General features: G+C 47.6%; 54 protein-coding genes (1 of these 54 only partly in view). 28 read left to right on the top strand and 26 right to left on the bottom strand.

Translation table 11 applies throughout. The features are described from left to right. Positions 1-63: 63 nt before the first annotated feature. Complete coding sequence (locus tag BEL04_RS12975; RefSeq protein WP_066004508.1) at positions 64-1,887, bottom strand: serine hydrolase; 1,824 nt, start codon at positions 1,885-1,887, stop codon at positions 64-66. Then, entirely contained in the window at positions 1,874-3,511 is a 1,638-nt protein-coding gene (locus tag BEL04_RS12970) for an amidohydrolase (protein ID WP_066004507.1), read from the bottom strand. The genes BEL04_RS12975 and BEL04_RS12970 overlap by 14 nt, the downstream gene beginning before the upstream one ends. Positions 3,512-3,640: 129 nt before the next feature. Here BEL04_RS12970 and mutL point away from each other — a divergent pair, with 129 nt between their 5' ends. The 6 genes from mutL (at position 3,641) to BEL04_RS12940 (ending at position 10,715) form a co-directional block, all read left to right on the top strand. Beyond that, positions 3,641-5,500, top strand: a complete 1,860-nt coding sequence (gene mutL, locus BEL04_RS12965; RefSeq protein ID WP_066004506.1) for a DNA mismatch repair endonuclease MutL — start codon at positions 3,641-3,643, stop codon at positions 5,498-5,500. A gap of 22 nt (positions 5,501-5,522) precedes the next feature. After that, positions 5,523-6,227: a rhomboid family intramembrane serine protease gene (locus BEL04_RS12960; protein WP_066004505.1), complete on the top strand. Its 705-nt coding sequence runs from the start codon at positions 5,523-5,525 to the stop codon at positions 6,225-6,227. 34 nt (positions 6,228-6,261) lie between these two features. Next, positions 6,262-7,125 carry a rhomboid family intramembrane serine protease gene (locus tag BEL04_RS12955; protein ID WP_066004504.1) on the top strand — a complete coding sequence of 288 codons (864 nt, stop codon included), beginning with the start codon at positions 6,262-6,264 and terminating at the stop codon, positions 7,123-7,125. After that, positions 7,112-8,233, top strand: coding sequence for an endonuclease/exonuclease/phosphatase family protein (locus tag BEL04_RS12950; RefSeq protein ID WP_066004497.1), 1,122 nt, complete (start codon positions 7,112-7,114; stop codon positions 8,231-8,233). Before BEL04_RS12955 ends, BEL04_RS12950 begins: the two co-directional genes overlap by 14 nt. A 72-nt stretch (positions 8,234-8,305) precedes the next feature. Next, the gene (gene cysS, locus BEL04_RS12945; protein ID WP_066004494.1) at positions 8,306-9,766 is read left to right on the top strand and encodes a cysteine--tRNA ligase; all 1,461 of its coding nucleotides are present in this window, start codon (positions 8,306-8,308) and stop codon (positions 9,764-9,766) included. 88 nt (positions 9,767-9,854) lie between these two features. Then, positions 9,855-10,715, top strand: coding sequence for a nuclear transport factor 2 family protein (locus tag BEL04_RS12940; protein ID WP_066004488.1), 861 nt, complete (start codon positions 9,855-9,857; stop codon positions 10,713-10,715). Between the two features lie 8 nt (positions 10,716-10,723). Here BEL04_RS12940 and BEL04_RS12935 read toward each other — a convergent pair whose 3' ends face one another. Both BEL04_RS12935 and tilS read right to left on the bottom strand, forming a co-directional pair. Further along, positions 10,724-11,206 carry a hypothetical protein gene (locus BEL04_RS12935; RefSeq protein ID WP_066004487.1) on the bottom strand — a complete coding sequence of 161 codons (483 nt, stop codon included), beginning with the start codon at positions 11,204-11,206 and terminating at the stop codon, positions 10,724-10,726. Next, entirely contained in the window at positions 11,196-12,542 is a 1,347-nt protein-coding gene (tilS, locus tag BEL04_RS12930; protein WP_066004486.1) for a tRNA lysidine(34) synthetase TilS, read from the bottom strand. The genes BEL04_RS12935 and tilS overlap by 11 nt, the downstream gene beginning before the upstream one ends. Before the next feature lie 53 nt (positions 12,543-12,595). On the opposite strand from tilS, the gene BEL04_RS12925 reads away from it, so the two are divergent. Then, entirely contained in the window at positions 12,596-14,923 is a 2,328-nt protein-coding gene (locus BEL04_RS12925) for an OstA-like protein (RefSeq protein WP_066004481.1), read from the top strand. Further along, positions 14,920-15,261, top strand: a complete 342-nt coding sequence (locus BEL04_RS12920) for a cupin domain-containing protein (RefSeq protein WP_066004479.1) — start codon at positions 14,920-14,922, stop codon at positions 15,259-15,261. Before BEL04_RS12925 ends, BEL04_RS12920 begins: the two co-directional genes overlap by 4 nt. 354 nt (positions 15,262-15,615) lie before the next feature. Here the strand turns inward: BEL04_RS12920 and BEL04_RS12915 are convergent, their stop codons facing one another. Continuing rightward, positions 15,616-16,002 carry a hypothetical protein gene (locus BEL04_RS12915; RefSeq protein ID WP_083227913.1) on the bottom strand — a complete coding sequence of 129 codons (387 nt, stop codon included), beginning with the start codon at positions 16,000-16,002 and terminating at the stop codon, positions 15,616-15,618. Positions 16,003-16,122: 120 nt separating this feature from the next. On the opposite strand from BEL04_RS12915, the gene BEL04_RS12910 reads away from it, so the two are divergent. Together BEL04_RS12910 and cydB are read left to right on the top strand one after the other, a co-directional pair. Then, positions 16,123-17,496, top strand: a complete 1,374-nt coding sequence (locus BEL04_RS12910; RefSeq protein ID WP_066004477.1) for a cytochrome ubiquinol oxidase subunit I — start codon at positions 16,123-16,125, stop codon at positions 17,494-17,496. 7 nt (positions 17,497-17,503) lie between these two features. Continuing rightward, entirely contained in the window at positions 17,504-18,538 is a 1,035-nt protein-coding gene (gene cydB, locus BEL04_RS12905) for a cytochrome d ubiquinol oxidase subunit II (protein ID WP_066004476.1), read from the top strand. Positions 18,539-18,698: 160 nt separating this feature from the next. Here cydB and rdgB read toward each other — a convergent pair whose 3' ends face one another. Both rdgB and BEL04_RS12895 read right to left on the bottom strand, forming a co-directional pair. Further along, a complete protein-coding gene (gene rdgB, locus BEL04_RS12900) occupies positions 18,699-19,280 on the bottom strand; it encodes an RdgB/HAM1 family non-canonical purine NTP pyrophosphatase (protein ID WP_066004475.1) in 582 nt (193 codons plus the stop codon). 1 nt (position 19,281) lies between these two features. After that, the gene (locus BEL04_RS12895) at positions 19,282-19,896 is read right to left on the bottom strand and encodes a hypothetical protein (RefSeq protein WP_066004473.1); all 615 of its coding nucleotides are present in this window, start codon (positions 19,894-19,896) and stop codon (positions 19,282-19,284) included. 181 nt (positions 19,897-20,077) lie between these two features. On the opposite strand from BEL04_RS12895, the gene BEL04_RS12890 reads away from it, so the two are divergent. Next, positions 20,078-21,448, top strand: coding sequence for a peptidylprolyl isomerase (locus BEL04_RS12890; RefSeq protein ID WP_066004467.1), 1,371 nt, complete (start codon positions 20,078-20,080; stop codon positions 21,446-21,448). Between the two features lie 9 nt (positions 21,449-21,457). After that, positions 21,458-22,420, top strand: a complete 963-nt coding sequence (locus tag BEL04_RS12885) for a MoxR family ATPase (protein WP_066004460.1) — start codon at positions 21,458-21,460, stop codon at positions 22,418-22,420. Here the strand turns inward: BEL04_RS12885 and BEL04_RS12880 are convergent. Both BEL04_RS12880 and BEL04_RS12875 read right to left on the bottom strand, forming a co-directional pair. Continuing rightward, entirely contained in the window at positions 22,417-22,731 is a 315-nt protein-coding gene (locus BEL04_RS12880; protein WP_066004457.1) for a phosphoribosylpyrophosphate synthetase, read from the bottom strand. The genes BEL04_RS12885 and BEL04_RS12880 overlap by 4 nt on opposite strands. A gap of 145 nt (positions 22,732-22,876) precedes the next feature. Continuing rightward, positions 22,877-23,839: an isopenicillin N synthase family oxygenase gene (locus BEL04_RS12875; protein ID WP_066004451.1), complete on the bottom strand. Its 963-nt coding sequence runs from the start codon at positions 23,837-23,839 to the stop codon at positions 22,877-22,879. A 204-nt stretch (positions 23,840-24,043) separates the two neighbouring features. On the opposite strand from BEL04_RS12875, the gene BEL04_RS24325 reads away from it, so the two are divergent. Both BEL04_RS24325 and BEL04_RS12865 read left to right on the top strand, forming a co-directional pair. Next, positions 24,044-25,858 (top strand): DUF6600 domain-containing protein, encoded by a 1,815-nt coding sequence (locus BEL04_RS24325; protein WP_066004448.1) that lies wholly within the window; start codon positions 24,044-24,046, stop codon positions 25,856-25,858. 99 nt (positions 25,859-25,957) lie between these two features. Next, the gene (locus BEL04_RS12865; RefSeq protein ID WP_066004446.1) at positions 25,958-26,416 is read left to right on the top strand and encodes a thioredoxin family protein; all 459 of its coding nucleotides are present in this window, start codon (positions 25,958-25,960) and stop codon (positions 26,414-26,416) included. A gap of 302 nt (positions 26,417-26,718) precedes the next feature. Here BEL04_RS12865 and dnaN read toward each other — a convergent pair whose 3' ends face one another. The 6 genes from dnaN to BEL04_RS12835 all read right to left on the bottom strand — a co-directional run bounded on the left by dnaN (position 26,719) and on the right by BEL04_RS12835 (position 32,424). Next, positions 26,719-27,843, bottom strand: a complete 1,125-nt coding sequence (gene dnaN / locus BEL04_RS12860; RefSeq protein WP_066004443.1) for a DNA polymerase III subunit beta — start codon at positions 27,841-27,843, stop codon at positions 26,719-26,721. A 37-nt stretch (positions 27,844-27,880) separates the two neighbouring features. Continuing rightward, the gene (gldG, locus tag BEL04_RS12855) at positions 27,881-29,575 is read right to left on the bottom strand and encodes a gliding motility-associated ABC transporter substrate-binding protein GldG (protein ID WP_066004441.1); all 1,695 of its coding nucleotides are present in this window, start codon (positions 29,573-29,575) and stop codon (positions 27,881-27,883) included. Then, positions 29,569-30,291, bottom strand: coding sequence for a gliding motility-associated ABC transporter permease subunit GldF (gldF, locus tag BEL04_RS12850; RefSeq protein ID WP_066004436.1), 723 nt, complete (start codon positions 30,289-30,291; stop codon positions 29,569-29,571). The genes gldG and gldF overlap by 7 nt, the downstream gene beginning before the upstream one ends. Before the next feature lie 529 nt (positions 30,292-30,820). Continuing rightward, positions 30,821-31,348, bottom strand: a complete 528-nt coding sequence (locus tag BEL04_RS12845) for a hypothetical protein (protein ID WP_139113032.1) — start codon at positions 31,346-31,348, stop codon at positions 30,821-30,823. A gap of 66 nt (positions 31,349-31,414) precedes the next feature. After that, entirely contained in the window at positions 31,415-32,134 is a 720-nt protein-coding gene (locus BEL04_RS12840) for an ATP-binding cassette domain-containing protein (protein WP_066004431.1), read from the bottom strand. Between the two features lie 107 nt (positions 32,135-32,241). Continuing rightward, on the bottom strand, positions 32,242-32,424 hold the full coding sequence (locus BEL04_RS12835; RefSeq protein WP_066004429.1) for a hypothetical protein: 183 nt from the start codon (positions 32,422-32,424) through the stop codon (positions 32,242-32,244). A gap of 142 nt (positions 32,425-32,566) precedes the next feature. Between BEL04_RS12835 and BEL04_RS12830 the strand changes: the two genes are divergently transcribed. Continuing rightward, the gene (locus BEL04_RS12830; RefSeq protein ID WP_066004426.1) at positions 32,567-34,045 is read left to right on the top strand and encodes a glycine--tRNA ligase; all 1,479 of its coding nucleotides are present in this window, start codon (positions 32,567-32,569) and stop codon (positions 34,043-34,045) included. Between the two features lie 148 nt (positions 34,046-34,193). Here BEL04_RS12830 and BEL04_RS12825 read toward each other — a convergent pair whose 3' ends face one another. Beyond that, a complete protein-coding gene (locus tag BEL04_RS12825; protein ID WP_066004424.1) occupies positions 34,194-35,999 on the bottom strand; it encodes a patatin-like phospholipase family protein in 1,806 nt (601 codons plus the stop codon). A gap of 185 nt (positions 36,000-36,184) precedes the next feature. Between BEL04_RS12825 and BEL04_RS12820 the strand changes: the two genes are divergently transcribed. Then, positions 36,185-37,180, top strand: a complete 996-nt coding sequence (locus tag BEL04_RS12820; RefSeq protein ID WP_066004422.1) for a mevalonate kinase — start codon at positions 36,185-36,187, stop codon at positions 37,178-37,180. A gap of 1 nt (position 37,181) precedes the next feature. Next, positions 37,182-38,057, top strand: coding sequence for a UTP--glucose-1-phosphate uridylyltransferase GalU (galU, locus tag BEL04_RS12815; protein WP_066004416.1), 876 nt, complete (start codon positions 37,182-37,184; stop codon positions 38,055-38,057). Between the two features lie 51 nt (positions 38,058-38,108). Here the strand turns inward: galU and BEL04_RS12810 are convergent, their stop codons facing one another. The 5 genes from BEL04_RS12810 to namA all read right to left on the bottom strand — a co-directional run bounded on the left by BEL04_RS12810 (position 38,109) and on the right by namA (position 42,185). After that, positions 38,109-38,750 carry a hypothetical protein gene (locus tag BEL04_RS12810; protein ID WP_066004413.1) on the bottom strand — a complete coding sequence of 214 codons (642 nt, stop codon included), beginning with the start codon at positions 38,748-38,750 and terminating at the stop codon, positions 38,109-38,111. Between the two features lie 65 nt (positions 38,751-38,815). Further along, the gene (locus tag BEL04_RS12805) at positions 38,816-39,565 is read right to left on the bottom strand and encodes a hypothetical protein (RefSeq protein WP_066004411.1); all 750 of its coding nucleotides are present in this window, start codon (positions 39,563-39,565) and stop codon (positions 38,816-38,818) included. A 78-nt stretch (positions 39,566-39,643) separates the two neighbouring features. Then, positions 39,644-40,492 carry a hypothetical protein gene (locus tag BEL04_RS12800; protein ID WP_066004409.1) on the bottom strand — a complete coding sequence of 283 codons (849 nt, stop codon included), beginning with the start codon at positions 40,490-40,492 and terminating at the stop codon, positions 39,644-39,646. Positions 40,493-40,636: 144 nt separating this feature from the next. Next, a complete protein-coding gene (locus BEL04_RS12795) occupies positions 40,637-41,059 on the bottom strand; it encodes an OsmC family protein (protein WP_066004407.1) in 423 nt (140 codons plus the stop codon). 61 nt (positions 41,060-41,120) lie between these two features. Beyond that, complete coding sequence (gene namA / locus BEL04_RS12790) at positions 41,121-42,185, bottom strand: NADPH dehydrogenase NamA (RefSeq protein WP_066005265.1); 1,065 nt, start codon at positions 42,183-42,185, stop codon at positions 41,121-41,123. A gap of 147 nt (positions 42,186-42,332) precedes the next feature. On the opposite strand from namA, the gene BEL04_RS12785 reads away from it, so the two are divergent. Continuing rightward, a complete protein-coding gene (locus BEL04_RS12785) occupies positions 42,333-43,328 on the top strand; it encodes an MBL fold metallo-hydrolase (protein WP_066005263.1) in 996 nt (331 codons plus the stop codon). Between the two features lie 206 nt (positions 43,329-43,534). On the opposite strand, the gene BEL04_RS12780 is transcribed toward BEL04_RS12785, so the two are convergent. From BEL04_RS12780 to BEL04_RS12765, 4 genes are all read right to left on the bottom strand, one after another. Beyond that, a complete protein-coding gene (locus BEL04_RS12780; RefSeq protein ID WP_066004405.1) occupies positions 43,535-43,969 on the bottom strand; it encodes a cytochrome c in 435 nt (144 codons plus the stop codon). A 14-nt stretch (positions 43,970-43,983) separates the two neighbouring features. Further along, the gene (locus BEL04_RS12775) at positions 43,984-45,255 is read right to left on the bottom strand and encodes a sorbosone dehydrogenase family protein (RefSeq protein ID WP_066004404.1); all 1,272 of its coding nucleotides are present in this window, start codon (positions 45,253-45,255) and stop codon (positions 43,984-43,986) included. Positions 45,256-45,344: 89 nt separating this feature from the next. Next, positions 45,345-48,674, bottom strand: coding sequence for a DUF5107 domain-containing protein (locus tag BEL04_RS12770; protein ID WP_066004403.1), 3,330 nt, complete (start codon positions 48,672-48,674; stop codon positions 45,345-45,347). A gap of 5 nt (positions 48,675-48,679) precedes the next feature. Then, entirely contained in the window at positions 48,680-50,026 is a 1,347-nt protein-coding gene (locus BEL04_RS12765) for a sugar porter family MFS transporter (RefSeq protein WP_066004402.1), read from the bottom strand. Positions 50,027-50,192: 166 nt separating this feature from the next. On the opposite strand from BEL04_RS12765, the gene BEL04_RS12760 reads away from it, so the two are divergent. Beyond that, on the top strand, positions 50,193-51,086 hold the full coding sequence (locus BEL04_RS12760) for an AraC family transcriptional regulator (RefSeq protein WP_254659573.1): 894 nt from the start codon (positions 50,193-50,195) through the stop codon (positions 51,084-51,086). Here the strand turns inward: BEL04_RS12760 and BEL04_RS12755 are convergent. After that, the gene (locus BEL04_RS12755) at positions 51,083-52,063 is read right to left on the bottom strand and encodes a GlxA family transcriptional regulator (protein WP_066004399.1); all 981 of its coding nucleotides are present in this window, start codon (positions 52,061-52,063) and stop codon (positions 51,083-51,085) included. The genes BEL04_RS12760 and BEL04_RS12755 overlap by 4 nt on opposite strands. Before the next feature lie 113 nt (positions 52,064-52,176). On the opposite strand from BEL04_RS12755, the gene BEL04_RS12750 reads away from it, so the two are divergent. The 9 genes from BEL04_RS12750 to BEL04_RS12710 form a co-directional block, all read left to right on the top strand. After that, on the top strand, positions 52,177-52,581 hold the full coding sequence (locus BEL04_RS12750) for a hypothetical protein (protein WP_066004397.1): 405 nt from the start codon (positions 52,177-52,179) through the stop codon (positions 52,579-52,581). Between the two features lie 57 nt (positions 52,582-52,638). Continuing rightward, entirely contained in the window at positions 52,639-53,016 is a 378-nt protein-coding gene (locus BEL04_RS12745; RefSeq protein WP_066004395.1) for a DoxX family protein, read from the top strand. 51 nt (positions 53,017-53,067) lie between these two features. Then, positions 53,068-53,592, top strand: a complete 525-nt coding sequence (locus BEL04_RS12740) for an SRPBCC family protein (protein ID WP_066004392.1) — start codon at positions 53,068-53,070, stop codon at positions 53,590-53,592. Between the two features lie 45 nt (positions 53,593-53,637). Next, positions 53,638-54,258: a dihydrofolate reductase family protein gene (locus tag BEL04_RS12735; protein WP_066004390.1), complete on the top strand. Its 621-nt coding sequence runs from the start codon at positions 53,638-53,640 to the stop codon at positions 54,256-54,258. A gap of 74 nt (positions 54,259-54,332) precedes the next feature. Beyond that, on the top strand, positions 54,333-54,770 hold the full coding sequence (locus BEL04_RS12730) for a VOC family protein (RefSeq protein WP_066004384.1): 438 nt from the start codon (positions 54,333-54,335) through the stop codon (positions 54,768-54,770). Positions 54,771-54,790: 20 nt separating this feature from the next. Continuing rightward, a complete protein-coding gene (locus BEL04_RS12725) occupies positions 54,791-55,000 on the top strand; it encodes a hypothetical protein (protein ID WP_066004381.1) in 210 nt (69 codons plus the stop codon). A gap of 168 nt (positions 55,001-55,168) precedes the next feature. Further along, positions 55,169-56,701: a sensor histidine kinase gene (locus BEL04_RS12720; RefSeq protein WP_066004379.1), complete on the top strand. Its 1,533-nt coding sequence runs from the start codon at positions 55,169-55,171 to the stop codon at positions 56,699-56,701. A gap of 4 nt (positions 56,702-56,705) precedes the next feature. Then, positions 56,706-57,386, top strand: coding sequence for a LytTR family DNA-binding domain-containing protein (locus tag BEL04_RS12715; protein ID WP_066004377.1), 681 nt, complete (start codon positions 56,706-56,708; stop codon positions 57,384-57,386). A 196-nt stretch (positions 57,387-57,582) separates the two neighbouring features. Continuing rightward, a protein-coding gene (locus tag BEL04_RS12710) for an outer membrane beta-barrel family protein (RefSeq protein WP_066005258.1) crosses the window boundary here: on the top strand, positions 57,583-57,671 show its start. Its footprint extends 2,320 nt past the window's final position; the window shows 89 of its 2,409 coding nt (coding positions 1-89); the start codon lies at positions 57,583-57,585; its stop codon lies off the right edge, out of view.

Raw genomic sequence — 57,671 nt, 5'->3', positions numbered from 1 at the left:
AGTTAAATCCAATATTTTCAATTATTGTGAGCTGTATGTAAAATAATAGGTGTCACGGTTAATTTACATACCTGCGCTAATTGCCTTATAAATAGCATCTTGGATGCGCCCGCGAATCTTCAGCTGCGATAACTTATCGCTCACTTTAGGGTTTACGCGGTTGGATAAAAATATATAAACCAGTTGGTTCGACGGGTCGACCCAGATACAGGTGCCTGTATAGCCGGTGTGCCCATAGGTATCGGGAGGCGCCAGTTCCGACGGGTAATGTAACGTGGTATTCGGGTCCCACATATCAAAGCCTAAAGCCCGGCGGCTGATGTCGGATTGTCTTCTGGTGAAATCGGCAACTACTTCGGGCTTGAGGTATTGCACGCCGCCGTAAGTACCGCCGTTAAGCACCATCTGGTATAAAATGGCCACATCGTTGGCGCTGGCAAACAAACCCGCATGGCCCGCAACGCCACCCATGAGCGATGAGGTAGGGTCGTGCACATAACCGATCAATAGCGCATGGCGGTATTCTTCGTCGTTCTCTGTCGGGATGATCTGGTCCTTTTTAAAGCGGTATAAAGGCAAAAAACCTGCGGTTTGCATACCCAAAGGTTTATAAAACTGGTTCTGTACGTAAACATTTAATGGCGTAGCCGTAATGCTTTCTTCTACTTCGGCCATCAATATCATACTCAGGTCGCTGTATACATACTTGCCACGGGTTTTAAGCGGCGAGTTCATCATATCCGGGATCATGACATTTTTGTAATAATCCTTACGCAAAAACAGGTTATCAGTCAGCCTTGTGGGGAAAGCGGCCGATGAATCGGCATTATAATCGGTAGCCGGTTTCACCTTTGTATAAGTCGGGATATCGGGTATCAGCCCGGCCTGATGTGTCAAAATCTCCCTGACTTTGATATCGGCTTTATTGGTATTGCGGGTTTTAGGGATGTAGTAGCCCAGGGTCGAATCGAGATTCAGTTTTCCTTCGCCGGTTAGTTTCATCGCCTCCATCGTGGTGGCCGAAACCTTGGTCATCGAGGCCAGGTCGAAGATATCGGTCAGTTTATCCGGCATGGTCTTATCATAGGTATGAAAACCATAGGCCTTGTTAAAAATAACCTTGCCGTTGCGGGCAACGAGCACCACGCAACCGGGAGCCGCATGCTCGCTGATGGTTTCGCGGGCGATATCGTCGATAGCCATCAGGTTACCCGAGTTGATGCCTGCGTTTTCGGGAACGGTATATTGCAAACGTGTTTTAATCGTCGGAAAGCCTGTACCTGCAGTATATTTCGGCGAAAGGTTTTTGGTGAGCTTTTGCGTTACCGCGATACCGCCGAATACCACCTGCGCCGTATACGAAGCCGATACCGGTGTTTGTGTCAATGTGTAGACGATGGGTGCGGTTATGGCATCAGCGCCCGCGAAAGGTTTCCCTGTTCCGAACAACACGATAACCACGTTTTTGAGGCTCTTGTTACTGTTGATGAAATCGACCAGCGGCTTATTAGCCAGTTCGGCTTCGGTTACCTCGATGATAAGCGTATTGTACAATTTCAGATCCTGGGCCAGGTCGTTAAGATCCTTAACACCCATGTATTCGTTACCGTTAAAAGACTGAACTTTCGCATATTTATTGGCGATGCTATCAAATACGGCTGCCTGGGGGCAGGTAAAATGAATACTGGCAATCTGTACCTGGTCGAGGTTTTGCAGCGGCACCAGTTGCTGTTGGTTATTGAGCAGTACCGTACTTTTTTCGAGGCTTTTTTCTTCATTTAAAATAGCCATGTTAAGCATGTGCGGGTTTTGCGCACAGGCCATATTCATCATCGATAGTACTAACATTAATGCGCAGAAAACGCCATTAACTTTATTTTTGTTCATATACCTTTTCTCCGTTCACATAGGTTTTGAGCACCTTAACCTTTGGTATTTCGGCGCCGTTAATTTTCATAATGTCTTTATCCAGTATCACAAAATCTGCATACTTGCCAGCTTCGATGCTGCCTTTCTCTTTCTCCTCGAAATTGGCTTTCGCCGCCCAGATGGTCATCCCCATCAAAGCTTCCCTGCGGCTCAGGGCGTTCTCCATCTGGAAGCGGCCTGCAGGCAAGCCCTGCAGATCTTTACGCTCCACGGCAGCATAAAAAGTATACATGGGGTTAATGTTTTCTACCGGGAAATCGGTACCCAAAGGTATCCAGCCGCTTTGGCCGAGCAATTGTTTATAGGCGTACGCCCCTTTCAGCCTGTTGGCGCCCAGGCGTTTGATAGCCCAGTTCATGTCGGATGTGGCATGCGTTGGCTGAACCGATGGCACGATGCTGTTATCGCCGAACATTTTAAAATCGGATGGGGCGATGACCTGCGCATGCTCAATACGCCAGCGTCTGTCGTTTTTACCCTTGAGCATTTTAGCGTAAATATTCAGCATTACCCGGTTGGCCGAATCGCCGATGGCATGGGTGCACATCTGAAAACCGTGATCGTATATCTTCTGTGCAACATCGGCAAAATGTGCCTGGCTGCTCAGTAAAAAGCCTTTCCATTTTTTCTGGTCGCTGTAATCCTGCAATAAACACGCGCCGCGCGAGCCCAGCGCACCATCAGCGTACACCTTAAACGCCCGGATATTTAAACGGGGGGTTTTGATGGCGCCGTGTTTAAACAGATAAGTGTAATTATCAGGTTTGTCGGACAGCATAAGGTATATCCGCATTTTAAGCGCGCCTTTATTTTGTAACTGGCGTAGCTGACTGATCACATCGTAGTCTTCGCCGCAATCATCAACCGTGGTTAAGCCAACAGCAAAACAATTACCCTGAGCGGCCATTACTGCGTTTGTTCCCTGCTGCTCTGTCGGCGGCGGTATATGGTGCGATACCAGCCCCACGGCATTATCAACCAAAATACCTGTGAGTTTGCCGTTGACAGTTTCTATTTCGCCACCGGCTATGGTTTGACCGGGTTTAATGGCTGCGATATTTAAAGCGGCCTGGTTGGCAATAGCAGCATGCCCGTCGATACGGGTCAATATAACCGGGCGGGCCGGAAAAAGTGAGTCGAGTTTACCTTTATTCGGGAATTGTTTTACGGCCCATTTGTTCTGGTCCCAGCCACGGCCAATCAGCCAGCCATCAGGGTTGAGTTTCGAGAAAGACAATACGGAATCAACAACCTCGTTCCAGCTTTTGGTAGCTACCAGGTTTACTTGTTGCAGGCTAAGGCCATACCTTAAAAAATGCGTATGTGCATCGATAAACCCCGGGTAAACGGCATGATTACCGGCATCCACAACTTCGCGGGCGTTGTATTGTTTTTCGAGGTCTTCGGATGCGCCTACAGCTAAAATTTTCCCAGCTTTTACCACAAAACCTGTGGCTGTAGTAAATTGATTATCGACGGTGTAAACCTGGGCGTTTTTGATCAGCAGATCGGCATTATACTCTTTTTGCTTGCAGGCTGCCAATAAAAAGGGAAGCAGCAAAGCTGGTAGCAGTTTCTTCATAGGCTATTAACGCAAAAAATACTCAGCGGTTTTGTAAACTTGATAAACCGACGACATATCAGGGTGCAAAGTTATGCCATCATTTTTCTAATTTAGCAACGAAATTGAATTTGAAGGGAATTATTTTAAATGTTTGATATTATACAGCTTTTACCTGATGCAGTTGCTAACCAGATAGCCGCCGGCGAGGTGGTGCAGAGGCCTGCATCTGCAGTAAAAGAGTTGGTGGAGAACGCTATCGACGCTGGTGCCGACAAGATACAGCTGATACTGAAGGACGCGGGCAAGGCTTTGATACAGGTGATCGACAACGGCTGCGGTATGAGCATGACGGATGCCCGGATGTGTTTTGAACGCCATGCTACCTCAAAAATACGCAAAGCCGAAGACTTGTTTGCTATCCGCACCATGGGTTTCCGCGGCGAAGCTATGGCATCGATAGCAGCTATTGCCCAGGTCGAACTGAAAACCCGCCGTCTGGAGGACGAATTGGGTACTCAGATTGATATAGAAGGTTCGGAAGTGATCAGACAGGAAGCTTGCCAATGCAATGCGGGCACATCCATCTGCGTTAAAAACCTGTTTTATAATACACCGGCCAGGCGTAACTTTTTAAAGGGCAACGCGGTTGAGATGCGCCACATTATCGATGAGTTTCAACGTGTGGCTTTAGCCAACCCGCTGATATTTTTTACCATGCACCACGATGGGCAGGAGGTTTATCATTTGCCTGCCACAAGTTTTAAGCAGCGTATCATCCACCTGCTGGGCAACCAGTACAACCAGCGCCTGGTACCTGTTGAAGAAGATACCACGATTATTAAACTGCGTGGCTTTGTAGGCAAGCCCGAATTTGCACGCCGTACACGCGGTGAGCAGTTCTTTTTTGTGAACAACCGCTTTATTAAAGACGGCTACCTGAACCACGCCGTGATGACGGCGTTTGAGGAACTGTTGCCCGATGACAGCTATCCGCTGTACGTGTTGTTTATCGAGATCGATCCGTCGAAAATCGATATCAACGTACATCCTACCAAAACCGAGATCAAGTACCAGGACGAGAAGGCGATCTACGCCATTATCCGTTCGGCGGTTAAACGCGCGCTGGGTAAGTACAACATTACGCCGACCATCGATTTCGACCAGGAAAACAGCATCGAGCACCTCATTACGCCAAAACCACTGGATGAGATCGTGGCGCCGAGCATCAGGTTCAACCCCGATTTTAACCCGTTTAAAAACGAGCCGGCTTCGCCGGCACGCGAAAGCACACCGCGGTACAGCGGCGATCATCAAAAAGCGCCTGTTCCACAAAACTGGGATACTTTGTATGAGATCAGTCGCCGCGAAGAAACCCAACAGCACCAGATCGAAGTTGAGAACAATACAATAGAAGTTGAGGAGCAGCAGGTCAGCAAATCGAGCGAGCGGCAACTGATGCAGATACACAACCGATTTATCCTATCGCAGATCAAATCGGGTTTTTTACTGGTGAGCCAGCAGGCCGCACACGAACGCGTACTTTACGAGCGTTTCTTACAGCAACTGGAAACACATTCGGGCGTAAGCCAGCAAAGCCTGTTCCCGCAAAGTGTTACACTCAACGGCGCCGATTACGAGTTGTTACGCGAACTTTTGCCCGATGTACGGGCCTTAGGTTTCGATATCCGCGAGTTTGGTAAAAACACCGTTGTGGTTGAGGGCATACCGGCCGAGCTGAACAATGCCAACGAGCATACGTTGCTCGAACACTTACTGGAAGGCTTTAAAAACAATCAGGCTATTTTAAAGTTGGATAAAAGAGATAATTTAGCACGGTCGCTGGCGCGCAACGCCGCTATTAAAACCGGCACTAAACTATCGCTCGAAGAGATGAATTTACTGATCGATCAGCTGTTTGCCTGTAAAATGCCCAATGTATCGTTAAGCGGCAAGCCTATTATTATTACGTTTACGCTTAATGAGCTTTTAGAAAAATTTAACAAGTAAGAATTACGTATATCAACCTACCATGAGTCAATACAGGCCATCGCCCTTTGCTAATATAACACCGGTTGTAAAAAACCTGTTGATTATTAATTTTATATTTTACCTGGCAGAGTGGGTGTTACAGGGCCATTTTGACATGCTCGGAACTTTCTCCGCATTCTATTTCGATTCGCCCCTGTTCAGACCGTGGCAAATCATTACATATATGTTTATGCACGCTTCTAAGGACCCTATGCATATTATTGGAAACATGTTTGGCTTATTCATGTTCGGCCCTATGCTCGAATATACCATGGGCTCTAAACGTTTTTTTAATTTCTATTTTTTGACAGGCATCGGCGCTCTTTTATTACAGTTGGGTATACAGGCCCTTGAGCTTCACAGTATAACCGGTCATTTTACATTAGGAGATTTTCAGCCGCACGACATAGCAACAGCTCTTAAACTTGAAGCGATTTATGGGCCAATATTAGGCGCATCCGGTGCGATATTTGGTATTTTAGCTGGTTTTGCCTTATTATTTCCGAATGTAGAAATGATGATGATAATGATACCTTTTCCAGTTAAGGCAAAGTATTTTGTCGGATTCTATTTTTTGTATGAATTATATGATGGCATTAGTCGTTCCGGAGATAATATTGCACATTTTGCACACGTTGGTGGTGCTATAGTCGGCTTTATCCTGATCAAAATATGGGGCCTGCGCGGACCCCGACAATTTTATTAGCCAATTGGAGTTTTAAAATAATAATTGCTATTTTATGAGCACTATGTGGCAGGAAATACGGTTTAAAGTTTTGCACTCGGGCAGCAGGCTCAACCTGCTGATCGGCATCAACATCGCTGTTTATATAGTTTTGGGTTTGATAGGCGTTTTCGAAAGGCTGTCGACCGGAGGAGGCACACTCAGCCTGGCGCTGAACTCATACCTCGCCCTTCCGTCTTACCTTCCCACGCTGCTGTTCCGTTTCTGGACGCCTTTTACCTTCATGTTCATGAACCGGGGTTTGCTGACCTTCATTTTCGATATGCTCTGGTTTTTCTGGATGGGGCAGATCTTTCAGGAATATCTGGGGAACAAAAAGCTGGTCGCCATATACATTTTTGGCGGCTTAGGCAGCGCTGCCTTGTTTTTACTGGGCTTCAACATTTTTCCGTTTCTGGCTGATTACAGGCTGCACGCAACCGCTGTGGGCGCGCCCGGGTGCATCATGGCTGTAATAGTTGGTACCGCTACCCTGTTGCCCGATTACACCATATTTATGTTATTTATAGGCGCTGTAAGGCTAAAATGGCTGGTGCTGGTTTATGTGATTATTGATGTTCTTTTATTGCTCGATGAGCCGGGCGAATCTTTTGTACACCTGGGCGGCGCGCTTATCGGTTTCATATTCATCAAACAACTGCAGCGCGGTAACGATTGGAGCCGCCCGTTCGAAAGGCTTTTTCAGCCTCGTCCCAAGTTAAAAGTAGCCGTTAAAAACTCGGGGAAATTTACAAATGCCAGGCCACGGCAGGATGAAATAGATCGTATATTAGACAAAATTTCGCAAACGGGGTACGATAGTTTAAGCAAGCAGGAAAAGGAAACACTATTCAGGGCCAGCAGTGATGATAAAAGCTAACCACAAGCTTTCTTTTTTTGACAAACTGGTTTTATTTGCCAACTATGGCTTTGCATTCTCGTTACTACTCAGTTACCTTGCACCGTATGTTAGCCCGCAAACATTTTGGCCGATAGCTTTCTTCGGGCTCGCTTATCCGTTTCTGCTGTTATTCAGCCTGTTTTTTATAGTTTATTGGTTTTTCAGATCTAAAAAACACATACTGATATCTGCAATAGCTATCATTATAGGCTACCAGGCTATAACCAGCCATTTCGGCTTTCATAAGCCTACCGACGACGTGCCAAAGAAATCGGCCGGCATGATCAGGGTAATGACCTATAATGTACACGATTTCGGCAGCTTTACCTTCGGCCCGAGGGTATCCACCCTGAACGATATCTTAAAAATAGTTGATACCGAGCAACCCGATATTTTATGTTTCGAAGAGTTCTACAACGATCGTACCAGTCCCTTTAAAACACCGCACATCAGGGACACCATATGCAAAACGCTGCGTACCGATCAGTTTTTCTTTTTAGCTTTTAGCCGTAGCAATACCGGGCTTTTTGGCTTATCCATCTTTTCAAAGTACCCGATAGCCGATCATGGCTTTATCCGCCTGTCGCATAACCAGAGCGACAATCAATGTATCTTCATTGATGTAAAAGCAGGCGGCAAAACATTCAGGGCCTATTGTGTGCACCTGCAATCCATCAGTTTTGAAAAGGAGGATTACAAATACCTGGATAGTGTTACCGAAAAAGGCAAAACCGATCTCCACTCTTCAAAACGCATCGGGGGTAAGCTTAAACTGGCCTTTATCAAACGGGCGCAGCAGGTATATATGGTTAAGCAGCATGCCGCGCAATGCCCTTATCCGTACGTCATCGCCGGCGATTTTAACGATACCCCGTCTTCGTTCGCGGTAAACCAAATGGCCAAAGGCATTAAAAACGCATTCACCGAAAAAGGCTTTGGCCTGGGTAAAACCTACAATGGCGATTTCCCGAACTTCCAGATCGACTACATCATGGCCAGCCCGCAGTTTGATGTGGTAAATTATAAGATCATCGAAAAAAAATTATCCGACCACTATGCAGTGCGCAGCGATCTGGAGCTGAAGTAAAATTTCGGGTTAATTTTTGTTAAACAACAACCGTTGTATTAACACCTTACCGAAAATATGTAAGTTTGCCGCATGAAACAAAAGTTATTTGTTTACAATACCCTTAGCCGAAAAAAAGAAGAATTTATACCGCTTAATGCCCCGCATGTGGGTATGTATGTTTGCGGCCCTACTGTTTACAGCGATGCTCACTTAGGCAATTGCCGTACCTATATATCGTTCGACCTGATATTTCGTTACCTCACCCTGCTGGGTTATAAGGTGCGTTATGTGCGCAATATTACCGACGCCGGCCACCTGGAGGGAGATGCTGACGAGGGAGAAGATAAAATTGCAAAAAAAGCCAAGCTGGCACAGGTTGAGCCAATGGAAATTGTGCAGAAGTACACTGTTGGCTTTCGCGATGTAATGCGTATACTGAACACCTTGCCACCGAGCATCGAGCCTACTGCAACCGGCCACATCATCGAGCAGATCGAACTGACCAAAGAGATCCTTGCCCGTGGCTACGCTTATGAGGTCAACGGTTCGGTTTATTTTGATGTAGAGAAATACAACAAAACCCAGGATTACGGCGCGCTCAACGGCCGTCACCTTGAAGACCTGCTCAACAACACCCGCAACCTTGGCGGGCAGGATGAAAAACGCGGCAAGCTCGATTTTGCCCTTTGGATAAAAGCTAAACCCGAACACCTGATGAAGTGGCCATCGCCCTGGGGCGTGGGTTTCCCGGGCTGGCATTTGGAGTGCTCGGCCATGAGCAACAAGTACCTGGGCCATCAGTTTGATATACATGGCGGCGGTATCGACCTGGTACCTACCCACCATACCAACGAGATTGCCCAGAACGTTGCCGCCTGCGGCAAAAACCCGGCAACCTACTGGATGCACACCAATATGCTCACGGTTAACGGCACCAAAATGTCCAAATCGTTAGGTAACAGCTTTTTGCCCGAAGAACTGTTCAGCGGCGAGAACGATATCCTGAATAAACCCTACAGCCCGATGACCGTGCGCTTTTTTATGCTGCAAACACACTATCGCAGCACGCTCGATTTTTCGAACGACGCAATGGAAGCATCCGAAAAAGGATTTAAAAGGCTGATGAACGCTTACGACCTGCTGCCCGGGTTAAAAACATCCGCGCAAAGCGATGTGGATATCGAATCGATATCCAACAACTGCTACGCTGCCATGAACGATGATTTTAACAGCCCGGTTTTAATTGCCGAACTGTTCGAATGCTCGCGCATCATCAATTCGGTACACGATGGCAAAGCCAAAATAGATGAGCAGAACCTGGAAGCATTGAAAAAGCTGATGCAGACGTTCCTGGTGGATGTGCTTGGCTTAAAAAGCGAAGCGGCAGCTAACGATGAATTGCCGAACGTGCTCGATTTTATTATCAACCTGCGCAGCGAGGCTAAAAAAAGCCAGGATTATGCCACGTCGGATAAGATAAGGATAGGCTTGCAGCAAATCGGCTTTCAGTTGAAAGACAGCAAGGAAGGCACCACCTGGACCAAAATATAAACACAATTAACATACGTTTAACACATATCTGTAAAACACCTTTACCAAAATTACGTTATATTGGCTTCAATACCGGGTTATTATCAATATGAAAAAGATTATCACAACTACCATCATCACCGCCTTGTTCTGCGGGGCGGCTTTCGCACAAAAAACCGAAGTAAAAAACGTAGTCGATGCCGAACAGGCATTTAATAAAACCGTAGCAAAAAAAGGCATTAAAGAAGGTTTTTTATCTGTTTTAGATGATGAAGGAATCGTATTCAGGCCCAAACCGGTAAACGCTAAAGATTTTTATACCAATATTGATAAACAGCCCGGTAACCTGAGCTGGGAGCCAAAATTCGCGCGCATATCGGCCAACGGCGACCTGGCCTTTAGCGCCGGCCCCTATGTTTACCAGAACGGAGCAGCCGATACCGACAAGGTTTATGGCCATTATGTATCAGTGTGGCGCAAGACGCCATCGGATACCAAACTGAAATTACTGATCGATCTGGGCATTCAGCATCCTGAACCGGAGCAGGCAGAACTGGTTGATTTTAAAGAGCCCGACCTGAGCAAAGTTGCACCGCCAAGCACTGATCCGTTTGCAAGTAAAAAGCTGATATTGTATACAGATAAGACGGTGAACCAATCTCTCCCATTGTCGACCCTGGCTACGTACAAAGAGTTTTTAAGCCCCGAAGGACATTTTTACTTTCCTGGTTTTGAACCAATTGTAGGGCGCGACAAGGTTTTGCAATTCATTAACAATGAAGCTATTTCGGTTATTGCCGAAACAACCAGCGTTGGCCGTGCCGACAGTAAAGATCTGGCTTACAGCTACGGGAAGGCCCAGATTAAAAAGGGAACCATCACCAGCGATTACAATTACGTGCGCATTTGGGAATATAGCGGCGATAAATGGAATATCCTGCTCGAAGTATTCTCGGCAATAGAAAAGTAAAAGTAAAATTACTTTTTCATCTCTTCGCGTATCGCCCGCTCCAACTCATTAACGTGCTGTGAGCCGATAATATATTCCAGGCCATCGCGGTCGGTAAGGTGTATGGCATCGTTACCTGATGTAAAAAAGCGTATAGTGCCTTTTTTGTGCAGGTTATAAACCGGGTTATTGAAGAAGTAGCGGCTGTATGTCCCTTTCTCAACCTTAACGATGCTGTTGAGATCGATCTTCACCAGGCGGGTTGTCCAAAGCCCGTCGAGCATAATGCTTTTGTTTTGCACACGGGTGCGAAAGTGCAACAGGAAACCCATAATTGCCGAAATGATGAGGATGCCGAAGCCAACAACCAGCAGCAGATCGGTATTGCTTTCGCGGTCGCCCGTAAAAAAGTAGATCACAAAGCAAAAAATAGCCATTACCAGCCGTATGCTGATGGGTATCCACTCGCGGCCCAGGTACTGTTTTTCCAGAAAAGTTGGTTTATCGCTCATAATTCAGCTTGTACAGTTCGAAGATAGTAACTTTTTTGGTGTATGCGGTTACTTTATATCTGTCGTCGGCCCGGTATCCGCCAATCCATATCACATCGCCGTTGCCGTTAACCAGTACGGGCACCGTATCTTTTACGTGTACGGGCAGCTTTTCGTTCACAAAAAAATCACTCAGCTTCTTCCGGCCTTTCATACCAAGCGGATAAAAATAATCGCCTTCTGCCCAACTGCGTATGGTTAAAGGGTAACTCAGCAATTCAGCATCTATGGAAGCCGCCATTGGGTTGTCGCGTACAATCAGCGGTGAGTCATCGTGCAGTAAAGTAAGCTTATAGTCGCCACAATTAACTTCGCGTGTGCCCTGCTCTATCAACATACTGGCGCTTTTTGTGCGCCTGCGTTTGGTGAGTATCAATTGCGTTCTGTCCAGCACAAGTAAATACCCCGGCGACTCAAATGTGCGGCCGGCATGTTTATCGAGCGAAGCTATTATATCATCAACTGCCGTTTCGCTAAATCCATAATCGCTCAGCAGCCCGTATAAAAGCAGCCTTTGCGGCCGTAGTGTTTTTATTGCTTCGATGGGTATCAGGGTATCGCCCGCATATTCAACAAAAAGTTCATCATGCAGTTTTTGCGTTTGCAGCTTCAGCAATTCTTCCAATCCGCGGAAGCGCTGCATATTGCCTTCGAAAGTTTGCTCCAGGTTGGGGTTAAGCTCTTTAAGTACCGGTATTACCTGGTGCCGAAGTTTATTGCGCGCATATTTTACCGAAGCATTCGAGCTGTCTTCTACGTAGCTAAGATTTTCGGCGGCTACAATCCCGTCTACTTCATCGCGGCTTAAAAACAATATCGGCCTTACAATAAAGCCATTTTTAGGGAGGATGCCGTGCATACCGGCAATGCCTGTGCCGCGGATAAGGTTAAGCAATATGGTTTCGACGGAATCGTTTTGGTGATGCGCAACGGCAATATAATCGTAATCAAAACTTTCACGGATCTCTTCAAACCATTGGTAACGCAGCTCGCGTGCAGCCATCTGCACGGAGATTCGCCGCTGATCTGCATAATTCGCGGTATCAAAATTAACGGTATAAAACGGGGCTTCGAGTCTTTTGGCGAGGCCGGCAACAAAATCCTGTTCAAAGTCGGATTCGTCGCCCCTTAACTGAAAATTACAGTGCGCAATACCAACATCAAGGCCGGCCCGTTTAAGCAAATGAATCAGCAAAACCGAATCCCGGCCGCCGCTTACAGCTACCAGCAACCTGCTTTTGCCGTTAAAAAGCTGATGCCGGGCAATAAAATCTTGTAAGCGTTGTAAAGGCAACATTTGGTAAAATTATTTAATTTAATTACCCCAACCAAAAAACTAATTTTGTACCTGTGAATAAATATCTGTTTAGCCTGTTACTTTTACTGGCGACTGGTGTGGCTGTGGCGCAAAAAAAACCTGCCGGGAAGCCAACCGTCGTTCAGCTAATTAAATCGACGACTGCCCATGCGATAACGCTGAATGGCAAAACCATTACCAAGGTTTATCAGGGAGTCTTCCAGCAGGACAATTCGACCTTCCGTTCGGATAGCGCGTACCTTTACCAGCAGGATAACGTCCTGGATGCTTTTGGCCACGTGGTTATTACGCAAGGTGATACGCTGCACGTATTTTCGGATAAGCTCAACTATAACGGTAACACCAAAATGGCCATCCTTACCGACAACGTAAAAATGGTTGATAAGGACGCCGTACTGACTACCAATTTCTTTACTTACAATACCGGTACCCGCTACGGCACTTACAGCGGCGGCGGTAAACTGGTAAATAAGGATAATACGCTGACCAGTAAGAACGGGTATTATTTTGCATTTACACGCGACGCCTATTTCAGGTATGATGTGGTATTGAATACGCCTGACGCCATCATTAAAAACGACACCTTGCGGTATAACACAGGCACACGGATAGCTTATTTTTACGGGCCCACTCATATTTACGGCAAGGATAAGGATACCCTGTATACCGAGAACGGCAACTACAACACCCAATCCGAGCAGGCCTTTTTTGGTAAGAAAAACCTTTATAAAAAAGGCACAAAGACCCTTACCGGCGACAGCTTGTTTTACGACCGGCTGAAAGGATATGGCCGCGCATCAAAACACGTGGTATTTACCGATAAAGAGCAAAAGGTGGTCATTAAAGGCGGGCTGGGCGTTTATACCAAGGAGGATGAGCGGATGGTGATGACCATACATCCGTATGTTGTTTTGGTTGCCGAAGATTCGGTAAAGAAAGACACAACGAAGAACAAGGTTGTGATTGTTGATGCCGGGACGGGTGTGGCTCATACCATGCCTGTAGGGGCCGATACTACAGCAGTAAAGTATAAACCACAGGTCAAAATCGATTCGGCAGCCATTGCGAAAAGCAAGCCGCTGGTTAAACTTCAATCAGCAAAAAATAATAAAAACCTCAAAAAAGGATTGGCGGCGAAGGCTGCAAATACAGAGCTAAAACAGCCTGACCTGCGCACGCCGGGATTACTGAAGACCGACTCATCGAAGGTTAAGCGCGACTCGATCTACCTTTCGGGCGACACGATAGAAACGCAGATCATTACTTACCAGGAATTAAAATACCTGCAGGAGAGCAGGAAGCTTGCCGGGATGAAGGACAGCACGACCAAAGCAACGGTATCGGTTGTGTACACCAAGCCGGTAAAAGTATTGGAGCTGCTACCTGTTCGTTATTTAAATGAGAAGGACTTTCTGCACCCGGATTATTTCTCAAAAAAGAACCCCGCGGCAGATAGTTTGGCAAAGATCAGGGCTAAAAGGTTGGCCAAACTGCGGGAAGAAGCGGAAGCCAGCCGGGCAGCCGACCCGGTATATATAACCCGGAAGGTAAACCTGAGCGATACCTCGCGGGTACGTATACTGGTGGCGGCGCATCATGCCAGGATATTTAAATCTGACCTGCAGGCTGTAGCCGATTCGATATTTTTTACCTATGCCGACTCGATTGCGCGGATGTATGTACACCCGATGATCTGGTCGAGCGGGTCGCAACTATCGGGCGATACGGTTAACCTGCAGCTCAAAAATAAAAAGGTGGACAATATCGAGATGTTCCCATCGGCGTTTATTGTCAACGTAGATAAAAAGGATTCGACCCATTTTAACCAGGTTGCCGGGCGAAAAATGCGCGGATTTTTTAAGGACAATAAGATATCGTCGGTTTATGTGGATGGCAACGCCGAAACACTGTATTACGATCGCGACAGCGTAAAAATACAGCAGGTGCACCGCAGCATCAGCAGCCGTATTAAAGTGATATTTGCACCCAAAGGCGAGATCATTACCTGGTATGGCGATGAAACGCACCGCGACACACCTTTGGGCAAGCTGAAAGAGGATGATAAGATATTGAAAGGTTTCATCTGGAAACCTAAGGACAGGCCGGTATCGAAAGAATCAGTGATCAACCCGCCGCCGCCTGCCAAGCCTGAAGATAAAAAAGGCACGGTGAAGAAAGGTGCGACAGACAAAAAATCGGCAGCAAAACCGGTTACCCTGGCAAAACCGGCCCTGGTTCCTCCCGTTAAAACGGATTCGCTGAAAACTACAACCGATACCTTGAAGAAACTGGTACCCAAACCGGGCGCCATAAAAACTAATACACCTAAACCCGATACATCAAAAATAAAAAAGCCATGAGCAAACCTGCGAGCGACATCTTTCAGTTTGAGAACGAAATTGAATGGGAGGACCAGAAGAACGGCATACAGCGCCAGATATTCGGTTACGATGATAAGATCATGCTGGTAAAGGCCAGATTTGAGAAAGGTGCTATAGGCGCCATGCACAAGCACCCGCACAGCCAGGTTACCTATGTGCGGGGCGGCGCTTTTGAAATGACCATCGGCGATGAAACCCGCATTATTAAAGACGGCGACGGTTATTATGTACCGCCCAACGTAATGCACGGCGTGGTTTGCTTAGAGCCCGGCATGCTGGTTGATGCCTTTGCGCCAATGCGTGAGGATTTTATTTAAAAACTGCGGTTTGTTGGTGACAACACCAACAAAGGGCTCGGGGGCTATAGTTAATGCCCCTGCCGCTGTCGGTGAGGACACCGACAGCGGCAGGGGGACATCGGCTACAGAAGGATAGAGCGGGAGGCTGCGTTAGCGATTGCAGCGCCTGCCTGCCGGCAGGCTGGGATACCGGCCCCGTGGCTAATGCCTTTGCGCAGTATGAGCGCCCGCCTGCCGGACGGGCAGGGAAAACGCGGCCCGCAGGGAAACGCCCAGATAATCTCAGTCCACCTAAAAAGGGTTTTCCTGAATTGTTATGCCTATTAATGTTATATGCTTACAAGGGTGATAATCTCCATAGGTAATCGTGAATCAATTTAAGCCATATAGCTTTCCCAAATCAAGCCTATGGTGACCAAGTATTTCACTTTTAAGTATATCGACAACTATGATTACAAAAGTGTTTTTATCTGCTGTTGGCAGCAAAATATGTTCGTAGGTATTGGTTCCGTTTCTATAAACAAACTCTACCAACCCATTATCATAAACATACTGATTTACTAAGTGGTTGTTTACCAATTGTTCGATATAAGGCCATATATCAACAATTGCTTCTGCAGATTCAGTTACATTCACCATTGGTGAAATCATCGTGCCTTCAAATTGTTCCTGCGTTAATTCGTTTAACATTTGACTCAGCAAATTTGTAGTGAAGATACCTTTAAAAGGACCATCTTCCCCATACTCATTATTTTTCATATAGTAACATACCGGTTACAATTCATATTTTTTCTAAATTGCAAATAAGTGTTGTTATAACAGCATTGGGGGCTTTGCATTGCCGATATTTGCTGCGTACCCTCTCAAAATGAATTGTTTATGGATGTCGAAATTTTAGCCCGCATACAATTTGCCTTTACTATTGCTTTTCACTATATCTACCCGCCGCTGAGCATTGGTTTGGGTCTGGTAATGTGTGTGATGGAGGGCCTGTACCTTAAAACCGGCAAAAAGTTGTACGAGCAGATGACGCGTTTCTTCATCCGTATTTTTGCTTTGATCTTTGGTATTGGCGTGGCTACCGGCATTGTGATGGAGTTTGAATTCGGTACCAACTGGGCGGTATATTCCAAGTATGTAGGTGATGTTTTTGGCAGCGCGCTGGCCGCAGAAGGCATTTTTGCTTTTGCTTTGGAATCGGGCTTTTTAGGGGTGTTGCTGTTCGGCTGGAACAAGGTGCGGCCGTCGGTACATTTTTTTGCCACCGTAATGGTTACGCTGGGCAGCATGTTTTCGGCGGTGTGGATCGTGGTGGCCAACTCCTGGCAGCAAACGCCCGCGGGCTACCATATCGTAGGCGAAGGTATGCATGCCCGCGCACAGATCACGGATTTTTGGGCTATGGTGTTCAACCCATCATCGGTTGAGCGCTTAACGCATGTATGGCTGGGTTCTTTCCTTTCGGGATCGTTTTTGGTATTGAGCATCAGCGCTTACTACCTGCGCCGTAAACGTTATACCGAGTTTGCACAATCGGCATTTAAAATAGCATTGGTAGTAGCCACTGCATCTGCCCTGGCGCAATTATTCGTCGGGCATAAATCGGCCGATGTGGTGGCCAAATACCAGCCTGCAAAACTGGCTGCGCTCGAAGGTCATTACGATGGCTCAAAACCCGGCGACCTGTACCTGTTCGGCTATGTAGATCAGAAAAAGAACGAAACACACGGACTGTATATCCCCGGCGGCTTAAGCTTTTTGACCCACGGCGATTTTAAAGCGCCGATAACAGGACTGAATAATTTTAAAGCCGAAGATAAGCCTGCGGCGGTGAACTTTGTTTTCCAGACGTATCATCTTATGATCGCTATCGGCATGTTTTTGATAGCGCTTACCTTGTACGCCTGCTTTTTATGGTGGCGCGGTAAGCTGTTCGACAAGCACTGGTTAATGGTCATCTTTTCGTTTTCGGTATTGCTGCCGCAGATAGCCAACCAGGTTGGCTGGTACAGCGCCGAAGTTGGCCGGCAGCCCTGGGTGGTATATGGCCTGTTGCGTACGTCGAAGGCATTATCGCAGGCGGTAAAGGCGGGGTCGGTCGTGTTTTCGCTTATCCTGTTTACCTGGGTATACCTGGTGCTGTTCAGTTTGTTTATTTACCTGCTCAATAAAAAGATAAAACACGGGCCGTTTGATGAGGAAAACCTCGATCACAGCCCGCGGCATATTGAAATGGCAGATTCGTTAGTGTAATTTGATTATGGCAACATTTTTAGGCATTGATTACCCTACCTGGTGGTTTTTACTGATAGGCGCGGTGTTTACCGGTTATATTATACTGGATGGTTTCGACCTGGGTGCAGGCATTGTACACCTGTTTTTTGTGAAGGAACAAAGCCGCCGTATTGCCCTGAACGCCATAGGCCCGGTTTGGGACGGTAACGAAGTTTGGATAGTAATTGGCGGCGGCGCCTTATTTGCCGGCTTCCCCGAAGTTTATGCCTCGCTGCTCTCGGCTTTTTACGTGCCATTCATGTTGTTTTTAATGGGGATAGTTTTCAGGGCGATATCCATCGAGTTCAGGAGCAAAGAGCCTATGCAATGGTGGCGCCGGATGTGGGATTTTAGTTATTGCGCATCGAGTACGCTCATCGCCTTTTTACTGGGCGTGATCTTAGGTAACGTAACGCAGGGCATCAACATGGGGCCCGATCATGTTTTTCGCGGCAGCTTTATCGATTTTATCAATCCTTATTCGATCCTCACCGGCATTACCACCGTTGCCCTGTTGATGATGCACGGCGCCATTTACCTGGTGATGAAAACTGAGAATCGTTTGTACGTAAAACTCACCATCATCGTTAAAAACGCCACCATCTTTTTTGTGATGATGATCCTGCTCACTTCGTTTTATACCCTGCTGTACCTGCCCAATATGGCTATCGTTATCCGCCGTTTCCCCGAGTTATTCATTATCCCGGTAATGATGGTACTGGCCGTGGCCAACATTACCCGACAGATCACCAAACGTAAATACCTGTACGCGTTTATCTCATCGGCAGTTACCATCAGTCTGCTCATGGTGCTGGTAGCTATTGAGCTTTATCCTAACATGCTCATTTCAACACAATCAGCAGCTAATAATTTAACCGTTTATAACGCCTGCTCATCGCAAAAAACATTGGGCATTATGCTCGTCGTGGCGGGTATAGGCGTGCCGCTGGTGGTGGCCTATACTACCTTTGTGTTTATCACTTTTAAGGGCAAGGTGAGTTTGGATGAGATGAGTTATTAAGAGGCTTCTAAACAAAAGTTGTTCATTTCGAACGAGGTACGAGAGAGAACTATACTCTTGAGCGGGATAGAGTTCGGTCTGTGTGAGCGAAAAAATCTTCTGCTACATTCCTGTCTATAGCAGAGGATTTCTCCCTATAGTCGAAATGACAAGATGACTATTATTGCTGCTTCAAAAACCCTACCATCTTCTCCAGCGCCCTTGCCCGGTGGCTGATGCTGTTCTTCTCTTCCATCGTCATCTCGGCAAAGGTAATGTCGTAGCCGTCGGGCTGGAAGATCGGGTCGTACCCGAAACCTTTTGCGCCGAAGCGTTCGCGGCGGATGGTTCCTTCAACCGTTCCTTCAAAAAAGTATTCTTTGCCATCTAATATCAGCGATATCACGGTGATGAATCTCGCCCGGCGGTCGGTTTTACCCTCCAGGTTTTTGAGGACTTTATCAATATTGGCATCGTGGTTGCCGTGTTCGCCGGCATAGCGCGCCGAGTAAACGCCAGGTTCGCCATTCAGGGCCATTACTTCTAAGCCACTGTCATCGCCAAAGCAGTTTAGCTTAAATTGCTGGTAGATTGTTTGGCTTTTGATGGATGCATTGACGTGGAAAGTGGTGCCGGTTTCTTCAATATCGCCGGCAAAACCAATGGCATCCAAACTTAAAATATCAAACTGATCGCCGATCTTAGCGGCAACCTCCTCGATCTTATGGGCATTATTGGTAACAAAAATTAATTGCTGCGGCATATTACAATTGCTTCATTTGTTCCCAGAAGGCTCTGGCTTTTTCACGGTCGGCCAGCATATCGCTAAAGCTGTCGGTAAGTAAAGCTTTAAAACCATTTTTTTCGAGCAGCTGGTTAAATACCAAAGTGTCCCAGCCCGGTAAAATGCCTTGCTGGCCAAGGATCAATAAACGCGCTGGCTTAAAAAACGCATGTATTTGTTTGGCCGTTGCATTGGCATGCTGCGCCAGGTTAATAATCGCCACATCATCCAAAGTCAGTTCCTTACGCTGCAAAGTGCTGATCAGTGCCGCCAGGTGTTTCTCGTCCATACCCTCCAATTCCGGATAATGACAAACTATTAAAAAGCCCTTTGCATTCTTACCCGAATAATTAAAGTTTACAACTGTCGGTTGCGTTACAGGTTCGGTAACTAAGGGCGCTTCGTTAGCTGGCTTTGCCGGGACAGGTACCGGAATCTCACCAACAGCTTTTGCTACAGGTATTTCTGCGACAACTGGTTCATCGGGGATTGCCGTAACCGGTGAGGGCGCATCAACGCGGCCTATATCGCTTTTGCTGAGATAGATCTGTTCGTTCAGGATAAAGGGCAAAGCGGCCGGATTCTCGATGATCATTTAACAAATTTTAACCAAAAATAGGCAAATAGTTCATACCTTAATCAGCATATTCGCAGTGCACAAGCTAATTGGTTTGTATTGAGAAGATAATTTTACAATCAAACTCAATTAATTTTCCGAAATTCGGGGCCGCATCGGTTTAAAAACCGGTGTATATTATTTAGAAGCAAAGAGATACATGAGAAAGTTTGGGTTAACCCTTTTTATTTTATTTACTACCTTAACATTAGTTAACGCTCAATATAAAACCTTGGATAAGATAGCTGCCGTTGTTGGCGGCGGCATTATTTTACAATCGGATATTGAAAGCCAGTACGCCAGCTACCTGGCGCAGGGCAATACGCCAAACCCGGCCATCAAATGTTATGTGCTGCAGCAATTGCTTACCCAAAAACTGCTGGCGCAGCAGGCCGTGATCGATAGTGTTACCGTTAACGACGACGATGTTGATAACGAAGTTGACCGCCGGATGCGCGCCATGATACAACGCGCGGGCGGGCAAGACCGCCTGGAGCAGTTTTTGGGCCGCCCGGTCATCCAGTACAAGGATGAGATACGCCCTGAACAAAAAGAGCAGATGATTGCCGAAAAGATGCGCCAGAAGATCACCGAAAAGGTAAACGTTACACCGTACGACGTTAAACGCTATTACGAATCGATCCCAAAAGACAGTTTGCCATCGTACAATAAAGAGGTTGAGATCGGCCAGATATCCTTTGTACCGAAACTTACTGCAGAGGAAAAACAATTTTATCGTACCAAAGCCGAAGAGCTATTGGCCCGTGTAAAAAAAGGCGAAGATTTTGGCAACCTTGCCCGTTTATATTCGCAGGATCCGGGCTCGGCGCCTGATGGAGGCGATCTGGGTTTTGCAGACCGTTCGGGCTATGTTAAAGAGTTTGCCGCTATGGCTTTCAAATTAAAAGCGGGCGAGGTATCGCCGGTGTTTGAGACCGATTTTGGGTTCCACTTTTTACAGGTGATTGAGCGCCGGGGCGAGCAGGTACACGTGCGCCACATCCTGATACGCCCTGAACTGACACAAACTGCCATCAACCGCGCCAAGGCAAAAGCCGACAGTATTTATGACCTGATGATCCACAACAAGAAGATCGATTTTTCGGCAGCAGCAGGCTTTTACAGCGACGATAAAGACACCAAATACAACGGTGGTATGATGCTGAACAACGAGAACGTGCAAAGTCGTACAACTTATATCCCTACCGATAAGCTCGACCCGCAAATGGCTTTGATTGTTGACACTTTAAAAGTCGGCGAGATATCAAAACCTGCCTTTTTTACCTCACAGGATGGTAAAAAAGATTACAAAATATTATACCTCCGCTCAAAAACCGACGCCCACAAAGCTAACCTGACCCAGGATTTCCCGAAACTGAAAGAATTGGCCTACCAGGATAAAGTGAACCGCGTGGTGAGCGAATGGTTTGAAAAAAGAAGGAAAGATACCTATGTACGTATCGATCCGGAGTTTCAAACCTGCCCGCAACTAAAAACATGGACAGTTACCGCAAGCGCCCCAGCAAAGTAAAATAAACCTATGCAATACCAAAACGACGTTGAAGCAGCCGATGCCTTAAAGGCAGCCTACCAGGAAATACGTGCCGAAATAGGCAAAGTAATTATTGGCCAGGATGATGTTGTCAAGTCGGTATTGATATCCATTTTCAGCAACGGGCATTGCCTGTTGGTTGGCGTGCCGGGTTTAGCTAAAACCTTGCTGGTGCAAACCGTAGCCAAGGTGCTCGACCTGAATTTTAACCGCATACAGTTTACGCCCGACCTGATGCCTTCGGATATCATCGGTTCGGAAATACTGGGCGAGGACAGGCACTTTAAATTTATCCGCGGACCGGTATTCGCCAACATCATCCTGGCCGACGAGATCAACCGTACCCCACCAAAAACCCAGGCTGCCTTATTGGAAGCCATGCAGGAAAAATCGGTTACCGCAGCCGGCGTTACCCATCACCTGGAACAACCGTTTTTTGTACTGGCTACGCAAAACCCCATCGAACAGGAAGGAACATACCCGCTGCCCGAAGCACAGCTCGACAGGTTTATGTTCAATGTAACTTTGCATTACCCTACCCTTGCCGAAGAGATACAGGTGGTAAAAAACACGACAGGCTCGAAAGTAAGCGACGTAAAAAAGGTGCTCGACGGTAAACAGATTGTTTATTTTCAGCAGTTGGTGCGCAACATCCCGGTTACCGACCATGTGCTGGAATATGCCGTTAAACTGGCCGCCAAAACCCGCCCGCATACCGAGTTGGCTACCGCCGATGTAAACCGCCTGTTAAGCTGGGGAGCAGGGCCAAGGGCATCGCAGTTTTTGGTGCTTGGCGCAAAATGTCATGCGGTCATCTCCGGCAAATACTCGCCGGATATTGAGGATGTACAGGCGGTTGCCAAAGCTATTTTACGCCACCGCATTGTACGCAGCTACCAGGCCGAAGCCGAAGGTATCAGCGCTGATCAGCTGATCGAAAAATTGTTCTAATCGGCCATTTTCAGGCTGTTGATAAAGGCGCTTTTCTTTTCGTCGGCGTACATTCCATAAGCATCAACAATAAGGCCTTTTAAACCCGAGGCGCTTTCGATGGCATAAACTACCGAACTATCTTCGGGGTCGCTCGCGCCTTCAAAACGGTAAACTTCAGTTATCTTCAGTTCGAGCGGGTTAAACTGTATGCCTTTGCGGTCGCAGAACAGATAATCGTCCTTAAAATCAAACTCATCAACATAGCCGCGCGATTTAAGATCGGCCAGAGCCTGCGAAACGGTTGCATAATTGTAATGATCGGCTTTCATAATTGTATTGCTTTAATGTGCAGATATGCAAATGTGCTGATGTGCGAATTATTTTAACGTTTAGCCACCCCGAATGTTTTTAATGTGCGGACATGCAAATAGTATAAAAATCATTTGCACATCAGCACATAAACTCATTTGTACATTATTTTTTCAGGCCGATCTCGCGTAAACGCTCATCGAGGTATTCGCCTGCGGTAATATCGCTGAACATTTTCGGGTGCTCGGCATCAATGGTTGATGGTAAGCTGGTGAGATCCATTTCCGAACGCGGGTGCAAAAAGAACGGTACCGAATAGCGCGAAAAGCCCATCAGTTCGCGCGGCGGGTTAACCACGCGGTGGGTTGTCGATTTGAGTTTACCGTTTGTTAAACGCTGCAGCATATCGCCTACGTTCACCACAATATCCTCGCCTTCGGCTTTTACCGCATACCATGATCCGTCGCGGGTCAGCACTTCCAAACCATCAGCGCTGGCGCCAATGAGTAAAGTGATCAGGTTGATATCCTCATGCGCTCCAGCCCTTACCGCATCTGGCGGTAACGAATCAGGATCCAGTATCGGGAAGTAGTGTAACGCGCGCAGTATCGAGTTACCGTTGTGTATCTTATCGTCAAAATAATCCTCAGGCAAATTCAGATAAACTGCGATAGCTTTCAATATCTGCGAACCCGAAGCTTCCAGTTTTTTGTAAATCTCCGAGGTGATCGGATAAAACTCGGGCAATTCTTTCACTTGTACGTTCTCCGGGTATTCGTCCTTAACCGGGTCGCCATCGGTAACGGTTTGGCCAATCTGCCAAAACTCTTTCAAATCGGGCACCTTGAAACCTTTAGCAGTTTCTTTGCCTTTGCTGGTATAACCGCGCTGGCCGGCCAGTTCGGGGATCTCGTATTGCAGCTTGGTTTCTTCGGGCAAGGCAAAAAGTGTTTTTACCTGTTTATACAACTCGTTTATTACTTCTTTACTTAATCCGTGGTTGGTAATGGTAACAAAGCCTGTTTCGTTGAAAGCTTTGCCCAGATCATCCGAAAACTTCTTGCGTTGTTCGGCCGAACCCTTAACCCAATCGTTAAGGTCGAGACGTGGAATGTTTACTGTACTCATAACTTTTATTTAGATGTAAAAGGACAATTTATGGAATTTTATAGATACCGAACAAATTTTAGCACACATTTTGTTTTGCACATTATTTATGCAAACAAAATATTAATATTGTTTTAATGTAATTTTTACGCTAAACATTCTGTCAAAGTAAACGTTACCCATTCAACACAGTCGAAACAAGAGAAGATCATAACCAAAACTGATATGAAACCGATTATAAATAAAATACCTGCCCTGCTGGGTTTGGTATTTACATTACTTATGGTACATCCTGCAAAAACACAGGCGCAGCCTGGTTACAGTGTATCGTACCAGGATTTTTATGATGAACTGCAACCCTATGGCACCTGGGTTTACGACCCCGATTACGGCGATGTTTGGGTACCCGATGCCGACGAAGGCTTCAGGCCCTACGCTACCAGCGGGCATTGGGTTTTAACACGCTATGGCAATACCTGGGTAAGCGATTATCCCTGGGGATGGGCAACTTTCCATTACGGCCGCTGGCGCTACGACGACTATTACGGCTGGGAATGGATACCCGGCTACGAATGGGGGCCGGCCTGGGTTAACTGGCGCCGTGGCGGCGGATATTATGCCTGGGCTCCGCTTGGCCCGCGTATAAGCATCAGCATATCGTTCGGCGGCGGGTACAGCATACCCGACGATTACTGGATTTGCGCGCCGCAGGCTTATATCTGCAGCCCTTATATTACCCGGTATTACGTGCCACGCCCTCGTGTGGTTACCATCATCCACCAAACTACCATCATCAACAATGTTTACGTCAATAACAATGTAAGGTATGTGAGCGGCCCTCGTCCGGATGAGATCCGCCGTTATTCGCGCGAGCCGGTGCGGGTGTATGACATCAATAATGGTAACAACCGCCGGCCGGAGATCCGTAACAACACCATCAATATTTACAGGCCAACCGTGATACGCCCGACCGGTAACGACAGGCCGCGCCCTGCTACCGTGGTGAACGCCGTGGCGTATAAAAATGCCAATCCGAACGGTGGCATAGCCCACCGCGACCGTAACATTGGCGCTACCATCAACCACAACAACTCGGCAGCGCTGGCCGAGGCTGCCCGTAACCCGCAGCCGCAACTGCAGCAAAACAACATCATCCGGGTAAACCGCGAAAACCCAAGGATGAACAGGCCTAACGATAATCCGGCTCCTAATCAAGGCCATCAAAACAGCCCGGCCGCAGCTCCTGGCAACCCTGCTCCGGGTGCGCCGAATAACAACCCGCAAAATGGCAATAACCGTCCTGATCGCGGCCGTTTTGGCCGGGGTAACCCAAGCAGCCAGCAGCCTCCACAGCAAAACCAGCCTGCCGTAACGCCGCAACAGCAGCAAAACGATCAACAGCGCCAGCAACGTGAGCAACAAAGGCAACAGCGCCAAAGGCCACCGCAACAGCAGCAAAATCAGCCTGCTGTAACGCCACCGGCCCAGCAACAAAACGATCAGGCTGCACAGCAACAACGCCAGCAGCAAATCGAGCAGCAAAGGCAACAACGCCAGCAAAGGCCACCGCAACAACAGCCCGATCAGCAGCAACAACAGGCAGCAGATCAGCAAAGGCAGCAAATGGAACAACAGCGTCAGCAACAGCAGGCCGCTCAGCAAGCCCGCCAACAGCAGATGGACCAGCAGCGGCAGCAACAAATGGAGCAGCAACGCCAGCAGCGCGACCAGCAAAGGCAACAACGCCAGCAAAGGCCACCGCAGCAACAGCCCGATCAGCAGCAACAACAGGCAGCAGATCAGCAAAGGCAGCAAATGGAGCAGCAACGCCAGCAACAGCAGCAAGCTGCACAACAACAACGCCAACAGCAAATGGAACAACAGCGCCAGCAGCAGCAACAGGCCGAGCAGCAACGCCAGCAACAAGAACAACAGCGCCAACAGCAACAGCAGCAACAACAAAAGCAGCAGGAGCAACAGCGTCAGCAACAACGGCAACGCCCGCCACGGCCTGAAGATCAGAAGCCGCCGCAACAATAAATCAAAGGATGCCTCCCTGTCGGCAAAAAGCAGGGAGGCATTGATATCTCCCCCTATCCGGGGGATTTAGAAAAACCAATATCTTTCTATCTTAGTATCATGAAAAAAGTTAACGGCCTGCGCATTGCTCTGTATATCATTGTTTGTTTACTGCTCCCTTTTGCAGGGATAAGCAAGGATAAACCCGCAACTAAAAAAGCACCTGCCGAGATCCGTTTTATCGAGGATGCCTGGAACGAAGCTTTGAAACAAGCCGCAGCCCAGCACAAATACATTTTTGTAGATGCCTATGCTACCTGGTGCGGCCCCTGCAAAATGCTGCGCGCAACAACCTTCAAGGATCCTAAAGTAGCCGCTTTTTTCAACCAGAATTTTGTGAACATTTCCATCGATATGGAAAAAGGCATGGGCCCGCAGCTGGCGCAGCAATGGCGTTTGGAAGCCTATCCAACGCTCATCATCTTCAACCCGCAAGGCAAACCGGTATTGGGTACCGTGGGTTATATCAAAGCGGATGAACTGCTCAAATTTGCCAAGCAGGGGTTAGCGAAGAAGTAATTCTGTTCTCCCAAATTTGCGTTAGGGATTTGCAGCGCCTGCCTGCCGGCAGGCAGGGATACCGGCCCTATGGCTAAGGCCCTGTGCAGTATGAGCGCCTGCCTGACGGGCAGGGAAAGCCCGGCCGCAGGCAACGCCCGGATAACCAACGTCACAGATTAAATAGTTTTAAAAAAGCTGCATACGCCTCATCATCCCGCAGAAGATTTTTTCGTTCACACAGACCGAACTCTATCCCGCTCAAGAGTATAGTTCTCTCTCGTGCCTCGTTCGAAATGACAGACTTATTTAGAAAAAAATTATCAAGCGTAGCTGTTCAGCATTACCGGCATCACCAGCATCAGTACGTCTTCGTTCTCATCGCCGCCCTGCGGAAGTAATAAGCCCGCGCGGTTCGGTGTCGACATTTCGAGCGATACTTCTTCGCAGCTCAGGTTTTTCAGCATCTCGATCAGGAAACGGGCGTTGAAACCGATCTCCATGTCTTCGCCTTCGTACTGGCAGCTTAAACGCTCGTGCGCTTCGTTGGCGAAGTCGATATCCTCGGACGAGATGTTCAGCTCGCTGCCGTTGATCTTTAACCTTACCTGGTGGGTAGTTTTGTTGGCGTAGATAGCCACACGGCTCAGCGAGCCTAAAAATGCCTGGCGGTCTATCAGTAATTTATTCGGGTTATTTTGTGGGATAACCGCTTCGTAATCCGGGTAACGCTCGTCGATGAGACGGCAAACAAGGTTGATATTTTCGAATTTGAAGAAAGCGCTGGTGGTATTGTACTCAACGGCAACGTTCACGTCACTGCCGGGCAGCGACGATTTCAACAGGTTCAAGGCTTTTTTAGGTAAAATGAACGATGTTGTACCAGCAGCTTTAGCATCCTTACGGCGGTAGCGAACCAGTTTATGCGCATCGGTAGCTACAAAGGTTAGCGATGTGGTGGTCAATTGGCAAAAAACGCCTGTCATGGCAGGGCGCAGTTCGTCGTTACTTACCGCGAAGATAGTTTTGTTGATGGCCTCGCCTAAAACCGAAGCAGGCAGGTTTACCGATGAAGCGTTTTCCACAACCGGTATTTTCGGGAAATCGTCGCCGTTCTCGCCGCTCAGTTTGTATTTACCGTCGCCGGCATTGATCTCGATGCTGAAGGTCTTATCATCAACCGAAAAAGCGATGGGCTGCTCGGGCAGCGATTTTAAGGTATCCAGCAAAATGCGCGACGGGATAGCCACACGTCCGTTCTCTTTGGCTTCAACAGGTAAAGATGTGGTCATACTGGTTTGCAGGTCCGTAGCCGATATGGTCAGGGTCGCATCTTTTATCTCGAATAAAAAGTTTTCCAGTATAGGTAAAACCGTGCTGCTGCTTAGCGCACCGCTAACTGCCTGTAGTTGCTTCAGCAACGTCGAAGTGGAAACAATAAATCTCATATACTCTTTCGGTAATTATCTATCAAAAATATAAAATTTAGCGCGCATACTTTCGCTTGCGCGTATAATGTTGAAAAATAGCAAAAATTAACACCAAAGCAACCGGGATAACATTATTTATTACCTGCCAGTACAGTTTTTCGCTGCGGATGCGCGCCTTATCCAGCAGCCGTAATTGTATCTCTTTGTTCCTTAGCGCGATCAGGCCTGAATCGTCGGTCATATAGTCGGCAATGTTGAGCAATAAATTTTTGTTGCCGTAACGGTTATTGGGGTTGTATTTATCAACATCCATCGGGTACGGGAAGCCATCGCTGGCTACCTGGTTTTTAAACACGTCGCCATCGCTGATCACGATCATTTTTGTCTGTTTGCTTTGCACGATAACATCCACATGCTCTTTCAGGCTGTCGGGCAGGGGGCGGTTCTTAAAGTCGGACGTGAAACTGCCCTCCAGTAACACGCCAACGGTCTTCGGCGCGCTTTGAAAAGTCTTCGGATCGGGCACATCCTCCACCATCTGCAGCGACAGCAAATGCGGCGTGCTCAACTTGCGGTTATAAGGCGTCGATTCCAGCAGCACCGTTTTTTTGATACCCTTTACCGGCAATGTATCAATAGTACTTACAAACTCGGTACGGATACCATCCAGGTTTTTCACGATAGGATGTTTCGCCTTCGGTATAAAGATAGGATAGAACAGCCAGGGCACCATCTGGTACTGGCTCTGCCCGCCCACGTTGCCGGTGCTCAACGGTATCTGCGCACAGCTCATATCGGCAACCAGATCGTAATTGATGCGGATACCGTAGCGGAACAACTGATCGTCCAGGTTCAGTTGCTTGTTAAAAGCCAGCTGTTCGCCGCCTTTGCCGCGCAGGCTGTCGAGTTCGGCGCTTACCTGGTCAATCGTCCACAAAATCCGGCCGCCACGCATCAGGTACTGGTCTATTTTGAATTTTTCGAGCTCGGTAAACGGCTTATCCGGTTTGGGTATCACCAATAGGCTGATAGCCGCCATGCTCGAAAACGGGATGGTTTTCAAATTAACACGCCCAACCACAAAGCCATCCGACAATGATTTGATCGCGTCATTCAGCTGACGGTCGCTCAGCTCGCTATGCCCCTCGGTAAAACCAATCGACTGTTTACCAGTGCTTGCCGCACGTTTGATGGCCGAAGCAAAAGCGTATTCGAGGTTTTGTATAGAATTGTTCAGTTGCTCTTCATCCGATAAGCCTATCCGCGTTTGCAGCAGCTTTACCGGTATTTCCTTACCGTCGCAGCTTACCAGCGCCGAGGGAACGATGGTCTTTTGCGTCAGGCCGTTATCGGTTTTTACACTAAGCGCAGTTATATCCAAGCCTTTAGCCTGTAAGGCCTTCAGGGTATCATTTTGCTGCTGTTCGGTCAACCCGCCCAGCGGGTCGATAAACTCAAATCTGATGTGCTGGTACGAGTAAGCCTGCATGTCGGTCAGCATATCGCGTGTGGCGGTTTGCAAGCGTTTAAAGGCCGGCGGCAGCTCGCTCCCCTGCAAATAAACAGTTACGGTAACGGGTCTGGTCAGGCTGTCGACCAGGTTGCGGCTCACGGCCGATAGGGTATAGCGTTTCTCCCTGGTAAAATCGAACCGTGTAAATACCTTCCCCGAAAGTAAATTGACCACCACGAGTGCTACAAAGAACAGCAGCAGTTGCAGCAGGTCCTTCTTTTTACGGCTGTTCACCATTTGCGCCCTCCCACAATCGTTTTAGTGAACGCCAAAAACAGGCCGATAAAGCTCAGAAAGTAAAGCAGGTCGCGCGTATCCAGCACACCGCGGCTAATGCTCTGGTAATGCTCGTTGATACCGAAACGCTGGATGCCCAGGTTTTGTAAGGATAGTAAAGTACTGGCCGAATCCAACCCGCTATAGGCTACAAAGCACAAAAACACAGCAATGGTGAAAGCGATGATCTGGTTATCGGTAACCGACGAAGCGAACAAGCCGATAGACACAAATGCCCCGCCCAGCAAAAACAAACCAATATACGAGCCGATCACCGCGCCTGTATCGATATTGCCCTGCGGCAAGCCAAGCGCACTTACCGAGTAATAATAAACCAACGTGGGCAACAGGGCAAAAAGCACAATGAGCAGGCAGGCCAGGTATTTCCCCAGCACAATCTGCCAGTCGGTAAGCGGGCGGGTAGCCAGCAGTTCGAATGTCCCCTCCTTTCGCTCTTCTGCCAGCGAGCGCATCGTGATAGCCGGTATCAGGAACATAAACAGATACGGTGCGGTGCTGAACAGGCTGTCCAGACCGGCATAGCCATATTCCAAAATGCTCGATTCGGGGAACACCCATAAAAACAAACCCAGCACCAGCAAAAACACGCCGATGGTCACATAAGCCACCATGGAGCTCAGGTACGAGGTAATTTCTTTTTTAAGGATAGTTAGCAAGGGAATTGGGTTATTGGGTTACTGGGTTATTAAGTCGTGGTGCAAAAAAACAAAACACATGGGTATTTATGGGTATTTTAAACCTCTTAAAGCGTCATTGCGAGGCACGAAGCAATCACCGACTTGCAGAGCGGCTTTGCAAGTCCGCTTGTCCAATATAGAGATTGCTTCGTACCTCGCAATGACGTGATGGTAGACATGGGTATTTATGGGTATTTTCAATTTTTTCGTCTTGATTATTCACTTACTAATTGTTTTTAATTTGTGTGAATGAACTCGCTATTGCCCGGTTCTTGCTTCTTGGCTCTTGATTCTATTTAAAACAGGGTGATATTTGTCGGTATTTTTCAATTTATCTCTTTGTCTTGATTCCTGCATCCTGACTGTTGATTCTATTCAGGGCGTTGCCTGCGGCCGGGCTATCCCTAACGCAACACATGGGTAAATATGGGTATTTTTCAACTCCTTTCAAGTCTTTATTCCTTGCTTCAACTATAAATATACCCAATTTCCCGGTCAAATCCAACAATTACCATCCAAACCTGTACGCAACTTTCAGCGCCGTTTGCCGGTATTGCGTCTCCGAATAAGCCTCATACCGGATGCCGATATCCAGCACGCTCTTCCTGTCGACCGGCACAAAAAAACCCAAACCCACCGAGTAATCAAACAAACCGCCCGAGCCATTGTTCAGCCTGATCGCCTCGCCCAGCTCTGCCTCGGTATAAAAGCCCGGCCCAGCCTGGAAACGTATTCCTGCTTTTAACGGCGCAAACTGCGGGTGCAATACCTGTGGCGTACCGGCAAAGCTGATGAACGAATCATTGTAACTATAACTCATATAAGCCGCAGTCAAGGTCAGCGCTACCGACTGTGCAAACGGAACCTCACCCTTCAGCGAAGCGCCATACCCAACCGATATCGGGCTGTTAGATGGCAAACCCAACTCAAACGCCGCCCCCAAAAACGCCGACTGCTTATCATCACTGCCACGTCTCTGCGCGTGTGCAATACTGATCGCCGCAAACATTAACATACATACTAATAATCTTTTCATCTTAGTTTTTAACATCTCTATCATTTGCACATCTGCACATTTTCACATCTGCACATCGCTCCCCCTTCAGGGGGTTAGGGGGCTTGTCAGCTCAATAAAAATACTTTCCAAACTCTTGCCCTGATGCTTTTCGCGCAGCCCGGCAAGCGTATCATCGGCCACGATATTCCCTTTGCTGATGATCACCACATCATCGCAAACCGCTTCAACCTCCTGCATAATATGCGTCGATAAAATAATGGTTTTGGTTTTGCCTAATTCGCGTATCAGTTGCCGTATACCCACCAGTTGATTAGGGTCAAGCCCCGAGGTCGGCTCATCCAGTATCAGCACCTGCGGGTCGTGGATGATGGCCTGCGCCAAACCCACACGCTGCCGGTAACCTTTGCTTAGCTGCCCGATCTTTTTATGCTGCTCGGGGGTTAAACCCGTTTGCTCTATCACTTCTTCAATCCGCTTTTTTGCATCAGGCACCCGGTGCACATCGGCAATAAACGCAAGCGATTCCTTGACATACATATCCAGGTATTGCGGGTTGGTTTCGGGCAGATAGCCCACGCTCTTCCTAACTTCCAGCGATTGCCCGGTAATATCAAAGCCCGCCACCGAAGCATTGCCCGATGTTTGCGGGATAAACCCCGTGAGCATTTTCATGGTAGTTGATTTACCCGCCCCGTTCGGCCCCAAAAAGCCCAGCACGCGGCCCGGTTTGGCGGTAAAGCTAATACCGTTGACCGCCTTTTGCGAACCGTAAATTTTGGTTAAACCGTTTACCGAAATGCTCATTAGTGGATAATTTTTACTTCAAAATGAAACGTTTGGATTAAAAAAATATTCAATTTGAATTATTTGTAACGCAAAAATAGCAGAAGTTATATAACACGAACAGAAATTTATTGCGCACCCCAATCCGCGTTAGGGATAAGAGCGCCTGCCTGTCGGCAGACAGGGATACCGGTCTCGCGGCTAATGCCTGCAGGAGTATGAGCGCCTGCCGGACGGGCAGGGATAGCCCGCCCGCAGGCAACGCCCAAGCCTTTTTCGCTCTGGAGAGTTCTCTGCGCATCTCCGTGCATCAAATCTCTGTGAGCTTTGTGGTAAAACACATTAACCACAAAGCGCACAGAGACAATTCCACATTTCAAACATTAAAACCTTCTAACATTTCAACCTTTCAACTATCTGCACATTTACCAAAAAAACTATCTTTGCCCTGTTATGAGCAAAAATACCGACGAACTGTTTAAAAATGTGATCTCCCATGCCAAGGAGTATGGTTTTGTTTTCCCGTCAAGCGAGATATATGACGGTTTAAGTGCTGTTTACGATTACGGCCAAAACGGCGCCGAATTGAAGAACAACATCAAAACCTACTGGTGGAAAGGCATGGTGCAAATGCACGAGAACATCGTTGGTATCGACAGCGCCATATTTATGCACCCCAAAATATGGAAAGCCAGCGGCCACGTTGACGGTTTTAGCGACCCGATGATCGATAACAAAGATTCGAAAAAACGTTACCGTGCCGATCAGCTCATCGAAGATAAGATTGCCCAGCTCGACGCCGAAGGCAAAACCGACGAGGCTGAAGTTTTACAGGCCGACATGGACGCAGCTTTAAAAAACGAAGACCTGCAACGCCTCAAAGAGATCATCATCGACGCTAAGATCATTTGCCCGATCTCAAAAACCGGTAACTGGACGGATGTGCGCCAGTTTAACCTGATGTTCAGCACCCAGGTAGGCGCCGTGGCCGATGAATCGGACACGATATACCTGCGCCCCGAAACCGCCCAGGGTATTTTTGTAAACTTCCTCAATGTGCAGAAATCGGGCAGGATGAAGATCCCTTTCGGTATCGCACAGATCGGCAAAGCTTTCCGTAACGAGGTGATCGCCCGCCAGTTCATCATCCGCATGCGCGAGTTTGAGCAGATGGAGATGCAGTTCTTCGTGCGCCCCGGCACCGAAATGGAATGGTACAAATACTGGAAGGAAGTGCGCCTGAAATGGCACCTCGGCCTGGGCACCGACCCGGCAAAATACCGCTACCACGATCATACCAAGCTGGCGCATTATGCCAATGCAGCCGTTGATATCGAATACGAGTTCCCATTCGGCTTTAAAGAGGTGGAAGGTATCCACAGCCGTACCGATTTCGACCTGAGCCAGCACCAGCAATACTCCGGCAAAAAAATGCAGTATTTCGATCCGGAGCTTGGCCCGGATGGTAAACCTTATGGCAACTATATCCCTTACGTTATCGAAACCTCGATAGGTTTGGACCGTATGTTCCTGCTTACGCTGATGAACGCTTACGACGAGGAAGACCTGAGCACCGAAGAACGCGAAGACAGCCGCGTGGTATTACGTTTCCCGCCTGCACTGGCACCGGTAAAGGCAGCCATATTCCCGTTAACCAAAAAAGACGGCCTGCCCGAAAAAGCCCGCGAAATAATGGATAAGCTGAAGCTCGACTTCCATGTACAATACGAAGAGAAGGATGCCATCGGCAAACGCTACCGTCGCCAGGATGCTATCGGTACCCCGATCTGTATCACCGTCGATCATCAATCATTGGAAGATAATACCGTTACCATCCGCCACCGCGATACCATGGCCCAGGAACGCGTCCCTGCCGATCAGTTAGAAAAGATCATCGGCGACCTGGTAAGCTGGAAAAAGGTATTGGCTTAGTCCATTAGTCATTAGTTCACTGGTTCATTAGTGATAAATTTGATATAGAGCACTTGTTTAACAACAGGTGCTTTTTATTTTTTCCATCCTTTTTCATGAACTATCCACCAACACACCAATGACTGATGAACAAATGACTAATGAACTATCACACCATAAACCCCGGATTTGCCTGAAACAATTGCCAATCTTCCAGCAAGCGCGCTTTTAAGCCTTGTAATTGTACATCCGTTTTCCATTTGGCATCCAAAACCTCCAGGCGGTATATGCGCTTTAACAGGTTATAGCACATGGTAAACTGTCCGCAGGCAATAACGTTATCCCTGTCGGTTTGCGCGCCGCTGTTAAACCATAAGGTAGTCCCTACGGCTGTTGCCGCGGTCGCGATGCTTTGCATGGCAGCACTCGGCTTTAAAATATGCGATACCGCCGGCCACCAGGCTTTGTCTCTCGTTTCCAGGTTATCAATACGCACCGCATTATGCTGGCTCGAAAACTCGTAAATAAAGCACGACAGCGCCCTGTTCTTATAAGCGGGCATGGTGTAAAAGCTATTGTAAGCCTGCCGCCTTTCCTGTGCTAAAAAAACCTTCAGGTTAAGCAGCAACATCGATTGCGCACGCGAGGCCAGCATTTGCTGCAGCAAGGTAAACCGCAGCTTAAAAAAGTACCCGATGTATTTGATCAGCGTGCGGCCGAAGCTGGTTTTGGCCATTTGCTGCTTCTGTTCTTTAAAAATGCGCTGCAGGTACAGGTAAATTACGCCCGGTATAAAGGTCAATACCAATATCCCCAATCCAACCGTTCGCCAGGTACATCCAAAAAACAGCATCACTATTGCTACAATAAACGCAACTAACATTACCTTCATGATATTGTTCACTTTATTGATCGTGAAGTTTTTATACCACCTGTCCGTCTCGTTTGGGTTTACAAACTGATCCATAAAGTAACTGCCTACGTCGCACACCATCATCACATCAAAGGGTTTTTTAGGCGGGTGGCCCGCGCGGTAATTATCTTCCATCATCATACTGCCCAAACCCTGGTTATCAACCACGCCGCCATCCATCATACAAAAGGGCTTATTGGTTATCTCGGCTGTTTTAAGCGGGTTATTGTTTTTGTAATTAATTGCCGTAAACATCTCATCTGCATTATTCAAACCCTTATGCATATAATCGTACGGGTAAACCATCGGCTCAAACCCCGAAGGGAAACAGGATGATGTCGCCACCAGGTCGCTCAACTTCAGCTTCCGCGCAATGTCGGCGTTATTAAAGTTGAGATAGTAGTTACCGACAGTAAATATGCTATCGGCGTAGCCATTGGTCTGAAAGCGGAAAGCTATGCCGTTATTCAACTCTGTTGCGTTAAGGCAAACGGTTTTTAAATGCGGGTTGGCGCTGTGGTCAAAAAAAACATCCAGCGTTTCGCTTTTGCCTTCCGCATTGGTAAACAGCATCTCATCATAAGCTTTCGCGAAGGCATTGATCAGGTTATGCTCTTTCTTCACCTTACGCGTCCAGCCTGTTGCGGCATCGGTTTGCGTACCTACTTCGTTCCATCGCTTAGGGTCGGTTAAAATATCGAACACCCGGTTCAGCAAGCCCTCGCCTTCCATAAAGCGTTTCATACCCGCATAAAAATCGCCGAACACAAAGCCCGGCTTAAAAACACCGGCGCTGTAAAACGCATTGGTTATTGAGCCGCCCGAAGTTGAGGTAATAAACGTAACATGGTTCAGCAGGGTATCGGCTTCGTTGGCCAGCCAGGCCCGGTTAAGATACGATATGGCGCCAAGGCTGAACGATGCCGCCCTGAACCCGCCGCCCGACAGGGCCAGCGCAATATCGCCAAACGGGTTTTCGGGTACAATGTTAACCTGTTGCCTGTTGACTTCCTGCGGGGTTTCGACCTGCGCAGGCGGGGTGGTAAGGTCTAATAAAGACATATTTCGTTTTCAATTTAGGTATATCTAAAGATAGCTAATATTTAGTCCATATTATATCAAAAACACAGGGGGTAATATTTGCCAATTTAGTACAATATATTCCCAAAAAAATATAAAGTTTATGTCGCTGCATTCGGGATATTTGATTTTTATGCGCATTTTAGCCACAAATCAAGTTTAATATTATGATCATTGATTCCCGCGCTTATGCAAGGGCCGGCTTGCTGGGCAACCCCAGCGACGGGTACTTCGGCAAAACCATCAGTTTAAGCATCAAAAATTTTGGCGCCCATATCCTGTTGTACCAATCGCCCGAACTGGTGATCGAGCAGCAGGAAGCCGACGCCAACTCGTTCCGTAATATTTACCATTTAAAGGAAACTGTCGGCTCGATAGGTTATAACGGCGGCATACCGATCATCAAAGCGGCCATCAAAAAGTTTTGCGACTATTGCGATGAGAACAGCATCCGTTTAGCCAATAAAAACTTCACTATCCGTTATCGTTCTACCATCCCCCGGCAGGTTGGCCTGGCCGGCTCAAGCGCGATCATCATTGCCACATTAAAGGCTTTAATGCAGTTTTATAAAGTGGATATCCCCCTGCATTTACTGGCCAATATTGCTTTAGCCGCCGAAGCCCAGGAAATGGGCATCAACGCAGGCTTGCAGGACAGGGTGATACAATGTTACGAAGGCTGCGTGCATATGGATTTTAACAAGGCACAGATGGAAAAGCACGGTTACGGGGTTTACACACCTATCGACCCTACTTTATTACCTAAACTTTACATGGCCTATAAAACCAACCTGAGTAAAGTTTCGGGCAAGGTACTGAACGAGATACGCGCCAAATACGATAAAGGCGATAAACACACCATCGATACGCTTACTACTATCGCCAACTTGGCCGATGAAGGCGCCATCGCCATTAAAAATAAAGATTATGGCCTGCTGGGCGAACTGATCAACGCCAACTTTGATAACCGCTGTAAGATTATGACCATCAGCGAAAGCAATATGCAGCTTATCAATACCGCACGCGGCTGCGGCGCTACAGCATCGTTCACCGGCTCGGGCGGCGCCATCATCGGTACTTACCAGGATGAAGAGATGCTCAAAAAATTAATCTACAGTTTAAAAAAAATAAATGCACGCGTTATAAAACCTTATATGATTTAATATGGTAAAGAAAGCAGTGATCCCGGCAGCAGGTTTAGGAACCAGGTTTTTACCCGCCACCAAAGCATCGCCAAAAGAGATGCTCCCTATTATTGACACCCCGACCATACAATACGTGGTGCAGGAAGCTGTTGATTCGGGTATCGAAGATATCCTGATCATCTCGGGCAAAGGCAAACGCTCCATCGAAGATCATTTCGACCGTCACCCCGAACTCGAAGAGCGCCTTTTGGAAAAGGAAGATAAGATGTACGACGAGATCATGCACCTTTCGGATATGGCCAACATCCACTTCATCCGCCAAAAGGAAATCAACGGACTGGGCGATGCCATTTACTACGCGCGCCACCATACCGGCAACCAGCCATTCGCAGTGCTTTTGGGCGATACCATTATCAACTCGGCTATCCCGGTAACTCAGCAATTGATCGATATTTATGAGCAGTACCAAAGCACCGTGATCGCTGTGGAAACCGTACCGCACGATAAGGTATCGCGTTATGGCATTGTGGGCGGCGAAATGCTTTCGGATACGCTGATGAACCTGAATACGCTCATCGAAAAACCGGCCACTGATAAAGCGCCATCAAACCTGGCCATTGCCGGGCGGTATGTATTGACGCCCGAAATATACCGCGCGCTTGAGAATACCCCTCCGGGCAAAAACAACGAAGTGCAATTGACAGATGCTATGGTGAACCTGCTGAAAAGCGAAAGCATGTACGCCCATACCATCGAGGGCAAGCGTTATGATATCGGCAACAAGCTCGACTTTTTGAAAACCAACGTGGAGTTTGCCTTACGCCGGAAAGAATTCGCCAAACCGTTTTATGCTTTCCTGAAGGAGATTGTGGAGGAGTATAAAGGGCAGTTTTGATATGAATAATACATAGATTTGACAACTTTTTAAAAGTTGTCAAATCTTTTGCTAAAACCTACCCCACACCTTAATATGCTGCAACCTCAGATGCCGTGCCAGCATAACAATGTACACCACATCGTACACAAAAATAGCTGCAAACAAAAACTGCAGTAATGGCGAGTGGCCATAAGTTTTGGTTTGCGTATAAAACGCAAACGATGCCAATGCCGTCCCCAGCATTTTAAATATGCCTATGTACATACTTTGCCCGGCCGCGCTTTTGCGTTGGTTAAGCATATTGATAAACAATACCGACATCATCAGGTTTTGGCCGAAGGCCGCATATGCGCCATTCTCATCTTTTAGCTCCCGCCCAAGCAGCAGTATCGCAGTAAAAGTTACCGCAAACCCCAGTAAAAACTGCAGGTAAAAGCTACCAGCCAGGCGTATTTTAGGTGCCGTCGGTCCAAAACGGAGGTATTGCAGCAGGATCAGCACATCAAACATAAACCATACCCTGTCGACAGCCAGTTGCGGCATGCTATGCGGATATACAAACGAGTAAATGGCCTCCCACGATAAATTGGCCAGCAGCGCTGCCGCAGGCATACCATAAGTAAGGTCGATAACGCCCCGGCGGATAATGAGCAAATAAGTAACCGTCCAGCACACGCCCGAGGCTATCATCAACTGATTAAAAACAGACATGCTCAAATATAAAAATAGCGATGAGTTCGAGGCCCATCACTGCCGCGGTTTCTTTTTTGTTTACGCTACTCTGTCTTTTTATCAGCGTTATATACGGCTACCAGTTCGTTCAACTGAAAATAATTCGAAAGACCGTTTTTGATGACTTTGGCAACTGCAGGGTCGTCGCCTAACATCTCGCCCAGTTTGGCATAAATATTACTTGGCAGCAGGCGTTCTATTTTATTATCTTTCAACAGGTAAATATAGTCTTCTTTATCAGGGGTATACAAACGGCCATTACGCGCCATTGTTGAATAATAGTAACCTGTTGGGTGCTCAATCCGGTACCCTGCTGTAAAAAATGAATTTTCGCTTTGCTGCAGCCCGGCAACTTCGTAGCCACTATCCTGCCGGTAACCCTCGGGCGGTGTATTGTAAAAATGGTTCGAATTACCGTAGCTGTAAATATAGCTCCAATAATTATTGGAGCCCAGTTCGCCATGTTTTTCCAGTACGAGGATATTAGCCACCGGATACGAGGTGATCTGTTTAAGCAAAACCGGCTTACCGTGATTATCGTATTTTACCAGCACAATACCATCTGTTAAAATCACTTTGCTGATATCCTTTAACGATACATGTTCATCATTTTCAGTATTGGTTTTAATGATGATCTCACGATTAAATATACCGCTGAACGTTTCATCAGGAAGCTGGATTTCGGAGCGTGAAATATTACCGTTTGTATAATATAAATCGGCTTGGTGCCATTTGGCAAATGAGCTCACGCTTACCAAAGCCAGAACAACCGTAAATAATAGCTGCTTTTTCATGATTCTCAGGTTTATGATATAAATATAACAGCATAGCCCGGTAATCAAAACAATAAGTATCCGATCAATATTATTTTCTTACTTTTTCGTCAGGATATACTCGCCCCAAAAATCTGTTGCCGCCGCACCACCACCATCCATCATCACCTTCGCCATATCCTGGCCTTCACCCCCACCCATAGGCATACCACCGGCTACTATGCTAATCGACTGCACGGGCCTGCTGCTGCCGAACAGGCTCACGCCGTTCAGTAAAATATGATAGCTGAATTTCACCGGATTATCCACCGATAGGCCGAGCCTCTTTAGACTGATCGCCATCTCGCAGGTAAAAGCTCCTTTTGCATCGTAACGGCCGGCTGCTTTTAAACCATCATCATTGTAAACCGATATCAGCGAATCCAGGTCTTTAAAACCCAGGGCCCCTATCCATTTGGCACGCTGATTAAATAGCTTATTACGCGCCATCATGATCGAATCCGCTTCTTTTTCGGTGAGATGTTCGTTATCCGAGGCGGCGAGGCGCTTGATGCTGCTCACCATAACCACGCCTCCGCCCGCCTTGCCGGCCGTTGGTATGATTACCGGGTAAACCACCCGAAAAGCGTCCTTGTCATTTTTTTTACCGGTTGGCTGTATGGTGAGGCATACCCCGCCGCTGTTAATTTTGCGGATGATTGCCGCATCGGTAGCCTGCACAGTTAAATACAGATTATCATCGTCGTTGCTCAAGGTATAAAAAACATCGGTGGCATGGTTGTACGCCTTAAACTGGTTATTCCATTCGGTGGTTTTGCCGTCAATTTTAATATCGGCAGGTGCGCGTACGCTGCCTGGCTGTATGTTGGGTAATTTTTGCGCGTTTGCCGCGATCGACAGGCATACGCCTATTACTGCGGACTTGAATGTTTTTCCTGAGTTCAGCATAAGTAACAGATTAAACTAAAATTTTAGTTAAACCTAATCATTTCTTCCGAAAACCGGTTGTTAAATAACGTTAAATAAAAAAGTGCCATCGAATTGTTACAATGGCACTTTTAAGTATCCGGGCTGACCCTTGTTCAGTTGTCGTTAACCTTCGTAGGTAGCGGTTAAAGTGATCGGTACGCTCAGTGCTTTTGATATGATGCAGTTGGCTTTTGCACCTTCGGCAATTTTTTGGAAAGTATCGTTATCCACACCATCTATCTTAGAAGCTTTTAACTCCAGGTGAATGCCGGTGATCGACAAAGCCTGCATATCCAGATCCAGAATTGCCTCGGTATCCAGGTCGTTCGGTGTAAAACCGGCCTGCGATAAAGCAGCGCCAACAGCCATGGTAAAACAGCCTGCGTGTGCGGCAGCTATCAGCTCTTCGGGGTTAGTGCCCACGCCATCGGCAAAGCGGGTTTTAAATGAATATTGGGTATCTTTCAACACGGTGCTTTGCGTTGATATTTTTCCTGATCCGGCCTGAAGGGTACCGTTCCAATGTGCTTTTGCTGTACGTTTCATAAAGTATTGATTTTGTTTTATTGAATGTTATAAAGCTAAGTATTTGTTTGTAAACTGCATATTACCATTTTGCACGTTCGTATTGCAGGGGCCATTTAACTTCGTGGCCCAGCACATGTGCGGCGCGCAGCGGGAAATAGGGGTCGCGCAGCATCTCGCGCGCCAGTAATACTATATCCGCTTTACCGCTTTGGATGATCTCATCGGCTTGTTTGGGTTCGGTTATCATGCCCACAGCGCCTGCCAATATACCGGTTTGTTTCTTTATTGCTTCGGCAAACTGCACCTGGTACCCGGGGCCAACGGGTATTTTGGCCGAAGCAACATTACCGCCCGACGAGCAATCCACCAGGTCGACGCCCCGCTCTTTTAATATGCCTGCCAGTTTAACGGAGTCTTCAGCTGTCCAGCCGCCGGGTGTCCAGTCGGTAGCCGATATGCGGACAAATAACGGGTTTTGCTGCGGCCAGGCCTTACGCACCGTGTCTGCAATTTCGAGCAGCAGCCTGATCCTGTTTTCAAAGCTCCCGCCATATTCGTCGGTACGCTGGTTGCTTAGGGGCGATAAAAACTCGTGCAGCAGGTAACCGTGTGCAGCATGTATCTCTATCACTTTAAACCCGGCTTTAATTGCGCGGTAAGTAGCCTGTTTAAAATCTTCGATCACCCGGGCAATGCCTTGCTGGTCAAGCTCTAAAGGTTTTTCTTCTGCTTCAGTAAAAGCAACGGCGCTTGGCGCTACCGTTTGCCACCCGCCACTTAGCAACGATACCTGTTTGCCGCCTGCCCAGGGTACCTGGTGGCTGCCTTTGCGACCCGCATGGGCCAGTTGTATGCCCGCCACACTGCCGTGTTCGTGGATAAATGCGGTTATCTTTTCCAGTTCGGCAATGTGTTCGTCTTTCCAGATGCCGAGATCGCCGGCGCTTATCCGGCCTTCGGGCGATACCGCCGTGGCTTCGGTTATTACTAAAGCGGCGCCGCCAACAGCACGGCTGCCTAAATGTACCAGGTGCCAGTTGCTGGCAAACCCGTCTTCGCTGCTGTATTCGCACATGGGCGATACGGCTATCCTGTTTTTAAACTCTACTCCGCGTATGGTTAAAGGGCTGAAAAGATGTGGCATGTTATATTTTTTGCTCAATTTTAACACTATTTTATTTGTTTGGGTTTTACTTGCGCGAATAAATACTTTGGCATGACGAACGCCCGCACTTATGTCATTCAAATAACTTATTTTCGGCTTTTTGAGATTTATTTCCGGCTAAAATTTATGCAGTCATCCGCTCATTTCGATGGTAAAGTGTTTGTTAACCCTATCCCGACCAAGGTTGGCGGCGAAGGCAATATGGGCAAGCTTTTGTATGAATATTTCATCAAATCGCACCCCAACCGGTACCCGGCAAAAACGCCCGGCCCTTTCTCTGCCGACCTGAATAAGCTGAATCTCCTGCCACCCGATACCCTGCGTGTTACCTGGTTAGGGCACTCGGGACTCATTATCGAAATTGATGGTAAACGTATTTTAACCGACCCGGTTTACCGCCGCGCTTCGCCATTCCAGTTCATGGGGCCGAAGCGGTTTTTTCCGGCACCTATTGCGTTAGACAAGCTGCCGCACCTCGACGCGATCATCATTTCGCACGATCATTACGATCACCTCGATCAACAGGTCATCGTAGCCCTGGCAACCAAAGGTACGCCCATTTATACCTCTCTTGGTGTAGGCGCTATCTTACAAAAATGGGGTATCTCTCAAACACATATTACCGAAATGGACTGGTGGCAAACTGCCGATCTGGGCGATGGTATTACTTTAACCTCGGCACCGGCAAGGCATTTTTCGGGCCGCAGCCTGTTTAACCGCAACCAAACCCTGTGGGCATCGTTCGGCATTAAAGGGCCGGTGCATAACGTTTACTACGGCGCCGATTCGGGCATGCACCCGCTATTTAACGAGATAGGCGAACGCCTCGGCCCTTTTGATCTGGCGATGCTGGAAGTTGGTGCTGCCGACCCGATGTGGGCCGATATCCACATGGGGCCCGCCAACGCTACCAATGCCATGCTGGCCTTAGGGGCCAAGGTGCTGATGCCCATACATTGGGGCACGTTTAACCTGGCCCTCCACACCTGGACCGAACCTGTAGAGGATGTGATGAAATACGCTGCCGAAAAGCAGATCAAGCTATTGCTCCCCGCTCCCGGCCAAACCTATACCTACAACGGCGAGCAGTATATCAATAAATGGTGGGAGCCTTTTATGTAAGATAGCCCCCCTTATTAAAAAAATTGTCATTTCGATAGAGCACGGGTAGGAATGTGCAGAGGTGCGAAAGAGAACTATCTCTTGAGCGAGACCGTGCCCTGACTGTTGGAACGAAAAAATCTTCTGCGATCTGCAAAGTTTGTCAGTATTCAGCAGAAGATCTCTCACTACCGTTCGAGATGACAAGAGACAGAGAAATAATATGCTTACTTCTTATTGGCCGCTCTAACCACTTTAACCTCGGCAGCTTTAACAGCGCTGGCTTTATTGCCAAAGCTGTTGCGCACATAGGTTAATACGTCGGCTATTTCCTGGTCGCTTAAAAAGTTATGGGGCGCCATATTGTTCGAGTAGGTTTCGCCGTCTATCTCTACATTTTGTGCAAAGCCGTTCAGTACCACCTTAATCAGTTTGGTTTTATCGCCAAGCACATAGCTGGTTTTAACCAAAGGGGGGTTCATATTCGGTACGCCGCCGCCATCAACAAAATGGCAGCTCAAACAATTTTTGGTATACACCACTTTTCCGCGGGCTATAGAAGCCGGAATTCCCGGTTTTATCGCAGCGGTTTTAGGTTTGGTTTGGGCAAATACGCACAGGCTTGCCGGCAGTAAAATAACGGCTGCTAAAAGTTTCTTCATGTAAACAGATGATCTTATTTTTTATAAATGATACGGTAAATAGTTCCTTTGCTATCGTCGCTTACGTAGAGCGACCCGTCGGGCCCCTGTGCCAGGCCGCACGGACGGTGATCGGCGCGTCCTGATTCAGCTTTTTGCGGCGAACCAGCAAAATTATCGGCAAATACCTCCCAGTCGCCATAAGGCTTACCATTTTTAAATGGCTGGAAAACCACAAAATAACCTGCCTGTGGCTCAGGCGCGCGGTTCCACGAGCCATGGAAAGCGATAAAAGCTCCATTTTTGTATTTCTCGGGGAACATATTGCCTGTATAAAACAGTAAACCATTAGGTGCAAGGTGACCAGGGTATGCCGCTGCCGGGTCGATAAAATTACCTGCAGCTTCCTTTTTTCCATCGCCGCCGTACTCGGGCGCCATGATTTTTTTATGCTGGATCTGGTCGTAGTACATATAAGGCCAGCCGGCGTTATCTCCTTTTTTCAAAGCGTACATACATTCGGCGGGCAGCTCTGCCGATTGCTTAACAGTAAACATATCCGGGAAGATATCGTGCAGCTGGTCGCGGCCGTGCTGCATCACAAACAGCTGGTTATCCTGCTGGTTCCAGTCTAAACCTACCACGTTACGTAAACCGGTAGCGTAGCGTACGCCTTCGCCATAAGTTTGATTTGGTTTGTTGGCTTTAAACTGCCAGATACCACCTGCCGAATCCAGGATCGGGCACCCTTTGATACCCATCGAGCCTAACTGGCGGTCGTGCTCCTGGCACGAGTTTGAGTACGCCCCCACGTTTACATAGATGTTGCCGGCATTATCCAGCACAATGGATTTGGTTTCGTGCTCGCGGCCCATTTTTAAACCGGTGATGATCTTTTCGGGATGATCCTGATCTATCACTTTATTTTGAGCATCAAGTTTATAACGAAACACTTCTGTATTTGACGACGCATACAAGTAGCCATCTTTAATGTAAATGCCTGTACCACCATAATTTGCAAAACCACCTATTAGCAAAGCTTTGCCATCGGCGTTTTCGTGCAGCACCAAAATTGCTTTGCCATCCTTATTGGGGCGGGCCAGTTTAACATAGATATCGCCCTGTGCCGTAACGATCAGGTGCCTTGCGCGGGCACCCGTTTCGGCTACTTTTAACGCGCCAAAACCCGCCGGTAATTTTAAGCCCGCGTTATCGGCATCGGGTGTTACATTGATATCCGATTTTAAAGCGAACAACGCAATGCACACTACCGCTACAGGCAAAAAGTATTTTAATTTGGTTTTCATGGTCAGGTGATTTTTGTACCGACCCGAAATTAACTACTTTTTTGTCAAGCCGGAAATTTAAACCGGCACATCAACGTAACATTCCTATTTCAACTAACCGGCTTGTGTGCCAGCTTCAAATGCGTTGCTGCACCAAAATGCATCCCGTTTTCGGTCAAAACCTGTTGCAAAGCCCCGGCAGCTTCGTCGTACAGCCCGCTACCCAGGTATCCCAGGCCCATCATATACAAACAATGCAGTTTATTGCGTAGGCTGAGGTCATCCTCAAAAACCAAAAGGTCGGGCAGCGATACCGCAAAATAATCCAGCCTGATATCGTCGCCGATATGCGTTTTGCCATAATCAATCAGTTTCTTGAATATCTCCTTTGCTTTTTCATCCGACCCTAATTTTTGCCACGCCAAACCCTGGTAGAATATCTTATCGGGCTGCTGATCGTTGTAAAACATGGCCGCGCTTGGTTCGCTCAGGCCCGAACTTGCCTTTTGCCAGTAAAGTATCGCACCATCGTTTTGGCCGAGTTGCTGATAAGCGCAGCCCATCCAATAGAAAATATCGTTTTCCTGAGCGCCCGGTAATTTGCCCTCGCCCAAGTTTTCGGGATAAGTTTGAGCCCGGGTCAATAATTCAATAGCCGTGTTGTAATCGCCATTGGCGATGGCTTGTTTAGCCAGCTCTGTCAGACTAAACAGGTACTGTGCCGACACTTTGCCCTCGCCGCCTTCCCATGGGTGGAACCTGCGGTCCATCAGCATATCAAATGCTCTTTGATGTTCGCCGTTAAAGTTATAGACCGATGCCCGTTCGAGGTACAGATCGTCGCGGTTAAGCGTGGTTTGCAAGTTATCTTCCAGCACTTTTAACCGGTGTTCCAAACTATAATTGAGGCGTTTGTACAATTGGTCGAGTTCCATCAGCACACGCGCGTCAGACGGGTCGAGTTCAAAGGCTTTCTCGAAGCTGGCAAGGGCCTGCTGCGCATTACCGAATTTGTTAAAATACGCGATGCCGAGGTTACGCAGCACGGTTGGGAAATTACCATCCTTTTGCGCCGAAAGCTGCCATGCTGTTAAAGCGTCGTCATACTGGCGCTTATCATACCATAAATTGCCTAAATAATAAGACGCCTTAGCATCGGCCGGGTTATTACCGATCGCATAACGCAGCACCATGATATCCTCCAAGCGGTTAGGAAAGCATAGCGCCGGGCTGGCTTTGGCAGCTTTTTGCAGATAACCCTCAACATCAATTGTTTTTGCCGCGAGGTGACTATAGTAAGCCAGGTAGTAATTAACCATTGGCTCCGCCTGGTGATCATCTGCTTTCAGCAACAGCGCAATAGCTTCGTCGTATAATCCCATAGCAGCAAAATCGATAGCATAGGCAACCAGGTTATTTGCGGTGCCGCGGCTCAGCTGCATCAGCTGCGCGCTCGCTTTTTGAGCGCGGTGGTCCATTTTCAATTCGGCATAACAAAGCTTCGTAGCAAATAACGCGCCCAGGTTAAACTTATCCGCCTTAAGCGCGTGTTCTGCCGCCGCCAGTGCCTCGTTCATGCGGCCGAGCTTTAACAGGGCCATAATTTTTAAAGTGTTGGCCCTGCCGTTCCGGGCATTGCGGTCGAGCGACTGCCCGATATGCTCCAATGCCGGTTCGTAGCCGCCGCGCATCATATCGATCTGCGCCACGGCAAAAAAACCGTTATCCTGCCAGGCGCTGTTCCAGGTTGCTTTAAAAAACGCATCGTAAGCTTCATCAAACCGGCGCTGGTACGCCAGGCATAAGCCTAAATTGTAATAAGGCTCACCATCGTATGGGTTGGGGTTTCGCCGGGTAATGGTTTCAGTTGCTTTGCGCAGATAGGGTTCGCTTTTCGCGAACTGCCCCCGCCGCAGGTACCAAAGGCCAAGCGCACTGTTATTGCGTGCATCGCCCGGATCGCGCTTCAGGGCCTCTTCATAATACGGCACCGGGCTATAGGTGGCATGGCGGTACTGCTCCAGGTGCTGGCCGGTTAAAAACAATTCTTCACAGGTGCTAACCTCAGCAGGCTGCAGGGCCGGCTTTGCAGGCTGCGGCACTTCGTTCTGTTTGTTATCGGCAGGGCTGTAACTTAGCAACACGCGGCCGTGCCTGTCGGCCACGGTTATCCGGAGATCTTTCTCAGTAAAATTGTTGGCGACAGGTACCAGTTCAATAAATTCCTTTTCGGGCGATATATCGATTGTTCTATCGGCGCAAAGCGTGCCGGCTGCATACAGCTTAACGTGTACACCCGACATAGGCGAGGTGGCAAAAACTTTCACCTCAATCTTCCCATCCAGCAATTCGTAGCCGATCAGGATATCCTTACTTGCATTTTTCACCACCCCAAGCTCACGGTAAGGCAAAAAATATTGCGTAAAACTTTTTTCTTCGTTCGGCATCAGCCAGCTAAAATCGGGCTGGTTATCGGTAAAAACGCCGGTCATCAGCTCAATATACGGGCCGTCTTCATCGGTAAGGTTACGGTCCCACGCAACACCGAAATCGCCGTTGCCCCAGGTCCACTGTTTTTTGCCCGGCGATACATGGTGATCGGCCACATGCAGCACCCCGGCGCGGGTATCGTGCTCGTAGCCGCCTACAAAATTGTATTCGCTGTTCACCGCCATATACGATGTGGGCACCGGGATGTTTTTATAGCGCGAGATATCCGTGCCCGGCGAATAATCTACTTTATAATAAGTACCCGTAGCTATCGGGAAGGTTGACACGTCCCGTTTGCCATGATCAAAAACGGCGTTCACATCGGGCGGAAAAACCGATTGGTAGTCATCATTCACCTTCACCGCCGGATTAGCCCACCACAAAAACGTTTGAGGTAAATTGCTATGGTTATACAGCCGGGCTTTGATTTCGAGATAAGCGTTATCAGGATAGAGGGTAAAACCTGCCATGCCTTTAGTACCGAACATTTTTTCGAGCTCGTTCACCCAAACGGTTTTGCTGCCGTCGGCATTATCTTCGAGGCAAAAATCAACCGGTTCGAAAGTACTGGGGCGATGGTGCTGCGGCCAGTTAAATTCTATCCCGCCCGATATCCATGGCCCGCACAAACCCACCAGCGCCGGTTTGATCACCTGGTTATAGTAGATAAAATGGCGCTGCTTAATCTTATCGTAAGCCATTTGTACACGCCCGCCCAGTTCGGGCAGGATCATAATTTTGAGATACCTGTTCTCCAGGAAAACGCCGGTATACTCGCGGTCAACCTTCACATCAAATATCTTCTCGATAACCGGGTTGGGGTACACCACGCCGCTGCTGCCCTGGTACACGCGTTTCTCAAAAAACATCGGGTTTTTATCGGGTGCGCCGGTAGGGTAAGTTGGGATGATGACCTTTTCTATCCAGCTTTTAACGGTATTATTTTCCATAAGGATCAATGCGCTTTAAAATTATTCTCGAGTTCCTCCAGTGTCTGGCCCTTGGTCTCTTTTACCCGCAGGCGGATGAATAAATACCCTGCAAAGCATATAGCAGCATACAGGTAGAACGGGCCGTACGTACCTAAATGTGCCGCCAGCGGCGGGAAGGTAAATACCAGGATAAAGTACGCCGCCCAAAGGCTCTCGATGGCAACAGACGATGCCGCACCGCGTACGTTATTGGGAAATATTTCGGAGATGAGCACCCAGGTTACCGGTGCCAGCGACGCCGCGTAAATACCGATGGCCGCCAGTACAAAAACCGATACCCAGATCATGGCATAATTACCCTTCAGCAACACGGCCAATACAAGATAAATGATGGCCAATGCCAGCGATCCGGCCAGCATTAGCGGGCGGCGGCCAAGCTTGTCGACCTGCCACATGGCCAGCAGCGTAAAGGCCAGGTTAACCACCCCAATGGCAACTGTTTCGAACAACTGGCTATCCAGGTTTGCCCCCACCGATTTAAAAATAGTAGAGGTATAGTTGAACACTACGTTAATACCGCAAAACTGCTGGAACACCGCCAGTGTAATGCCGACAATAACCGCCGGGCGCACGGCTTTGGCGAATACCGCTCCATAATTCTGTTTTTTGGTACCCGTGAGCGACATAGCGATATCAGAAGCCGTATCCCTGGCAAAATTTGCACCGCCGATCTTATCGAGTATCCCGATGGCTTTTTCGCTTTGCCCGGCCTTCATCAGCCAGCGCGGGCTTTCGGGTAAAAAAACAACACCGATTAAAAATAAGGCCGAGGGTATGCAGCCCAGTCCGAACATCCAGCGCCAGGCCCCTGCCCCGTAACCGCTTAAAGCGTAGTTCACTACATTGGTAATTAAAATACCGATCACGATGGTAAGCTGGTTGATGGCCACATTACGCCCGCGAACTGCCGCCGGCGATATCTCGGCAATATACATCGGGCTTAACATGGATGCCATGCCCACGCCTATACCCGCCGCAAAACGGGTGATGATAAATATACTCAGGCTTGTTGAAAATGCCATGCCGAGCGACGATAAGGCGAAGATGGCCGCCGCGATCATTAATCCCGGCCTGCGGCCGTACTTATCTGCCAGCACGCCGGCAATGCCGCAACCTGCCATGCACCCCAGGGCAAGCGACCCGGTCAAGAAACCTTCCCACCAGGTGGTAAGCGCAAACGTGGTCCGTAAAAAAGGCAGTGCCCCGGATATGACAGCAAAATCGAACCCGAACAAATAGCCGCCAAGGGCCGAAATAAACGAGATACCCAAAATGTATGCGTTGTTGTATATGCCTGCGGTTTTATCCATAAAAAATAAATTTATAATCGGTTAAGCTAATGTAGGCGCGTACCTGCTTTTCGGCAATGGATAATTTTTATCAAAAGATGGATTTTATTATCATTATTATCCGACAGGAAAATTACGACCTTTACCATGAATACAATCTCATCAAATCCAACAAAAAACATTTAAATTGAGCAGGATAATTGATAAGGGCAAAAGGATAAAAGAGGGCTTTGTCGGTCAGCAGATGATCGTTCTGCCGCCCGATATCATCCGGAAAATGGTAAAAAATGCGCTAACAGCATCTTTCCATTTAACAGCTGTTGGCTATTATCCTCACGCTGCCTCACATCATCGCGAACGGCGGCATGGCAGCCCCCAATATATTTTTTTGTATTGTGTGGATGGCCGGGGGACGATCAGCCTGCAAGGCCGGGACAGCGAACTCAAACCTAACCGGTTCTTTGTCATCCCTAAAAACACCCCGCACCGCTATCAAAGCTCTGTGGACGCGCCCTGGAGCATTTATTGGGCACATTTTACAGGCGACAATGCCGATGCGCTTTATCATCGTTACCAGGAGCAATTACCCGAGGATAATTTTACCCCTTTTGATGAGCGCCGCATAGCCGAACTGAATACGATCATCAGCCTGCTCGAAAACAGTTTTGATGAGCGCACGATGGAGGCCGTCAATATCCGCTTGTTTAATCTGCTATCGCTATTTGTGTACCAGGCCGATACCAATCCGCGGGCCGACGATAACGACGTGATCAGCAATTCCATCGGGTATATGAAAGCTAATATCGGCCGTAATCTATCTATCGATCAGTTGGCCACGCAACAAAAACTTTCTGTATCGCATTATTCGAGGCTGTTTTATAAAAAGGAAGGGTTGTCGCCGGTGCGTTACTTTAACCGGCTCAAAATACAGCGATCGTGCCAGATGCTTTATTTTACCGACCGCAGTATTAAAGAGATCTGCGCCGAACTCGGCTTTACCGACCCTTACTATTTTTCGCGCCTGTTTAAAAAACTGATGGGGATATCGCCCGCACAATACAAAAGCCAGCAAAAACGCTAAGCCGGCACCGGGTCGCGCTGATATTTGTTGCGGTATTCGATCGGCGACAGCCCGGTTATTTTTTTAAAGGTGCTGCGAAATGCTTTTGTATCCGTATAGCCAACATTGTACATCACTTCGTTCACGTTCTCACGAGACGACTCGAGGTTCATTTTCGCCGCCTCGATCTTTACCCGCTGTATGTATTCGACAACCGTATTGGATGTGGCTTTTTTAAACCTGCGCTCCAGGTTACGGCGGCCCAGCGCCAGCATATCGGCCAGCTGGTCGACAGTAATTTTCTCTTTAAAGTTGCCTTCAATAAATTCCTGCGCCTGTTTTATGGGCTCATCCTCATGATCTTTTTGCCCCATAAACATCACAAACTGCGACTGGCTTTTGCGGGCATATTCGATCTGGAAAGCTTTTGAACAGAATATCGCGATATCGCGCCCGGCATATTTTTCTATCAGGTATAAGATCAGGTTAAGATACGAAAAAGCCCCGCCGCTTGAGTAAATGCCATTTTCATCGGTGATGATCTTATCTTCTACCAGCGTCACCTGTGGAAACATCCTCCGGAAATCATTGGCAGCTATCCAGTGCGTGGCACATTTACGGCCATCGAGCAGGCCGGTATGCGCCAAAAGGAAAGCGCCTATGCACAAACTGGCAACTTCGGCGCCTAACCGGTGTTGCTGCTGTATCCAGGGCACGAATTCTTCGTTCTCCTTTAACAATTTCACCATATCTCCGTCGAGCGCGGGTATGATGATGAGGTCGGTCTTTTTTACATCGCCAACCAGCTCATCGGCATAAACGGTATACCTGCCGCCGGCAACGAGGGTTTTTTTGGTTAGCCCGATAAGCTTTACCTGGAACAATGCAGGTTTGCCCAAACTGTTTACAAACTTATTGACTTCGGTAAAAACCTGGCGTGGGCCCTCAATACTACCTAATATCGCGCCCTTGGGTACAAGTATGGATATATGTTTCATAAAGGTAAAATTAGGCATTAGCATTGTCGCAATCAACCCCTTAATTTGCTGTAATTACACCCCACGTCAAAACCAAAGCCACTGTAAATTTGCTTTATCAAATACACAACCTGATGGAAACCTACCAGTTAAAACACGACATTAAAGTTTTTTGCGTTACCGCGGATTCGTTTCCGAATGGTGTACAGGCCGCTTATGATAAATTGTATGCAACTGCCGCACCAGAAAGCCGTACCACTTACGGCTTATCAAAACCCGACAAAGGTGTTATAGTTTATAAAGCCGCCCTTACCGAAAAGTTCGATGGTGAAGGCGAGCAGTTGGGCCTGGAAACCTTTATCATCCCGGCGGGCGAATACAGTATTAAAAGCATACACGACTGGAAAAATAACATGCAGCAATTCGGGCCTACGTTTCAGGCTTTGCTGGATAACCCGCAGCTCGACTGGGGCAGCTGGTGTGCAGAATGGTACAAGAGCGATGACGAAGTGGTTTGCATGGTGAAGCTGAACGGATAATATTATAACTTATTTATATATTTATTTAACCGAATAAAAACATAAAACCTATTTATTATGACAACGGACAAAAAAGTTACAAAAGCGACCAAAGTTATTTATTGGATAACAACATGCCTGATAGCCCTGCCGCAGCTGCCCGGCGCATTTATGATCAACACCGACATAGCCAAACAGGGCACCGCACATCTTGGATTGCCGCACTGGTTAATGGTAGAAGCTTCGATAGGTAATACCATCGGGGCACTGATACTGCTCATTCCGATGTGGAAATGGTTGAAAGACTGGGCTTACGTAGCATTCGGCATTACTTTTATCTCGGCGTTTATAGCCCACGTTAGCGTTGATGGCTTTGGAAGCGAAGCTATACAGGCAATAATTTTCTTTGGGATATTGTTTACCTCGTACATTTACTATCACAAAATAAACGATTAATAACAATCGTCAAAAACTATAGCTTTTACATTAAATATAAATTTTATCTATATGATAGTTTTATATATAATAATCGCCCTGCTGGCGATAGTGCTCATTACCGCGGTATTTAAATCAGACACGTATACCATCATCCGCGATATAAGCATCAGCAAGCCACAGGCTACGGTTTTCGATTTTATTAAGCTGATTAAAAACCAGGAGCATTACAATAAATGGGTAATGGCCGACCCTAACCTGCGCAAAACACTTACCGGCACCGATGGCACCGTTGGTTTTATTTATGCCTGGGACAGCGATAACAAACAGGTAGGCAAAGGCGAGCAGGAAATAACCGCTATAGATGGCAGCAACATGGATACCGAAGTGCGCTTTATAAAACCTTTTGAAGGCCTTGCACATACGTCGTTCAAAACCGAAGCATTATCGGCTAACGAAACCAAGGTTACCTGGGTAATGAACGGCAATAAAAACTACATGGCAAAATTGATGCACATGCTGCTCAACCTCGGCAAAGTTCTGGGTAACGATATGCAAACCAGCCTCAATACCTTAAAAACCGTACTCGAAAAATAAAACCTGCCCTCCGGCAATCAAACTAACTGAAAACAAATAATCATTATGAGCAAAATTATCTTCGACTGCGCAATTTCGCTGGATGGCTTTTTTGCGGGCGATAACCGAAGTCCCGAAAACCCGATGGGTGGTGTTTCGCCCAAAATTCATGCATGGATGTTTAAACAAAAGGCGTTTTGGAAACACCTGGGCATGGAAGGCGGCGAGGAAGACGGTGCCGATAGCCGCTTAATAGAGGATGTGTTTGCCCGGACCGGCGCTTACATTATGGGCAAGCGCATGTTTGAGGAAGGCGAAGTGCATTGGCCCGAAGATCTGTTCAAAGCGGATGTTTATGTGCTGACGCACGAAGAACGGGAACCCTGGGTTCAGCAGGGCACAACAACTTTCTATTTCGTTAACGACGGTATACACAACGCGTTGGAAAAAGCAAAAAAATCGGCCGGGGAAAAAGATATCAGGATACAAGGCGGTTGCGACACTATCCGGCAATATCTCAACGCCGGACTTATCGACGAGTTTTTTATCCACATAACGCCTGTTTTTTTAGGAAGCGGCGTCCGGCTTTTTGATGGCATGGACAAAGACAAATACGATATGCAAATTGCAGAAGTAATACCATCAAACCTGACAACACATATCAGATATAAACTAACCAAGAAGTAAAAAACCATCGCGGGAGTGGTTTGACGGCTCCCCCATCATCTCATTTTTCTGATTAACAATTAAACTATATAACAATGGCAACACTTAATCCATACCTCAATTTTCTCGGCAACACCGAAGAGGTTTTCAATTTTTACAGATCAGTTTTTGGCGGCGAATTCCAGGTGGTGATGCGCTTTAAGGATATGCCCGCCGAAATGCTCGCCAACATCCCCGAAGATTATTACGAAAAGCTGATGCATATTTCGTTACCTATATCGGGCGATAGCGTGCTCATGGGCAGCGACGCGCTCGAATCAATGGGCGGCCCATTGATTGCAGGCACCAATTTTACGATCAGCATCAGTACCAAAAGCCAGGAAGAAACCGATAAAATATTTAACGGCCTGAGCGCGGGCGGAGTGGTAACCATGCCTTTGCAGCAAACCTTCTGGAGTGCCAGTTTTGGCATGTTTACCGATAAGTTCGGTGTACAATGGATGGTGAATTACGACATTAACGAGCAAGCATAAACAATTTAAACTGAACGGGAATGGTTGAGGTATTTAAAACAGACGTGCGTTGGCAAAAGCAGGCCAAAATGCTGCGTGCTGCTTTGTCGCGGCAATTCCCGTTCATTAACATTCATTTCGACCTCAATGACTGCGACCGCATCCTGCGTATCGAAGGTTCGGATTTCTGCCCACTTAAAGTGATCGAGCTGCTGGAAATGAACGGCCATTTTTGTGTTGTGCTGGATTAACAATAACCAAAGATAACCAGGGCAATACTTCCGGCCCGGTAACCCTCCGGTTTAATGTGAAGTAATTAGCCATGGCACTATATCAACTTTGTAAATTCATCCCTTGAGGCGATGGTTTCATCCCATTAATTTCAGTACCTTCATTATATCCCATAATATTGCGTATTGATGAAGGAACTGAAGCGAAACCCCTTAGACCTTAACGCTATCGAATTTTGGGCCTCAACAGCCCTGTATGTATTTTCGGTATTTATCCTGATAACGCAGGTTAATTATGGCCCTGCTTACCGCGGAACGTATTACGGCCAGTATACTGCCGTTAGCGGCGTTGCTGCGCTTTTTTCGCGCATATGCCGGTACACCATGTTGTACGTCGTTTTTCTGCTGTTCAATTTCAGGGTATGGCCGGCACTGGCCAAAAGGCAGAATATCTCTTTATACACTGTATCGGCCATAGCGCTGGTGATGTTGCTGGGTATTACCTATGCCGTTACCGATACCTACCTCGAGCCCGGATTGATGAAATTCCATCGTACTCCATTTTATTTCAGCAAACTGGTGTTCAACCGCTCGCTGATGCAAACGCTGTGGGTATTGATGATGTTTGGTTTTTATACGGGCATCAAATTCATATCTGTTCATCTGCTCGATGACCTGAAAAAAGTTGGGCCCGAACATTACCAGGTGAGCCGCGAATCCATTATCGCGTTTATCGGGTGGCTGGTGGTATTGTTCCTGCTCATCAGCACCAATGCCAACATTGCTTTCATAGCTTTATGGGGGGCAGCCGTATTGCTGGCTATCGGTATATACTGGAGTTCGGCCTATTGGATCATTCCCGAAATTAGCCGCAAGCGGCAGGGTTTTAAACATTACATGGGGCGTATTGTGCTGATTGTATTGCTGTCGTCGGTTTTAATCTCGATAGCTACCGGCCCTATGGGGCATAATATTACACTGCCCACTATTATGTTGAGTTCGGCATTGCAGATACTCGTTGTGGCGCCCATAAGCTGGCAGGTTTACAAACGCAGGCTGGCATCGAACGCCGAATTGTATAAGCTAAAAACCGATCTGGGGCGCTCGGCAGCCAGCTATACCATGTTGCAGGCACAAATAAACCCGCATTTTTTGTTCAACGCCTTGAATACCCTTTACGGGACAGCTCTACAGGAGAATGCCGAACGCACCAGCGAAGGCATACAGCAATTGGGCGATATGATGCGTTTTATGCTGCACGAAAATATGCAGCAGAGCATTTCGCTTTCGCGGGAGATAGACTACCTGCACCATTTTATTGCACTGCAGCAGTTGCGCACACAAACCTCGCCCGATATTGTGATACAAAACGAGATCCCGCGTTACATCGGCAGTTTGCAGATCACGCCGATGCTGCTCATACCCTTTGTTGAGAATGCCTTTAAGCACGGCATCAGCCTGCGCGAATCATCGTACATTAAAATGGTGCTCGATATCAAAGGAAATACCTTATATTTCGATGTGAGTAACAGCATCCATATCAAGCCGGATAACGATCCCGAAAAGGGTCATAGCGGCATTGGTTTAAATAATTTAAAGCAGCGGCTCGAGTTGGTTTACCCTAAACGGCATGAGCTGATCATCCGCGAAACGGCAAGCGAGTTTTTTGTGCACCTTACTTTACAGCTTTCAACCCAGCCGGCCACAAAACCGGCAAATTAGTGATATGTTAAAAGCCATTGCTATAGATGATGAACCGATGGCCCTGGCCGTGATCAGGTCGCACGCAGCGAAGGTGACCTTTGTGGAGCTTTGCTCCGAGTTTACCGATGCCTTTAAAGCGATGGAATACCTGCAGCATGAACCTATCGACCTGATCTTTCTGGATATTAAGATGCCCGATATTTCGGGATTGGATTTTTATAATAGCCTCAACAAAAAACCGATGGTGATCTTCACCACGGCTTACTCCGAACATGCCGTCAGCAGCTTTGAGCTGGATGCGGTTGATTACCTGTTAAAGCCGTTCTCGCTGGCCCGCTTTATTAAAGGCTGTAATAAAGCTTACGAGTTATTTAACCTGCGCAATACCGCCAAAGGTAAAGACCATGTGTTTGTTAAAACGGGATACGACCAGGTGCGGATACCCTTTACCGAGTTACACTACCTGGAAGCTACCGGCAACTACGTAACCTTTGTTTTAAATGATAAACGGGTGCTCTCGCGCATGACGATCACCGAATGTGATAGCATACTGCCCGATGGAGGTTTTATCCGCATACACCGATCGTTTATAGCCGCCGTAAACAGGATCGAAAAGATAGAACGGCACCAGGTAACCATGCAAAACGGCGATGTGCTGCCTGTTGGGCAATCGTATATAACGGCTTTGCAGGCTCTGCGGTAAAAGTTCATCTTCAAATCCCCTTCATAGTTCGCTTCTCAATAAAGAAGCCTATCAATCAATCTCTTGTCTTAATTCCGACTCAAGACTTACGACTCCGGACTATTTTCATCCCACCATAACCTACATTCATCCCATTTTATTGATACCGGCTGTGCTTCGCGATAATATTGTTTCGAAAATCAAGCACAATCAAATCATGAAAATACGATCTACACTCTTATCACTCATAGCAGCCATATGGCTCCTGCCGTCAGTAGCGCAAACCACGTCGGGCGCGTTATCACT

Origin of the sequence: Mucilaginibacter sp. PPCGB 2223, from assembly GCF_001705515.1 — a bacterium.
Classification (GTDB): domain Bacteria; phylum Bacteroidota; class Bacteroidia; order Sphingobacteriales; family Sphingobacteriaceae; genus Mucilaginibacter.
Note: the sequence above shows the minus strand (reverse complement) of the source record. Positions and strands in the feature narration are given on the sequence as shown.

What these genes read in the sequence shown, in the direction of transcription:
- tilS (WP_066004486.1), bottom strand. Translation starts at nt 12,542, where the DNA reads ATGTTGCCTTTACAACGCTTACAAGATTTTATTGCCCGGCATCAGCTT.
- BEL04_RS12740 (WP_066004392.1), top strand. Translation starts at nt 53,068, where the DNA reads ATGATAGTTTTATATATAATAATCGCCCTGCTGGCGATAGTGCTCATT.
- BEL04_RS12880 (WP_066004457.1), bottom strand. Translation starts at nt 22,731, where the DNA reads ATGAAAGCCGATCATTACAATTATGCAACCGTTTCGCAGGCTCTGGCC.
- BEL04_RS12970 (WP_066004507.1), bottom strand. Translation starts at nt 3,511, where the DNA reads ATGAAGAAACTGCTACCAGCTTTGCTGCTTCCCTTTTTATTGGCAGCC.
- galU (WP_066004416.1), top strand. Translation starts at nt 37,182, where the DNA reads ATGGTAAAGAAAGCAGTGATCCCGGCAGCAGGTTTAGGAACCAGGTTT.
- BEL04_RS12810 (WP_066004413.1), bottom strand. Translation starts at nt 38,750, where the DNA reads ATGTCTGTTTTTAATCAGTTGATGATAGCCTCGGGCGTGTGCTGGACG.
- BEL04_RS12805 (WP_066004411.1), bottom strand. Translation starts at nt 39,565, where the DNA reads ATGAAAAAGCAGCTATTATTTACGGTTGTTCTGGCTTTGGTAAGCGTG.
- BEL04_RS24325 (WP_066004448.1), top strand. Translation starts at nt 24,044, where the DNA reads ATGAAACCGATTATAAATAAAATACCTGCCCTGCTGGGTTTGGTATTT.
- BEL04_RS12800 (WP_066004409.1), bottom strand. Translation starts at nt 40,492, where the DNA reads ATGCTGAACTCAGGAAAAACATTCAAGTCCGCAGTAATAGGCGTATGC.
- BEL04_RS12770 (WP_066004403.1), bottom strand. Translation starts at nt 48,674, where the DNA reads ATGGAAAATAATACCGTTAAAAGCTGGATAGAAAAGGTCATCATCCCA.
- BEL04_RS12960 (WP_066004505.1), top strand. Translation starts at nt 5,523, where the DNA reads ATGAGTCAATACAGGCCATCGCCCTTTGCTAATATAACACCGGTTGTA.
- BEL04_RS12845 (WP_139113032.1), bottom strand. Translation starts at nt 31,348, where the DNA reads ATGAAAAGATTATTAGTATGTATGTTAATGTTTGCGGCGATCAGTATT.
- BEL04_RS12745 (WP_066004395.1), top strand. Translation starts at nt 52,639, where the DNA reads ATGACAACGGACAAAAAAGTTACAAAAGCGACCAAAGTTATTTATTGG.
- BEL04_RS12940 (WP_066004488.1), top strand. Translation starts at nt 9,855, where the DNA reads ATGAAAAAGATTATCACAACTACCATCATCACCGCCTTGTTCTGCGGG.
- BEL04_RS12735 (WP_066004390.1), top strand. Translation starts at nt 53,638, where the DNA reads ATGAGCAAAATTATCTTCGACTGCGCAATTTCGCTGGATGGCTTTTTT.
- mutL (WP_066004506.1), top strand. Translation starts at nt 3,641, where the DNA reads ATGTTTGATATTATACAGCTTTTACCTGATGCAGTTGCTAACCAGATA.
- cysS (WP_066004494.1), top strand. Translation starts at nt 8,306, where the DNA reads ATGAAACAAAAGTTATTTGTTTACAATACCCTTAGCCGAAAAAAAGAA.
- BEL04_RS12865 (WP_066004446.1), top strand. Translation starts at nt 25,958, where the DNA reads ATGAAAAAAGTTAACGGCCTGCGCATTGCTCTGTATATCATTGTTTGT.
- BEL04_RS12730 (WP_066004384.1), top strand. Translation starts at nt 54,333, where the DNA reads ATGGCAACACTTAATCCATACCTCAATTTTCTCGGCAACACCGAAGAG.
- namA (WP_066005265.1), bottom strand. Translation starts at nt 42,185, where the DNA reads ATGCCACATCTTTTCAGCCCTTTAACCATACGCGGAGTAGAGTTTAAA.
- gldG (WP_066004441.1), bottom strand. Translation starts at nt 29,575, where the DNA reads ATGGTGAACAGCCGTAAAAAGAAGGACCTGCTGCAACTGCTGCTGTTC.
- BEL04_RS12715 (WP_066004377.1), top strand. Translation starts at nt 56,706, where the DNA reads ATGTTAAAAGCCATTGCTATAGATGATGAACCGATGGCCCTGGCCGTG.
- BEL04_RS12840 (WP_066004431.1), bottom strand. Translation starts at nt 32,134, where the DNA reads ATGAGCATTTCGGTAAACGGTTTAACCAAAATTTACGGTTCGCAAAAG.
- BEL04_RS12895 (WP_066004473.1), bottom strand. Translation starts at nt 19,896, where the DNA reads ATGATCATCGAGAATCCGGCCGCTTTGCCCTTTATCCTGAACGAACAG.
- rdgB (WP_066004475.1), bottom strand. Translation starts at nt 19,280, where the DNA reads ATGCCGCAGCAATTAATTTTTGTTACCAATAATGCCCATAAGATCGAG.
- BEL04_RS12785 (WP_066005263.1), top strand. Translation starts at nt 42,333, where the DNA reads ATGCAGTCATCCGCTCATTTCGATGGTAAAGTGTTTGTTAACCCTATC.
- dnaN (WP_066004443.1), bottom strand. Translation starts at nt 27,843, where the DNA reads ATGAGATTTATTGTTTCCACTTCGACGTTGCTGAAGCAACTACAGGCA.
- BEL04_RS12795 (WP_066004407.1), bottom strand. Translation starts at nt 41,059, where the DNA reads ATGAAACGTACAGCAAAAGCACATTGGAACGGTACCCTTCAGGCCGGA.
- BEL04_RS12885 (WP_066004460.1), top strand. Translation starts at nt 21,458, where the DNA reads ATGCAATACCAAAACGACGTTGAAGCAGCCGATGCCTTAAAGGCAGCC.
- BEL04_RS12750 (WP_066004397.1), top strand. Translation starts at nt 52,177, where the DNA reads ATGGAAACCTACCAGTTAAAACACGACATTAAAGTTTTTTGCGTTACC.
- BEL04_RS12910 (WP_066004477.1), top strand. Translation starts at nt 16,123, where the DNA reads ATGGATGTCGAAATTTTAGCCCGCATACAATTTGCCTTTACTATTGCT.
- BEL04_RS12720 (WP_066004379.1), top strand. Translation starts at nt 55,169, where the DNA reads ATGAAGGAACTGAAGCGAAACCCCTTAGACCTTAACGCTATCGAATTT.
- BEL04_RS12825 (WP_066004424.1), bottom strand. Translation starts at nt 35,999, where the DNA reads ATGTCTTTATTAGACCTTACCACCCCGCCTGCGCAGGTCGAAACCCCG.
- BEL04_RS12830 (WP_066004426.1), top strand. Translation starts at nt 32,567, where the DNA reads ATGAGCAAAAATACCGACGAACTGTTTAAAAATGTGATCTCCCATGCC.
- BEL04_RS12780 (WP_066004405.1), bottom strand. Translation starts at nt 43,969, where the DNA reads ATGAAGAAACTTTTAGCAGCCGTTATTTTACTGCCGGCAAGCCTGTGC.
- BEL04_RS12875 (WP_066004451.1), bottom strand. Translation starts at nt 23,839, where the DNA reads ATGAGTACAGTAAACATTCCACGTCTCGACCTTAACGATTGGGTTAAG.
- BEL04_RS12725 (WP_066004381.1), top strand. Translation starts at nt 54,791, where the DNA reads ATGGTTGAGGTATTTAAAACAGACGTGCGTTGGCAAAAGCAGGCCAAA.
- BEL04_RS12890 (WP_066004467.1), top strand. Translation starts at nt 20,078, where the DNA reads ATGAGAAAGTTTGGGTTAACCCTTTTTATTTTATTTACTACCTTAACA.
- BEL04_RS12935 (WP_066004487.1), bottom strand. Translation starts at nt 11,206, where the DNA reads ATGAGCGATAAACCAACTTTTCTGGAAAAACAGTACCTGGGCCGCGAG.
- BEL04_RS12820 (WP_066004422.1), top strand. Translation starts at nt 36,185, where the DNA reads ATGATCATTGATTCCCGCGCTTATGCAAGGGCCGGCTTGCTGGGCAAC.
- BEL04_RS12915 (WP_083227913.1), bottom strand. Translation starts at nt 16,002, where the DNA reads ATGAAAAATAATGAGTATGGGGAAGATGGTCCTTTTAAAGGTATCTTC.
- BEL04_RS12755 (WP_066004399.1), bottom strand. Translation starts at nt 52,063, where the DNA reads ATGAAACATATATCCATACTTGTACCCAAGGGCGCGATATTAGGTAGT.
- BEL04_RS12920 (WP_066004479.1), top strand. Translation starts at nt 14,920, where the DNA reads ATGAGCAAACCTGCGAGCGACATCTTTCAGTTTGAGAACGAAATTGAA.
- BEL04_RS12775 (WP_066004404.1), bottom strand. Translation starts at nt 45,255, where the DNA reads ATGAAAACCAAATTAAAATACTTTTTGCCTGTAGCGGTAGTGTGCATT.
- BEL04_RS12765 (WP_066004402.1), bottom strand. Translation starts at nt 50,026, where the DNA reads ATGGATAAAACCGCAGGCATATACAACAACGCATACATTTTGGGTATC.
- cydB (WP_066004476.1), top strand. Translation starts at nt 17,504, where the DNA reads ATGGCAACATTTTTAGGCATTGATTACCCTACCTGGTGGTTTTTACTG.
- BEL04_RS12955 (WP_066004504.1), top strand. Translation starts at nt 6,262, where the DNA reads ATGAGCACTATGTGGCAGGAAATACGGTTTAAAGTTTTGCACTCGGGC.
- BEL04_RS12950 (WP_066004497.1), top strand. Translation starts at nt 7,112, where the DNA reads ATGATAAAAGCTAACCACAAGCTTTCTTTTTTTGACAAACTGGTTTTA.
- BEL04_RS12975 (WP_066004508.1), bottom strand. Translation starts at nt 1,887, where the DNA reads ATGAACAAAAATAAAGTTAATGGCGTTTTCTGCGCATTAATGTTAGTA.
- BEL04_RS12835 (WP_066004429.1), bottom strand. Translation starts at nt 32,424, where the DNA reads ATGCACGGAGATGCGCAGAGAACTCTCCAGAGCGAAAAAGGCTTGGGC.